The organism is Thermodesulforhabdaceae bacterium (genome assembly GCA_037482015.1).
Taxonomy (GTDB): domain Bacteria; phylum Desulfobacterota; class Syntrophobacteria; order Syntrophobacterales; family Thermodesulforhabdaceae; genus JAOACS01.
Genome location: JBBFKT010000005.1, coordinates 1 through 57,671 on the forward strand (window position 1 = coordinate 1; position 57,671 = coordinate 57,671).

Sequence of the window (57,671 nt, forward strand, 5' to 3'; positions counted from 1 at the left end):
AAAAAATCCGTAGTGTAGAATGAAAATGACTTATCAAGTAATTACGGTAGTTTACACAAATAAATGACAAACTTGGGTTAAGATTCTTATGCTGATCAATCAGTAATTTCAATAAGTTAGACTTCCTGAAAAGGTCGAAAATGCTATTTTAGCCCCAAAAAGTGGCAAACTCGGGTTAAGAACCTGCCCTTAAATAATGATTCCGTTATGGGGAAATTTAAAGGGGGTTTTTAGAACAGCATCCCGTCAGGATTGTCATTGCGATTTTTTGCTAACATCCTTATAGGTAAAACCCAGTCTATTACAAGTATTGGAGAAGACTCAGTCCCGCTATTCTAGCCGTGGATTGATAAACAGCCTGTAAGGCAGTTGCTGTAAGCTGGTAGTCCGTAGCAAGCTTTGCCATATCGGTTTCTTCTAGTTCACTAATACGTTCCTGCTGGGAAATCATTATAGCGTCCAGAGAATCACCCCTAGCTTCAAGACGATTTAGATTTGCTCCAACAGTTGTCAGAGCTTCAAGCACTCTGGACTGATCTCTTTCAACTATCCCCATTGCGTCGCTGATTGAATTCGTATCCCCTGATTTGATGGCGTTTTTAAGATCAAGCAGATTTTGTAAGATATTGCTTCCTTGATCATCAAAAAATAGGTTGTATCCATCAACGTTTACCCGAACAGCCGTATTTTCTCCTACGGCTATATCAAGAGCTTCTCCCATTTGTCCAGGATTTGTCGGATTAACGCTAACTATTTCTCCATTTGTTTCTGTGTAGCCAAATACGGGATTTGCAGGATCTGCATTAACCGAGAATATATACCGATTTTGGTATTTAGCATTAGCAATGGTAATGACTTCTCGCAGTATGTGATCAAGCTCCTGAGCGTGACTTGCTATGGTCTCACTTGAGTTTTCCTTTATGGATGCTATGGCGATTTGTCTTGCTTTGGTTAAAAGGTCGTTAAGATGGTTAAGGTAACCTTCGGTGGTGTTGTTCCAGTTCATCCCGAATTCTATGTTTTTCTTCCATTGTTCAGCTTTCGCCAGAGCTGATTTTAGATTCATTGCGTTTGTCCAGTTTAAGGGATTGTCTGATGGATCGAGAAGTCCCTTACCCCGGGATATAGCATCCTGCAGATGTCGTATAGCTTTCTGTTTTTCGAAAATATTTTTTACCGGATTTTCGTAGGTAAGAGCAAAGCTTACCCGCATAACAACGCTCCTTTTTTACACCATATTTACTACTGTATTAAGAAGTTGATCGGCGGTCTGTATGACCTTTGAAGCAGCCTGAAAAAGATGTTGGAGTTTTATAAGATCAACTAGTTCTTCATCAATAGACACCCCCGCCACACTCTGTTGCTTTTGTTCCATAGTGCTTCTTAAGGTTGAATAAAACTCCTGTTTATCATCAGCAGATTGTTTTACCGTTCCTATGGAGTTTTGTATCTGAGAAAGATATTCTGAAAAGGTCATATTGCCCAACGCTGGTATAGGGGTGTTTTGAAGTTGAGATATTTGGTATGCTTGTGATGGAGTCGTGCTTGCATTTGCGGTGAGAGAAAGGTCGGCCGTGGTAATACTAACATCAATTGATGCTGCCGATGGAGATGAGAAGACATCGAGTCCGTTAAATTTGACATTGTTGTATAGTTCAGATGAGAATGTATCAAGGTTGCTAAGAATTCCTTGAATTTGCTTTTTTGCCTGAGCAAGTCCTGCAAGTTTGCCACCTTGAGGGTCATTTGTGGAGATAGAGCCTATCCCGTTGTTTATCGTTAATGTTCCGGTGTTATCGATACTGGCTGTAATGGTTTGGGCTCCTGTTGAGGTTACAAGGTCCAGCGCTGTGCCCCAGAGTGAGTCGTCAGTTGTAATGGTTATGGTTTTCCAGTCATCGGGTGTGGAGATTTTTATAGGAACATACTGAGAGAGTTCCTGAATAAGAGCATAACGCTGGTCTCTAAGATCGTTTGCTTGAGCTCCCGTTCCCTCAGCAAGACGTATTTTAGTGTTTAAGTCAGAAATTTGCCCAAGAATATCGTTAATTCTATCGGTTGTTTTTGATAAGTCGTTATCTATATCATTAGAAAGGCTAGAAAGCTGACTATAATGTTCTCGAATCATCGAAGCCAATGTTTCGGCGCTTTTCACAACATTTTGCTTTTCCGCTGCACCTTCTGGGTTTGCATCAAAACTATCCCAACTGTTCCAGAAAACTTTAAGAGCGGCTGAAAGCCCTGTTTCGCCGTCATCCCTTGCGTAGGCCGATAGAAGTTCTAAGTAGGATGATCTCGTTTTGTAGTCTTCATCAAGAGAAATACTGTTTAAGAAGCGCTGTTCCAGAAGAGGGTCCCATCCCTGGAGTATGTTTTGAATTCTTGCTCCAATGCCCAAATAAAATTTTCCATATCTAAGGGGCGGATTTGTCACGAGCTTTACCGTCTGGCGGTGATAGGTTTTGTCGTCCGCTCTGGAAATATTGTGGTTAACCGTCTGAATTTGGGTCTGAGTATTGAGCAGGGTAAGTTTTCCTGTTTCGAGGGCCTGGATTAACCCTGCCATTTTTATGCCTCCATGCTTAGATTTATTCCTTTTGGTGGCAAGAGAGCAGTTTCAGTCTTACCATTCTGGCAGTAATTTTTGGGGAGAAGAACCGAAAGGAAGTCGTTACATAGGGAAAGAGCTTCTTCAACAAAGGTTTTGTTTGTTTCATTGAGGATTTTGATTTCTGAAAGGATTTCTCTAATGTTAGGGATCTCCAGCAAAGCTTTTGGATCAAGAGTTTCAAGCCTAGCTACCTTTTCGATTTGATCCACGAGAAAAAGTTTCCTGGGGAGAAGGTTCATTAATCCTGTTCGGTCCATCTTCTTAAGAAACTGCTTTTCTTCTATAAGCACCTGTCGAAATTCCTCTAACAGGGAAAAAATTTCCTCTGGTCTGGGTATCACGGTGCTTCCTCCTTTGTTATTTTCTGTCTAAATTCTGCCTCTAGAAGTGGCTCAAGTTGTTTGTAAATCATGCCGCCTAATCCCAGAGATCCTGAAAGACTGATTTCTCTAGCTACTGCCTCATCCATCATCGCCTCGTAGATTTCTCTCGCCCTATCCGGAGCTTCGGCTCGCATTATCGTCTCTCTCATGTTTTTCAAAATGTATGCCGTAAAGAGGCTTTCAAATTCCCTGCAGGCTTTTTTTAGTTCCTCTTTTTTTGCTTCGAACCTTTTTTCTGGAGGAATGGCTATCTTGACATCATTTTTCAAAGCTTCCATCGGCTTCTCTCCCCTGAACTTTACACTTCTTTTGCTGGTTTCAAAGTTATCTCAACTCGACGATTAAGGGCACGCCCGGCAGGTGTTGAATTGTCTCCAAGAGGCAGTCTATCGCCGTAAGCTCCAATGGCGAGCTTTTCTGGGGATATTCCATGCTGATTTATCAGATAATCCAAAACCGCTTTTGCTCGAGCAAAGGATAATTCATCGTTTGATGAAAAAGGTCCTTTTGAACCTGGAGGAGTGTTGTCGGTGTGACCATCGATAAAAGCTTCATACCTGGAGTTCTTAAGAAATAGGGAAATTGAATCCAGAATAGGTAGAGCAGATGGTTTTAGCTGAGCGCTCCCTCTCTCGAAAAGAAAGTCATTAGTAAATATCAGTGTAAGTCCTTTGCTTAACTCGTCTTTCTTATACCAGATGAACTTCCCTGAAGCTATAAGCTGGTCGATTTGTTCTTCCGAGAAGTTTTGAATATCTTCGATATTCTGGATTTCAAGAGACTGTGTTTTTCGAAAGATTTTTTTTAGAACAACCGATGGAGATTGGGAAACGATTTCTAATTTCTGGAAAAATAAAACTCCTCCAGCCTGGCCGAAGTTTTTCAAAGCTTTCCTTATAGCCTGTGAGTCGAGAGAAGACATAGAAACAAGCAGCACAAAAAAGGTAAGAAGAAGAGTGCAGAAATCAGCAAAAGTAATCATCCATGCAGTTTTGCTTGATCCACTAGATATTTTAGCGTCCTTTTTGCTCCATGACCTATTTCTTTCCATGACCGGACTCTCCCCCAAAAAGCGGGAAGAAAAAGTGTTTGTATTGAAAGAATGGTTTTCGCTCGGCTTTCATAGAGTAGATACTTGCTGGAATTGATGGATTCTTTCCCAGAAGGATTTCCACACGACGGTTTTTGTATTTGAGAGAAGGGAATTGATCGATATCCACGACGGGGTGAAAATAACTCATACCGTGAGCGCTCATGCGTTGAGGTGCAATACCTAGATTCAGGAAAAGTCTATATACGGCAAAAGCTCTTTCTGCGGAAATCTTCCATGATAGAGATTCCGAATTGGGTGTCGCCATTACTTCCGTTTTGTCAGTGTATGCTCGTATTTCTACATCTTGAGGATCGTTTTTTAAGTGCATTCCAAGGTTTGAAAGAAGCTTTTCGGCTAGCGGGGAAAGTTTTGATGATCCTTCGTCGAATAGAAAGGGAGCGTTTAAGCGGATCATGAGGCGATCTTCCTCCCGAAGGATGTCGGCTTCTGGTCCGAGCATTCCAGTAGCTGCTAACTGTTTTAGAAGCTTTTCGTCCATAGAAGAGGGCTTTGTCATGGGAATCGATTGAATTGGAATGTTTTCTGGCTTTTCTTCTCCGCTTAGGCTTTTGCCTGCCGGCAAAAATCCAAATGCACCTATGAGAGAATTTAGCGCCTTTTTTTCTCTTTCTTCGTCTATAGAGGACATAGAGAAGATGAGCACGAAGAAAGTCAAGAGAAGGGTGCATAGATCTGCATAGGTAATAATCCAGGCAGGTTTCTTGGTCCCGTAGTCTGGATTATGTTGGGAAGACTTTCTAAGGCTCATAAAGGTTGCCTTCCAAAGTAAATTCTCAGACTGTGATATTTCTAAGTCCTATTTTTATCTTTACCTTTAGATGATCTCCAGTTCTGCCTGCAGTGCTCCTGCTGCCTTCATAGCCTGTAAAATGTTTATTAAATCTCTGGGAGTGGCTCCTAAAGCGTTCAATCCTTCCACCACCTGACTGATGGTTATACCTCCGCCTACAATAGCAAGATGAGCCTTCTGTTCCTTCACTTCGACCTGTGTTTGAGGCACAACGGCAGTTTGTCCCGGGCTGAATGGGAGAGGTTGGGATACGTAAGGTTGTTCCGTAATAGTTACGGTGAGATTGCCGTGAGCTACGGCCACCGGCGCTATACGCACATTTTCTCCCATGACTATCGTTCCGGTTCGTTCGTTTATGACAATCTTGGCAACTGCGTCGGGAACAACTTCAAGCCCTTCAACCATGGCTACAAAATCAACCAGCTTTTTCTGATATCCTTCTGGAATTTGAACTTTGACTGTGCTTGCATCTTCAGGTGCAGCGATGGTGCTTCCAAAGTTTTTGTTAATCGTGTCTGCGATTTTCTTGGATGATGTAAAATCGGGTTGATTGAGGGTCAACGTTAGATGATCTAGGCCTTCGTAAGACACTGGAATGTCTTTTTCTATCAGGGCTCCGTTTGAGATGTAACCCACTGTAGGATGATTTTGTTGCACGCCACCTCCTGCCTGCCCTCCAAAGGCGAATCCTCCAACCGAGATGGGTCCCTGAGCGACTCCATACACCTGTCCGTCAGGCCCCTGTAAAGGTGTCATCAGGAGAGTGCCCCCTACAAGGCTTTTAGCGTCCCCGATTGATGATACCTGAACGTCAACCTTCATTCCCTGCTTTGCAAATGGAGGAAGCTTAGCAGTTACCATTACAGCGGCAACATTTTTAATCTTGATTTGAGCAGGATCTACGTGGATGCCCATGTTGTCCAACATATTTGCGAGTGTGCTCACTGTGAACTGGGTCTTTTCTTTATCACCGGTTCCGTTTAACCCCACCACAAGTCCATAGCCAACAAGCATGTTGGGTCTATCTCCTACGAAATGCGCAATGTCTTTAATGCGAGCAGCTGCGGCTATGCCAGAACCGCTGACGTAAAACGCCAGCAAGGTGATAAAGAGAATGAGCCATAAACCCTTTGTTTTCCTCATTTTAACAACCCCCAGGGAAGTCGTTTTTCAACTAAAAGGGAAATAGAAGATCCATAATTTGTCCAAGCCAGCCTGGGCGTTGCTGTCTGGACACAGGTCCCTTGCCTACAATGAAAATCTTAGCATCAGCTATATTTTGTGACATCACAGTGTTGTTTCGGGTTATATCTACAGGTCGCACAACGCCTTCCAATATTATCTGGTGCACTTCGTCGTTTACCTTTACCCATCGTGAACCTCGAATCACAAGATTACCGTTTGGTAGAACATCTACAACCGTTGCCGTCATGTAAGCTTTGACCGTGTTGGTTCTGGTGGTTTTCCCAGATCCTTTAAGTCCCCGACCAAATTCAGCGCCATAATCAAGTGCAGTTGAACCACCAAGAAGATTTTTGCCAGCCACAGCTGGATTTGATGCACTGAGTTTCCCGCCCCAACTATGAGTTCGATTAGTCTCTGTTGTTGCTTCTTCTGACGCATCAGCCGATTCGCTGACGGTTATGGTGATGGTGTCGCCAATGTTTCTAGCTTTGATGTCCCGATAGAGTGAACCAACCTGATTGTTCCATATAGAGCCTGATGGCTGAGGAAGTGGCTGAGAAGATGGATGTGATGATGGTATCTCATAAGCTGGAGACTGTGATGGAGCAGGGGGAGGAATAAATTGAGAATGAGTGGCTGAATCAGTTCTATCACCCATTGTCGCACAGCCGTAAGCCGTCGCGACAATCAATAAAGTCCCGATAATTTTAATTGCCCTGCATTCCCAAAATTTAGTCATAGAATTACTCCATTACGATAACTGTTTCCCGATCTTTTATCCATCCTTGAATGATCTTCTTTGATGACAGATTCATTACCTTAACTCGATCGCCAATCCTTCCGTCAGTTTTCGCTTCACCCTTGGCGGTTAGATTGAGACCGGGCCTGCTTACAACTAACCTGACTATATCGCCCTTGTTAACCACAATGGGATTATCAACGTAGGAGATTTTCACAGGTTCGTTGGCGGCGAAGTCTTTCAGGGCTCTCTTTCCCACAGCATCCAGTTCTTTTTTGGCGTAATCTTTAGGATTATCGGTGACTTTGGCTCTCTTGACCATCAAGTCTTCTGCTTGAATAACCGTGCCTTTTTGAATGTTCTTTACTACATGAAGCACATCGTCATAAAGATCAACCGTTCCCGTTACATTGAAGGTTTGGGCTGGGCGTCCGTCCACCATTACTTGAAAAGTCAAGGTGGTATTGCCACCTGTAAGTTCCTGTGATGCTGAAGACACGTTAATTGTTCTTTCTCCTGCTGGGACTACAGGGATTCCGGCTATTTTTATGTCGTGAATGTCAATATCCTCTGGCTTCCAAGAAATGTGTTTGATTATGTAATCCTTGAAGGCTTGTTCGATTTCTTCTCGGGGAATATTTACCGATTTTCTTGTCACCATTATTTCTGATGGAATTAGCAACTGAACCTTATCAAAATTCTGTCCATTTCCTTCGATAATTTTTTTTAGGTAGCTCTTTAGAAGATCCATCTGAACATATTTAACTTCTCCAACTTCCGGGGCTTCGCCAATGTATAGGGAAGCGAAGTGATCCAGCCAATCGGAAGGAACCGAACCGGGAACGACAAGATCCCCAAGATAGACGCCACCTTTTGCAATTTCTACGTGGTCCTTAATTTGTAGAGTAATGAGTTCTGAAAAGGCGAAAGAAGAAGTCGTATAAAGCATCAAGCACAAAGTAATGATGCCCACCAAAAGATTAGGTCTTTTAAGTATGATAGCGGCCAGGTTTTTCATAGCTGTATCACCCTCGCATGTATGTCTAAGCCTTTACGTTATTGGCGATGTGAAGCATTTCATCCACTGTTTTGATGATCTTCGAGTTGGCTTCGTAGGCTCGTTGTCCCGCAATCATGTTAACCATTTCTTCGACCACGTTTACATTTGAGTTTTCAAGAAATCCCTGAAGGATTGTTCCAAGCCCATCCGTTCCAGGGGTTCCTTCTGCGGCTTCCCCTGATGCATCAGATGGCTTGAAGTAGTTTTTTCCTACGCTTATAAGTCCGCCGGGATTAGGGAAATCATAGATTGCTATTGTTTGAGTAACCAGGGCTGTCCCGTTTTGATCAAGGGCTGTTAGTTTACCGCCTGCGTCTATTGTGATGGTTACAGCTTCTCTAGGGATGCTAACCTCCGGTTGGAGACGGTTTCCTTCGGCGTCACAAAGATAACCGTCCGCATCGAGCTTAAAGGACCCGCTTCTAGTATAAACTTCTTCGGTGCCTCTTAACACCTTGAAGAAACCTTTGCCTTCTATGGCAATATCAAGAGGATTTTCGGTCTGGACGAAGTTCCCTTGAGAAAATAGTTTTTGAACGGAGACGGTTTTGACTCCTGTGCCCACCTGTATGCCAGACGCTGTCTTAGTATCGGTTGATGTTTCCGCTCCTGGAGGCACTATGGTTTGGTAAATGAGATCTTCAAAATTTGCTCGGCTTTTTTTAAAGCCTGTAGTTTGGGCGTTAGCCAGATTGTGAGCAATAACGTCCATATTTAGTGACTGAGCAGACATGCCGGTTGCTGCCGTCCATAAACTTCTGATCATGGCTTTTTACCTCCTCACTTTATCTGGTAACCGTTCGCCTTATAAGCTGGCGGTCTTCTTCGTGTAGAGTCTGAAAGGTTTTCTGGTATGCTTCGAATGCTCGCATTGCATCAATCATTCTTGTCATTTCTTCCACAATGTTGAAGTTGGCTTCTTCGAGACTGCCCTGCTTAACTATGGTTTTATCGGCGTCCTGCTCCTTGGCATTTTGATCGGATGGCTTGAAAAGGTTAAATCCCACTTTTTCCATTTTTACCGCTGAGTCAAATCTTACAACAGCCAGTTGGTCGATTTCATTCCCGTTTTCAATTATTCGGCCTTTTTCGTCTATTATTACATCTTCGCTTTTGAGAGTTATGGGGCGACCGTTTTTGCTCAAAACGAGAGAGCCATCAGGGAGGGATAGTTGTCCAGATGCATTGAGCGTAAAATTTCCTGCTCGGGTGTAAAAAATGCCATCCTTGGTTTGAACCTTGAAGTAGCCATCTCCTACCAGAGCTACATCCAGTGAATGCGACGTGGTTTTGACATTTCCCTGAGTCATTTGACTGTAGGTTTCCTGGTAAATGAAATCCGTAAAGCGAACTTCTTCCTTTTTAAATCCGGGTGTGGATGAGTTCGCCAAATTGTTGCCTATTACTTCAAGTCTTTTACCCTGTTCAATAGAACCTAAGGCTACGGCATAAGATCCTATACGCATATTCATCACCTCCACGAATTTGTATAAGCAATAAAAATGCCATCTGGTGTATTGGGGAATTAAGATGATGTTCTAAAAAAGGAAAGGTATGGGGCTATATAAAACTAAGAACCTCGCCCTGTCTTAAGAGGATTACGACGGCGATGGCGATAGAGGTTTATAACAAGTTCTACTTCACCTACAGATTTTTGAACCTGTTGAGCGATAGACTGGACTGTGAAGCCCTTGTTGGCGAGCTGGATAATTCTCTCATGTTCTGGATTATTCAGTCCCGTAATAGCACTGCTTTCTACATCGTTTATTCTGTCGATCAGTTGTTCGAGTCTCTCCGCTATTTTTTTCGCTTCAGCAATTCTTTGGTCAAGTTGACTTATTAGTTCGTGGATTAGATTTCGTTTGGTATGAAGGTTTGCCTCGAATTGTTTTGCTATTACTTCATGTTCCTTAGCGATATCTGCAAGTGATTGTGCTAAAGCTTCAACTTTTTTGTATTCGTCTTCGTATTGAGAATCTTTATGGGGTTTATTCCGGAAAGCAAGCACTATTAAGAGTGCTATAAGCGTAGCGTTTAGAGCTAATTGCAAATAGTCTAGCCATGAACCTGCAACGATAGTCATATCTTAAAACCTTTGGACGGATTCAACAATAATACTTGAGACTCTACATCGTCCGGGATTAACAGCCAGATACCGGGAGAGTTGGTTCTTTAATATTTCATTCCATCCCTTGGCTGTATTTCGTTGAGGATGCTGTTCCTTAAGGAAACGATAGACCACGTCCCGAAATATGGGGTCATTTCTTTCAAAGCATTCCTGTTGATTTATCCCAACAAACTGAAAACTTATGTCGAGTTTTACGAATTCTTCCGTCTGTCCTGTGTTTACCAGTAAATAAAAGGAACGATTTGACACATAAGGAAGTTTAGGAATTGGCGCTCTGACAGAATATTCAGCAATGTCTCTACTGGATTTTGCTTTGGTGCTTGCGTGCGTTTTGGATATCTTCATGTCTTCCGCCACCACAATAAAAGATAGGATAATTATCACCGCCATGAATGATGCAAACTTCCATCTAAAACCTGTTTTCATGTTGTTACCTCTAAGTTTGTTTTAAAAAGTCTCAACCCATGAGCACCTCAATTATGTTCACATTTTTTCAGGGTTTATATTTGGACTGAGTTAGCCTTTTCTTAATTCTAGTTCGCAATTTAAGGATAATCTGGGTATGAAGCTGGGAGATTCGCGATTCGGTATAGCCAAGGATTTGCCCGATTTCTTTCATTGTCAATTCTTCCTGGTAGTAAAGTGACAATATGAGTTGTTCTCTTTCAGGAAGCTGAGAGATAAGGTCAGAGAGTATTGCCACTAGTTCTTCTCTCTGTATTGCGTTAATTGGCTCTTCTCCTGAAGCAATAAGTTCATCAGGATGAGCGCCTCCCTCCAGCATTTCTTCAAGGGATTGAGATAGTAGGGAGACACTTCTGGTTTCGTCAAGCATTTGACGAAATTCGTCATAGCTAACCCCAAGTTCCTTAACGATTTCGTCTTCTTCCGGTATCCTACCCAACTTTTTTTCAAGATTTCCTATGGCATCTTCCAGTCTGGCTATATGCGCTCTCACCGTTCTCGGAACCGGATCTCCTGCTCTTATTTCATCAAGCATTGCGCCCTTAACTCTTATCATGGCGTATTTTTCAAAGGGAATTCCAAGATCCGGATCAAATTTTTCCACCGCATCTATAAGCCCTATGACGCCAGCGCTGAAAAGATCGTTAAAGTCAATTCTATTTTGAGGCACTCGATTGATTAATCTAAGAGCACAGTATTTAACCAGATGGAGATGCTCCATTACGCGCTCATTTCTTTCTGTTAGGGACATATTTTTTTTGCTAATCACTCTATATCCTTGCTTTTAGAGTGTAGCATAGCCATTTTTCTCCTATCTGGCTCATACTATGAAACTCCCAGAAATTTTTTCCAGAACAGTTTTACACTTCCGTAATCGAGTTGAGGCTGTGTGTTAAGAAGCCTTTTCGCAATATTTATGAAAGCCTGAGAAGATGGTGACTTGGGGAAAAGTTCAACAACGGCTTTCTGATGCATAATCGACTTTGGAACATGTGGATCCTTAGGAACGGATCCAATGTAGTTTAGAGCTATTCCGTCAAGAAAATGATCTGCTACCTTGCTGATCTGTTTATAAATTGCTTTTGCCTGGTTTTCGTCTTCCGTATTGTTAACGAGAATATGGAAGTATCGCTCCCCGTGTCTTTGGAAAAGCACTTTGATTAAAGCATAGCCATCTGTAAGAGAAGTGGGTTCTGGAGTGAGCACAACGATTTTTTCCTGAGCCATCAAGTTAAAGTATAAGACCATGTCAGATATGCCTGCGCCGGTATCTATCATAAAAACGTCGAAACTGGTCGGTAAAGATTCAAGGAGATCGAGGAACATTACCTTTTGTTCTACAGTGAGCTGGGTAAGTTCCTGAACACCAGAGCTTGCAGGCATTATGGTTATTCCTGCCGGACCTTCAACCAAAATATCTGATAGCTTTTTTTGCCCATTTAGCACATGACTTATATTATATTGGGGATTCAGGCCCAATAGGACATCTATATTGGCAAGCCCCAGGTCAGCATCTAGAATGAGCACTCGCTTGCCAAGCTTGCTCATAGCAATGGCAAGGTTAATAACCACATTGCTTTTTCCCACTCCACCCTTACCACTACTTACTGAAAAGACTCTTATCATATTTTCCACTTTTGGATTGGTCACAGGTTTTACCATCTAGATCTCCTTGCTCAGATTTTCTGCGTCAATAAACCATTTTTATCAATTCCATTACATATTCTAATCTAAACTTTCCCTTTTGGGAAATAAGAGGTTTATGAGCTTTTTCTTCGACGCCTCTTCAAGATCTTCTGGCACTCGCTGTCCTGTTCCAAGGTAAACCAGGGGGTAGGGAAATCGCAAAAGTTGATTGATAATGTTTCCGTGTGAGAGAGTTTCATCCAATTTTGTAAAGATAAGGCCATAAATGCCAAGTTGGTCAAACTGTTGAATAGTCTTTGTAAGATCTTTGTCCTTGGCGGTTGCACTGAGAACCAGAAAATGATTAACTCTGTCCATTTCGGAGAAAATTTCAACAAGTTCCAGTATGTATTGTGACATAAGAAAATTTCTTCCTGTTGTGTCAACAAAGACAGCAAAGCAATGTTTCATCTGTTTTCTGGCAAATTCGAGTTCTTCTCGAGTCTGAACGTTAGCAAAGGGAAGATCCAGGACACGGGCATAAGTTGAAATTTGATCAGAAGCTCCTATACGATAGTTGTCAAAACTTACAATACCCACGTTTAACCCCATGGTAACCTTAAGGTGTGCAGCTATTTTAGCAAGAGTTGTAGTTTTACCAACCCCGGTTGGGCCCAAAAAAGTGTAAATTGGAGGAAGTCCAAACCGACCTATCAAGCCGCTCTGGCTTATCGAATTACTGCTAAAAGGATTGGAAACGGAGATAACATTCATAAGTTCTCGGCAAAATGCGGCAATAATTTTGGATGGAGATTTTTCATCTTTCAGGTGCTTGATGGCTCTTGTTAGCAATAGATAGACTTTTTTTTCATCCAGTTCCTGCATCAAAAGATAATGATAAATCCTGGATAGGGATTCATGGCTGTGAAGACTTGCAAATTGTTCTTTGGTGGATACCAGAAGGGATAAAAAGTGAGTGATTTCTTCTATTTTCCCTTCGATTTGCTTCAATTGATTTGCTGAATTTTTGAAAGACAGAGATGTTTCATCCGGTTTGTGATCAATAGCTGCCTGGACCTCAAAAACGGCTTCTCCTGAGGTATCCGCGACCTTGCCGCTTTTGAGGATCACGGCATCCGGTCCCAATTCCTTCTTGATCATGTCCATGGCTTCCGCCATTGTGCGAGCTCTGAAGGTTTTAATCTTCATCACTTAATCGCACCATTCCTATAGATTTTATTTCCACAGGCCCCGTAAGCTCATTATGACTTATTATTACGACATCGGGTATAAAACGTTCAAGGATTCTTCTTACATGTCTTCGGGTTGCGGCAGAACAAAGTATTACCGGATGAAAACCCTGTTGTATAACTTTACGCACTTCGCTGTTTACCTGCTGCACGAACTTATGGAGAAATCCTGGTTCAAGGCTTATAAATGTGCCCTGGTCGGTTTTTTGAATACCCTTTTTAAGCCTGTCTTCAAGAAGTGGATGTAGAGTTATCACGTATAACTTTCCGTCTTCGGTTTCGTATGGTTGAGTAATGGTTCTTCCAAGAGCCTGACGAACGTATTCTGCAAGAGTATCAGGGTCTTTGGTAAGTTGAGCGTAATCGGCAAGAGTTTCACAGATGGTTTGCAAGTCCCGTATAGAAACCTGTTCTCTTACCAGACTTTGCAGCACTCTTTGGATTGTTCCTACGTTAAGAAGGTTAGGAACAAGTTCTTCAACCAGCCGAGGTTGAGTTTCAGCCAGATGATCTAAAAGTTGCTGGACTATTTGGCGACTTAGGAGTTGGTCGGCGTATTTTTTGAAAAGTTCTGTCAGGTGAGTGGCCATAATTGTCGAATGATCTATCAAAGTGTAACCAGCTTTTATGGCTTCATCTCGCTTGCTTTCGGGAATCCACAGAGCCGGAATACCAAAAGCAGGATCTGTTGTTGGGATGCCTTTTACTTCAGTCTTTCCCTCTTCAGGGCTTAACGCAAGCAAGTGTCCAGTGATGAGTTCGTAACGTCCTACCACGGCTCCTTTAAGCAAGAGCTGATATTCCATGGGTTTTAGCTGGAGATTGTCTCGTATGTGAAGAGGTGGCACTACAATGCCTCTTTCAAGTGCAAGCTGTCTCCGAATTGCTTTAATTCTCTGTAGTATATCTCCCCCTTGAGATTCATCAATCAGCGGAATAAGCCCATAGCCTACTTCAAGTTGGAGTGGCTCAACGGGGGGAGGCAATTCTTGAATCTCACGCTGAGGTGTAGGTTGAGGTTCTGAAGGTGTTGGTTCTTCTGGTCTTTCTTCCGTCTTTCGAACTCGCTTCATAAGACGCCATCCAACTCCAATCAATGCCGACCCCACGAGAAATAGAGGTAGTGCAGGAAAGCCAGGCACTAGAGCCAGTCCATAAAGCATCAAGCCGGCTATGGCAATAGGTCTTGGCTGGAAACGAAACTGTTTTACGAAAGATCTTCCCAGACCCATCTCTGTTTCTGCTCGGCTTACAAGAATACCGGCTGAAGTTGAAATGATAAGAGCAGGTATTTGAGACACCAGCCCATCACCCACGGTCAGGATGGTATAGGTCTGAAGAGCTTCACGAATAGGCATCCCTTTCATTAGAACGCCTATAGCTATACCACCAAATATGTTTATAAAGGTGATCACAATGCCAGCTATAGCATCACCTCGCACGAATTTACTTGCTCCGTCCATTGTGCCGTAAAAATCGGCTTCTCGAGCGATCATTTCTCGGCGTTTGCGGGCTTCGGCTTCGCTTATAAGTCCTGCGTTCAGATCTGCATCAATACTCATCTGTTTTCCTGGCATAGCATCCAGAGTAAAACGGGCTGCCACTTCAGAAATTCTTTCTGTTCCTTTGGTGATAACCACGAAGTTCACAACTACCAGGATAATGAAAATAACAAGCCCAACAACGTAATTTCCTCCAACAACAAATTGTCCAAAAGCTTGAATGATGTATCCCGCTGCTGACGTGCCTTCGTGACCGTGAAGCAATACAAGCCTTGTGCTTGCCACATTTAGAGCCAGTCGGAAAAGGGTGGTTATTAGAAGTAGAGAAGGGTAAATAATGAAATCCAGTGGTTTAAGAGTATAGATAGCGGTTAGTAAGGTCACCATAGCGAAGGAAATATTGATGCTAAGAAAAACGTCAAGAACTGATCCAGGAAGTGGCAAAAGCATGACGGAGAGAATCGCCACCACGGCGATTCCCATCATAGCATCGCTATCTGAGATGTTTCTTATTCGCTGGGACAGCATGCTTGAAAGAGAGATTTGAGTAGCCTCTGCCATAATCTTTTACTCCCTCTTATCAATATTCAGCTGAATTGAAGAAGTAAAACGTTGCTATAATTGTTCACTTCTCCCTTTATTCATTCCACCAGTTTCTGAAAGAAGTTCAGAAAGATAAAAAACCAACAACTTCATAGAACCTGCCTTCTTTTTTGCTGGTAAATATAAGCCAGCACTTTTGCTACCGCTTTGTAAAGAGCCACCGGTATAAACCCTTCCAGGGGAACATATTTATACAAGGCTCGTGCCAGCGGAGGATTGTGAACAATTGGAACGCCGTAATGACGAGCAATCTTTATTATCTTCTGCGCCATGTAGTCTAATCCTTTAGCCACCACCTTAGGGGCTTCCATTTCTTTTGGTTTGTAAAGAAGAGCTACAGCAAAGTGAGTTGGGTTGGTGATAACAACTGTTGCTTTGGGGACTTGAGCCAGCATTCGACGGCGTGCAAGTTCCATCTGTTTTGACCTGATTCGCGCCTTTACTCTCGGATCTCCTTCAGCCTGGCGATGTTCTTCCTTTACTTCTTGCTTTGTCATCATCAGGTCTTTAATATATTGCCATTTTTGGTATCGCATGTCCAAATAGGAGAGTATCAGCATAATAAGGATGACCCGAATAAACATCAACGCACTTGCATGTCCAGCAGTTTTTGCGATTTCTATGGGTTCCTGCATGATGGTTGGAATGAAAAGATGAGATTCGCCGAGAAAAACTGAATAAAGCGCATATGCTACAGCTCCGAATTTTATGACCGATTTCAAAAATTCAACGGAAGATCTCAAACTGAAAAGGCGTTTCAAACCATTTATCAGGTCCAACTGACTTAAGTCGAATTTAAAAAGATTTTTCCAGACTAGCACTAATCCTTTGTTCTGATAAACGTTAGCACCTACGGCAAACAGCAGGCTCATAAACATGGGCAGAGCTATCATGATGCTGAAATGTTTAACCGCACCAATTACGAGAGCGTTGGTGAAGTCTTCTCTAATAGCGAGGGAGAAACCGTTAGCCCATAAAGTTTCCAGCATGGTTTTAGTTGAATGATATATGATGATTAGCCCTATCCATAGCCCGATTGCACCGCCAGCTAGAGAAGCAAGATTTATGATTTCCCGGCTTTTATCAAGGCGACCTTCAGAGCGAGCTTTCTGGATTTTTTTAGGGGTCGGTTTTTCTGTTCGTTCTTGAGCTCCAGCGGCCATAGGCTTATATCCTTATAAAACAGCAATGCGTTCTTGTTTTAATTATCTATACCAGCATTTTGGAATTGATGATTGATAGGCTGTTTGAGGTGGTCAGGTTATTGACGCTTAGTAAAGAGTTCCATAGTAACGGTAAAGGCTTCTTTGAAGGCTCTTGAGACCACCTCCACCCAGCCTCCAACAGAAAGGTAGGCAAAAAAGATTCCAACCAGGATGGTGACCGCAAAACCTACTACCAGTATATTGATTTGGGGAGCAAATTTGACAATAAGCCCCATCCCAACTTCTGTTAAGAAAAGCACCACAATTACTGGAGCAGCTATTTTGATGGCTAGACTTAGACAGGTTGCAGATAAGTTAATAAGTTTATAAGACAATGGTTCATTGTAAAAAGCTATCAGGGAGCCAATAGGGAAGGCTTCAAAGCTTTTATAAATAGCCGTTATTATGAAGTGATGGCCATCAATGGAAAAGAAAATGAGCGTTGCAAGGAATTGTAGAAAACGGCTTATGATGGTGATTTGAACACCAGTTAAGGGATCGGCAACCTGAGCAAAGCCGAAACCCATTTGAAAACTTACAATTTCACCCGCCAGCTCAAAGGCACCAAGAATCAGCAATAGCGAGAAAGAAAGCAAAATACCAAAAATAGTCTCCTCAATTATAATGCCACCTAAGAGTATTGGATCGGTGGGTATTGGAGTGACGCGGGATGCTAATGGAAGATAAAAAATAAGACTTACGAAAAAGGCCATCAAAGCCTTAAATGTTGCTGGTATTTCAACAGCTCGAAAAAACGGAAAAACCGAAACTGCAATACCTACTCGAAGAAACACTGCTAAAAAAACGAGAACATCTTGAAAAAGCAAGGTAAACTTCATGGTGACTAGCGGATCCAGAATGGGATATTTTGAAAAATTTCTCGCGTCAGGTATGAAATTCGATTTATCATCCAGCCTCCGAAAATGAGGAGGGCAATAAAGGTAGCAACAATCTTTGGTACGAAAGTAATCGTTGCTTCCTGAATCTGAGTTACTGCCTGGAAGATACTAACTATTATTCCCACGATGAGACTTACCATCAAAACCGGAAGGCTCACCATAAGCATTGTTTCTAAGGCTTGGCGTCCAAGCCCAATTATGAATTCAGTGGTCACGGCTTTTTCTCCTGTGCCTAACATTATGGTGAATAACCTGGGGATAGGGATTTTAGTCCCTTACATCTTTTTTTGATTGTTACTACTTCTTTTTCATGTGTTTGTAAAAAGATAACCACGGCTACTTCCTACAACGGCGAAAAGCTCTTTATTAGTGATTCCACCAGAAGACTCCACCCATCAACCAATATGAAAAGCATAATTTTAAACGGAAGGGAGATCATTACAGGAGGAAGCATCATCATACCCATAGATAAAAGAATACTTGCTACCACCATATCCAATATGAGAAAGGGAACATAAATTAAAAATCCAATCTCAAAAGCGGTTTTAATTTCGCTTACAGCGAAGGCTGGAATGATGGTGGTTAGGGAAAGATTTTCGGGTGTTTCGGGTTTTTCGCCGCCTGTTGAAAGAGAAGCAAAAAGAGCTAGATCTTTTTTCCTGGTATTTTTAAGCATGAAATCTTTGAATGGCTTTACAAAGTTGTCGAGAAATTCCTCATCGGTAATTTCTCCTTCTTTGTAAGGAAGATATGCTTTTTCGTAAGCTTGGTTCCATACCGGCTTCATTATGAAGAAGGTTAGAAATAGAGCCAGTGATACAAGGATCTGGTTTGGAGGGGCCTGCTGGGTTCCAAGGGCATGGCGAAGAAAAGAAAAAACCACAACGATGCGTGTAAACGATGTCATAAGAAGCAAAATTGCTGGGGCTACGGATACGACCGTTAAAACCAAGGCAATTTTAAGAACTGTGGAAAGTTGATCGGCTCCTTGAGGTGATTTAAGATCCAGTGTGAGCGGAGGTATTTTTAATTCCACCGCAAAAGCAGAAGAAAAAAACGTCAACAAAATGAACAAAGCTGTCAAAAAAACTGTAATCCAATGCTTTTGGTTCATAGATTGGCTTCGTTATTTAAGATAGGGGCTTCTCTATTACCCCCGCTGGTGGAAGAAGATTTCTCGTTTATAACTATGTTTTGAGGACCTATGCCCACTAGAAATTGAATTCCATCGATCTCAACCAGAACCAGTGAGTGTTTTGGGGAGAGAGAACATCTTTCTATAACCTTTATTTGTCTCTCACTGCTATATTTACGAAGTAGTGTGGGAGAATATCTTCGTAGCAAAAAAACGAGGAAAAACATCAATGCAATTATTAGAACTAAAACTCCAGCCGTTTTAAGCAAAAGATAACCAAAAGATGGCTGTTCCACTAGTCAGACCCCAGTTGTTTTACTCGTTCAATAGGACTTATTATGTCAGTTATTCTCACACCGAACTTTTCATTAACCACCACAGGTTCACCTCTGGCAATAAGCTTGCCATTAACGAGAATTTCCAGAGGCTCTCCGGCGAGCTTTGTTAATTCGATGACAGATCCCTGACCTAGCTGAAGAAGATCATTTATGAGAATAGTTGCTCGTCCCAATTCAACAGAGACTTCCAAAGGAATATCAAGCAAAAAGTCCAAATCACGACGTTTAGTCTCACCCGCAGACTCTTGAAGATCAGGAAAATGAACATCTTTGTTTTCTACAACCGTTGTTGTCATATTTTATACTCCTTTTTTCTTTGGATAGTTTGTTACTCAGTTTCTGGATAGACAAATTCTGCAATCTTTACTGCTTTACTCCCATGGTAAGTTCCTGGGAATCCGAGAAATTTTTTAACTCCCTGGACTCTTACTACTATTGGTTTTCCCACATCTTGATTTAAAACAAGCACATCACCCTTTTCAAGTTTAAGTAAGTCCTTGGGTTTTATCTGAGTTCGACCGAGTTCTGCTACGATGTTTACACTGATTTCGCTAATACGTTTCTTGAGCCTTCGTATCCACGTTTCATCAATTTCCAATTGGTCGCTCTGATAGCTTGCGTGAAGCCTCTGTCTGATGGGTTCTATGGTAGAATAGGGCAGGCATAAGATCATCTTCCCAATGGATTGATCTAGCTCAAATTCGAAATGAATTACAATCACCAAATCGCTAGGCGGAACAATAGCTGCAAATTGAGGATTTACTTCTGATCTGACATATTGAAACTGCACTGGAATTACCGGTTTCCAGGCATTGTCCAGCTCGGTTATAACAGACTGAACGAGCCGCATGATTACTCTGTTTTCTATAGACGTGAAATCACGCCCTTCAATCTTAAATCGGCTTTTTCCTGTGCCCCCGAAGAAACAATCGAGCAGGTTAAATATTAGCTTACTTTCAATCACCAGTAGGACGTGCCCTCTAAGAGGATCCATTTTGATTATGTGTAAACTTGTCGGCACAGGGAGAGTTTTTAGAAATTCGCCAAACTTAAGCATTTCTGTAGTAGTCGTTGATACATCAACGACTCGTCTTAGTGCACCGGAAATATTTACTCGGTAAAGGCGTGCGAAACGCTCGTTTATGATTTCCAGAGTCGGCATGCGACCGCGAATAATGCGATCCTGAGCAGTTAAATCGTAAGGTCTTATACCACTTTCATCATAATCAACCTTTGCTGTTTCTGCCGATTCGATTTCACCGTCACTTAACCCTCTTAAAAGGGCATCAACTTCTTCTTGTGAAAGAATTTTATCTACCATAACCCATTTTACTCATTATCGGTTTAAACCATTATTGCACCAAGAATTCGGTAAAATATATATTGATTACCGTGCCAGTTTTAAGTGAAGCGTTAATTTTTGTAATTAATTCTTTTTTAAGCGTCATTTTTCCAGGCAGTGTAGAAATTTCGTCGAACTCTTTGCTAGACAAAACTGTAAGAATTACATCTCTAATTCTAGGGGTTTCTTTAGAGATTTCTTCAACTACTTTCTGATTATCAAGCTCCAGTTCCATAGTTACCTTTAGATAACGCTTTCCCCCAGGATCTGCTAGGTTTACGAGAAAAGTATCGAGCTTATGTGTTATAACCTGAGCTGGTTTTTTCGCTTTTTCTGGTTTAGGAGCTGCTCCCTCTTCGCCTTCGCTCTTCTTAAAGAACTTTGTATAGGCAAAAAATCCGCCTCCCCCCAGGACGACAACAACAATAAGGAGAAGGATTATAAGTTTCATTTTTGATTTTTTCTTTGGCTGTTCCTGTTTTTCTTCAGCTTCCGCCATTGGGATTTCCTCCTGCCAGAGTTTTACTGAAATCGGCTTATTCTTTTACTCGATGGCACAAATGAATGCAGCTTTTGTTCCAAAATTCTAGGGTTTTCACCCATTGTAAGGGAAATTACCCCGACAATAATCATCTCCTTTATGATGGTTTCTTCTTTGCTTCTAGCTCTCAATTTACCCGCCATAGGAAGACATATCAAATTGGCTCCCACCGCTCCATAAAAAGTTGTGAGCAAAGCCACAGCCATAGCTGGACCTATTGTTGATGGGTCAGACATGGTTCTTAGCATCTGCACTAATCCTATAAGAGTTCCAATCATTCCCATGGCTGGGAAGAATGTGCCCATAGTGTCTAAAATTTCGGCTCCCGAATGATGCCGTTCCTGGAGATAGTCAATTTCCCGCTCAAGGATTTCTTTGATAGATTCCGGATCCATTCCATCGATAGCCATCTGCAGAGATTTAGTGAGAAATTCGTCTTTCAGGTATTGAAGGTCATCTTCTAAAGCGAGAATGCCTTCTTTTCTTGCTTTGTGAGCAAAGTCTAAAAAAAGATTAATAACATAATCGTAGCTCCACATCTTTACGAAAAATGCATTTTTTACCACTTTAGCCATACCAACAACTTCGTTGAGAGAATGTCGAATTAAAGTTATTCCCAGTGTTCCTCCAAATACTATCATAGCCGCTGGAAGATTAAAGAAAATATCTATGCCGCCACCGAACATGATTGCTATGAGAACAAGAGAAAACCCAACAATGATACCCATGAAGGTCGCTGCATCCATACGAACTTTGTCCTTTTAAGGGTAAATAAGAAGCGATTAATAGGATCACAGAAAATTTTTAAATCTTCGATTCTTTACATGCAAGAAATAAATGTGTGCAGGTTGTTTTTGTGTGGTTTGTGTATTCGGGAGCGCAGCATGCCGCATTTCGATTGAGAAGCGGCTTTTACGAGAGACGTATTCGGATGGGTAGGAGCGCATATAAAGCCTTACGCTCCTACCGCCATAAATTACCTGACGATGTTAACCGCCGTATTTAACATATCGGCTGAAGTAGTAATTACTTTGGAATTAGCATTGAAGTCAGCTTGATAGATAATCATGTTTACCAATTCTTCGGAGAGATCTACATTGGAACCTTCCAGAGCGTAACTCATTATGGTGCCCATCCCCTCGGTTCCAGGTTGTTTAGGTCCTACCTTGCCTGCGTTTGGTCCCTCACGCCATAAATTCCCTCCTACTCGAACAAGACCGTTTGGATCGTTAAAATAGTAGAGTCCGAGAGTAGCTAAGGCGTTTTGTGAGATTTCACCTGTTTGTTTGTTAATACCGTAAATCTCACCATTATCTCTCACTACAAAGTCACTATATGTGTTAATATCGAGTGTGATCTCATTTCCGTCTTTGTCTAACACCGACATGCCGAGGTAGTTGACGAGCTTTCCATCCTTGTTGAGATAGAATCCGCCATCTCGAGTATAGTAAATATTCCCTGATGCATCTTTCACTCCAAAGAAGCCCTTACCGTTTATTGCCAGGTCAGACCAGTTTGCAGTATTGATTATCGGACCTTGAGCAAAGTTTGTTAAAACTGCAAGAGGTCTTGATCCAGAACCTTCCCTATCATTAAATGAAGACACCGTTGAATAATAGCCCGCTACAAAATCACAAAATCTTATGGAATTTGCCTTAAACCCAATAGTATTAGCATTGGCTATATTGTCGCTTACTACCGACACCGCTGTGCTAAAACTTCTTAGTCCGTTTACTCCATTATATAAAGCTGTGCCGATGCCCGCCATTTTTATCCCTCCTTTCTATTTTTAACCATTTGTGTTTGATGAAGATTCCTGAGTATTACTACTAGCCGCTTTGTGATCTTCATTCCATATTTGCAGAACAAAGCCCGCAGGCATTTTTAGTCCTTCGTCATCATCCAGCACCAGATATGGAAGCCCGTTTATGAACTTAAGGCTTGTTACTTTACCTTCGGCATCAGGATATATTGTTTGCTTCTGACCTTTTTCGTTAACAACCTCAATTTCAATTCGGTAATCTCCATCCGGAACTTTGTTGCCCTGGTTGTCCAGTCCATCCCAATCGACAGAGTAGGATCCTTTATCAAGCTGACCCTTATCAATGGATCTGACGAGTTTACCTGATTGGTCATAAATCTTTATTGTGACTAGTCCTTTGCTTTCCATGGTGAAGTTTAGATTTTTGGGGACGCCGTCCTTAACCGTTATGAGATCAGTAAAACCCTTTACATATTTTCCAATAAGACCAACAACTTCCAAGTTGTTTATGGATGACAAATACTGCGTACCTTCCTCGAGATATTTGTTCGCTCTGATTAGTTGTTCTACGGTGCTGAATTGAGCTAGTTGCGCTGCCAATTCGTAGGACTGCATAGGATTTAATGGGTCCTGGTGCTCTAATTGAGTCGTGAACATTGTAAGAAAGGCATTTAGATCCAGAACCTTGTTTTTTTGCAAATCGATTAGAGTTTTATCCTGATTTGCAAAGGGTGGAATGCCAAGTATATAAGGTTCACCAACTATCATGGTGTCCTCCTATGCGTAGAAGTATATAAGGTGTCCACCTGGATAACTGGATGTGCTTATGGTTGTTGTCCTGTGGAAGATCAGGTTGTTAATATTGAGTGTTGATTCATCATTACTAGAAGAAAAAGCTGTTTTATAGCTGTCTTGCCTGTTGAATTCATTACCGCCGCTGTTTTCTGTTTCCACAGAGAATTCATCCAGCAAAAGCCCTTGTTCCTCCAGGTATTGCTTTAGAGCTTCGCTATTTTTCCGAAGAAGATCGCTTACTTCTTCTTGCTCTGTTTTTATGATAGTTGAAATTTTATTATCATTTGCGCTCAACTTCACTACTATTCTCCCTAATTCTTTAGGTTCAAGCTGGATGATAAGCTGATTAGTGCCTTCTTGTCTCATCTGCTGTATATAACTGGCGAGTTGCGGCGCTACCGCTGTCTGAGAGATGAGTTGAGTGATTTGGAACGGTTGACTCTGAACCTGGTTTAAGGTTTGGCTGAAGGTGCCAACTGTGCCAGGCATCGGAATTTGCGTGTCTGCCACTTGAATTACATTTGCATTGGGTTGTTGAGAAAATGAAAAGCTTTGAGATGATCTCCCACCATCTCCAAAACCAGAGGATGTGTCAGAGTTGATACTTTTTATCGCAGTATGGGTTTCCAATACCTGGTCAGATTCTGAAAACAATCGAGATGATGAACCTTCCGAGATTTCCCCATCGATTTTTTCCACTAAGTTACCCGGTTTCGCTTGCGATAGCGAATCGTAATTTCCGGCTAGTCTTTCTGCAGCATCAATTGTTTTTATAGTGGTAAAGTTTTTATCTTGTGAAATAATTGTATTAGCGAAGGAATCTTTAGCATCTCTTTGGTAAACTTCTGGTTGTCCTACTTTACCTGTGTCTTGAGTGGAAGAAATCTCAGATGACAGAATGGTTTCAGATGGTTTCTGTAGAGTATTTTTTATAAAATCTTCCTTCATTTCCTGGGGAAGCTGATCTACTCGGGCAAGAATATTTTTGATTTCATCGAGAGAAAACCGTTTCCCCTGATCCAGAGAAAAATGGAGAGCTTCGCCGTTAAAGAGAATGCCCGAAAGTATCTTGGAGAGTTCGTCTCCTTGTATTGTTACTCCTTCTTGAGTAGGTGCGTGGGAAGAAAGAAAATTTATAAGTGTTTCAAGATCAACATTTCCGTCATCACTTGCCTGTAGCTGGAGAGAGTTTATATCATCCGAAGAAAATCCAAGTTTTGCAAGCAGCTGTGATGCATCCTGCAAATTTATTGATAGTTCCCCCTTAGTTTCCAGTGTGACCCTGCTTAGTTCTTGATTTTCGACTTCTTCCTGAAGCACAAAGAAGTAGGAAAGTCCCATTTCATTTACAACGTTATCGACTTTTGCCTCCTGAGCGTTATCAATTTTCTTTTTAACCTTTTTGTCGTCAGAAGAGCTTTCCCGGCTTGAAGATGTTTGTTCCATTGTCTTGCTGTTCCTGTCGTTTTGCTCCATGAGGGATAGCAGGAAATTTTTTCCCTCTGGCTTTGTGCCATCCTTGTTGATTTTGTCTGACCTAGCCATGCTCCTTCCAGATTGACCTACTGAAACAATCCTTGAAACATCAGGCATCATCATAGATATGCCTCCCAGGAGCTTTACTAATTGTTAATCTGCCGCTTAGGGATAGAAACAAAATTAATGCCAGAGTAGGATTGCCCATGATTTCTTAGATTTTGGTTACTTTAATGGTATTAGTTCCAATATGTAGGGAGGAAATTTTTTCCTGAAGGGGCTTTAATTGTCCTAGTTTGGTTCGGTATTTTGCTGGCGAGTAGCCTTAAACTAACCGAACCTTCCCGTGATATAGTCTTCGGTGAGTTTTTTTGATGGCTTTGTAAAAATTTCCTCGGTGGGACCTATTTCAATCATACTTCCCAAATGGAAAAAAGCCGTTCTGTGGGATACTCTTGCCGCTTGCTGAAGGGAATGAGTCACTATCACAATTGCGTATTCTTTGCTTAGTTCGGCAATAAGTTCTTCTATACGAGCGGTTGCGATGGGATCCAGAGCGGAACAGGGTTCATCCATCAGAATAACTTCCGGATTTACGGCAATAGTTCTTGCTATGCACAATCTTTGCTGCTGGCCTCCGGATAGGCTTAAACCAGAATGAGATAATCTATCCTTAACTTCATCCCACAGCCAGGCTCTTCTCAATGCCATCTCAACGATTTCGTCAAGTTCACTTTTAGTTTGGGCTAGTCCATGAATCCTAGGACCGTAAGCCACGTTTTCATATATGGATTTAGGAAATGGATTTGGCTTTTGAAAAACCATCCCCACACGAGCTCGAAGAAGCACTACATCGGCATCTTTGCTGTATATATCAATTCCATCAAAAATAATCTGACCTGTAACTCGGCAGCCTTCAATGGTGTCGTTCATTCTATTGAGACACCTTATGAAAGTCGATTTCCCACAACCAGAAGCTCCAATGATTGCCAGAACTTCCTGTCTGTAAATGTCAAGGGAAACGTCCTTTATGGCGTGTTTGGATCCATAAAACACATTAACGTCCCGACATATTATGCACGGTTCTTTGGATTCTTCATGAGACATAGCCGTTTGAAACCCCGCACGATTCAGTTCGCCCGCCCCATTTCGCGGGGCGGACAGTCACCTTTCTATTTTTTATTTAATTAACTGCATTACTTCACTTCGAACTTTTTCACGCTCTGCTTTAGGAAGAGGAATTAATCCTTTTCCCGCGAGATATCCTTCGTCTCCAAGGGCTTTTTCGCTAAGAAATTCTTCAACGTATTCTTTAATGCCCGGGATGACTCCCAGGTGAGCTTTTTTTACATAAAAAAAGATCGGTCTTGCAAGAGGATAGGAACCCGAGGCTATGGCTTCAAAGGTTGGTGCTACTCCGTTTATCAAAGAGCCCTGAAGTTTGTCCAGATTATTGTCTAGAAAGCTGAAACCAAAGATACCCAAAGCTTTTGGATTTGCTTCCAGCTTTTGCACAATAAGATTGTCATTTTCTCCAGCGTCTATATAGGCTCCGTCTTCTCTAATTACGTGAGCAATTGCTTTGAATTGCTTTGCGTCTTTTTGTGCCAGTTCTTTAAGTTCCGGAATACTTTTTGCTCCAGGTTCCATGGCAAGCTCCAGAAATGCATCTCTTGTTCCAGATGTGGGTGGAGGACCGTAAACTTCTATCTTTACATCAGGAAGGGAAGGATTGACGTCTTTCCACGTTTTGTAAGGATTGGCTATAATGTTACCCGGGTTTTTTGGATCAGGAACCTGTTTTGCCAGAGCCAGGAAAATATCCTTTGTGGTAAGATTCAGGAGTTGCCCTTTTTTGCTTACGGCTAAAACAATACCATCAAAACCGATTTTGACTTCTATGATGTCTTTTACTCCGTTCTGAGCACAAAGATTTTTTTCCGATTCTGTGATTGGACGAGAAGCATTGCTGATGTCCGGGTGAGCTTCCCCTATACCTCCACAGAAGATCTTAAATCCTCCTCCTGTTCCGGTAGATTCAACCTTGGGGGTTTTAAATCCTTTCTTGCCCAGATGTTCCGAGACAGTAATGGCAAAAGGGTAAACCGTTGAAGATCCAACGATGTAAAGAGTATCCCTGGCTGCCATGGCTGAATTGATTCCAAAAGCCAGACAAACAACTGCCACCATTACGCTAATTGCCGCAATTTTTTTGCCAAGCTTAAAATTCATAACATTCCCCCCTCTTTTAATTGATTTACCTTTAACGCTTTGCTTTTTTATCCTGGGCTTTTACGTCAACTTTTTTAATTTTGATCACCTCCTTCCTGGGTATTTTCGCCCGCTATTTTGGAAAATCGGTATAGGTCGGTCGGTTAATTTCAAAAAAACCATCAGCTTCACATTTAAGTTACATAAACTTGGATTCATATTTTTTCCGGAGCCATATAGCGGCACCATTCATGAGAATCATGAATAAAAGAAGAACAATTATTGCCGCTGCAGCCTTTCCAGCAAAGGCTCGTTCTGGTTGATCAGACCATAGATAAATCTGGACTGGTAAAGCTGTTGAGGGATCTGTGAGCTTTTTAGGAATATCCACAATAAAAGCCACCATGCCCACCATGAGAAGAGGAGCCGTCTCACCTATAGCTCTAGCCATTCCTACAATAGCTCCTGTAAGCATTCCCGGTAGAGCCAGAGGAACCACATGATGAAATATGGTTTGAATCTTCGATGCTCCCACACTTAAAGCCGCTTCCCGTATCGAAGGAGGAACGCTACTTAGAGCACTTCTCGATGCTATAACGATTACCGGAATAGTCATTAAAGACAGCACCAGTCCGCCCACAAGAGGAGATGATCGGGGGAGATGAAAGAAGTTCAGGAAGATAGCCAGTCCAATAAGTCCAAATATTATCGACGGAACGGCTGTAAGGTTGTTTATATTTATATCGATGAAGTCTTTGAATTTTGATCTTCTGGCGCATTCTTCCAGATATATTGCGGCACCAGTCCCCAATGGAAATGATAGGGTAATTGTAACAAGCACAAGGTAAAAAGATCCCACAATGGCTCCACCTATACCTGCTGTGCTGGGATTATTGGAATCCCCCGATGTAAAAAATCGCCAGTTAAAACTGACTGATACTCTGTTTTCGTTTTCCAGTTGCTCAAATCTTTTCAGGTTTTTTTCAGTGACAAGTCCTGCTTGCAAAGCCTTTTCCGGGGAAATAACCCCCTTTTTGACCATATCTATTCCATCCCCAGCCGGAAGCCATAGTTCTGCTGAAGATCCCACAACTTCTGGATGTGCTTTCGCAAAACTTCTGATTACTTCCACTGCTCCGGGGCTTAAGAGCTTATTAAGTTCCTTCTTTTCCTGTCTTGTTCTGGTATCGGGGAAAACGGTTAATAAAGTTCTTGCAAGAACAGCTTCGTAATCGCTTTCTTCAATGTTATAAGGAGAAACAAACTGGGGATCGAAGTAAACCGTCAATCTAATGCGAGTTTCCAAAAAGGCATGCCACCCCATCCTGAAAATGCCCATCAGGAAAATACCCAGGAAGAGAAAGCAAAAAAGGATGCTTAAAAATCCATAGATGGCAAAACGCTTTTCCCTCTGGTATCTTTTTTTAAGGGTTCTGCGGACTTTTTCTGCTGTGGTTAGGTTATTCATACTGTTCCCTGTATCTTTTTACGATCATAAAGGCGATGAGATTTAAGGTTAGTGTCACCACAAACAGAACTAACCCAAGCGCAAAGGCTGCCAGGGTTTTGGGACTGTCAAATTCCTGGTCACCGGTAAGAAGGCTGACAATTTGAACCGTAACAGTGGTTACAGCATCAAAGGGGTTCAGCGTCAGTTTTGCTCTAAGACTGGCAGCCATAACCACAATCATTGTCTCGCCGATAGCTCTTGAGACAGCAAGGAGCACTCCAGCAGCAATGCCGGGCAGAGCCGCAGGAAGAAGCACCTTCTGAATCATTTCTGACTTGGTAGATCCTAAAGCATAGGCTCCGTCTCTAAGAGATTGTGGAACTGCGTTCATAGCATCGTCTGAGAGAGAAGAAATGTAGGGGATGATCATTATGCCCATTACAAGCCCTGCAGCAAGAGCACTTTCAGAGGGAATGCCAAACCCGAACCGCTCTGCCATATATCGAACGAATGGACCTACAATAAGCGCTGCAAAGAATCCATATACGACCGTGGGAATCCCAGCCAGAATCTCAAGCGTGGGTTTGATAACCGCTCGTAATTTGGGATGAGCATACTCGGAGGTGAAGATCGCCGCGAAAAGCCCAATGGGAACTGCTATACTTAGGGCTATGGCTGATATAAGAAACGTCCCCACAAAAACAGGCACGGCTCCAAAAGATCCGGTGGTTGCCATCTGATCTGAACGAATAGCAATGTGAGGGCTCCAGTGAGTTCCCGTGAGGAATTCCAGGATGGAAACACTTTTGAAAAATCTAACAGATTCTGAAAAGACCGAAACGACAATACTTAGAGTTGTGAAAATAGCGAGAAGAGCGCAGGTTCCCAAAAGAGCCGTGACAATTGCTTCTACTCTGTGCCGAGCTCGAAGACCAGGAGAGATGCGCTGACTGAAAAAAGCCGCTGTCCCCAGCCCTACTGTGACCACAACAGCAAAAAGAGCCCATCGACTTAAATGTTTCAAGTTGGAATAAACAGGGACTAGATGTTTTAGAGATTCGTCAATTTTGAAAAAGCCTGTTTCTCCTTCGGCAACTGCTTTAATTCTGTCAAGCCACAGGGAAATCTCAGCTCCAGAAAGAGATGGCATGGCCTTTCGAATGTGTTCAGCCATAATATGTGAAATTATGAATGGCTCCGCAGCAAGCCACAAGAAAGCTATAACCACACACGGGAGCGCAGCCTGCAAAGCCACATAAGCGCCGTGGTAAGCTGGCTGAGAGTGGAATTTTCTCAGGGGAATTTGTTCCTTTTTGGCTATTCTGAGAGCTTTTCTGGTTCCTGCCACGTAGCAAACTGAAATAAGGGTTAAGATGAAAATAAAGATAATAGACAGACTCACTTCTTCCCCTTTCGCTTATACGCAAGACACTGAGACTTTTAACTTTCCATTGCGATGGTTAAAATAGGATTGTTGAGGATGGATTTCAGAAAAGTTACATTATTGTGACAAACCGCTTTTGTAACGCATACTAATTGTTCTTTCTGCTGGAGCCTTGCCCAATTTATAAGTTCATTTAGCCAATGATCGTAATCACAAATTGACGTTTATTTGTAAAAAATTTGTAACATCAGGATGATGTTATCGGTAACGCAATTGTAATGCAATTTCGGGATGCGACTTTGCAGATTTTAAGGATGGGGCCATGAAAGAGAAAATCTTGGTGATAGAAGACGATGAAGATATCCTGAACCTGGTTTCTTACCATTTTGAATCTAACCAATTTGTTGTAATGAAAGCTCAAACTGGACAAGAAGGACTTGAGATAGCATGGCGAGAACATCCAGATCTTATCATTCTGGACATCATGCTTCCGGATATGGATGGCTTTGAGATTTGTAAAAGATTAAAACGATATGATGAAACCATGAATATTCCAGTAATTATGCTTACAGCAAAAGGAGAAGAAATAGACCGGGTTTTGGGATTCGAATTAGGTGCTGATGACTATGTGGTAAAACCTTTCAGCCCGAGAGAACTTGTTCTTCGTGCCAGAGCAATTCTTAAACGACGTGACTCCCTCTCTCCAGATCAAAAAATATGGCGGCGTGACGGAGTCATGTTCAACATCGAAGCCCACAGTCTTACAGTGGACGGTGAGGAAATCCCTCTTACAGCAACAGAATTCAACCTTTTCCTTGCTTTTATAAGGAACGAAGGAAGAGTGCTTACTCGCGAGATTCTTCTTGATCGTGTATGGGGATACAGCTTTGATGGGTATGCCCGCACAGTAGATACTCATATTCGGAGACTGAGAAAAAAACTTGGTCCTTACAGTGATTGGATTCAGACTGTAAGGGGATTTGGATATAAATTTGAAGTAAAATGACGGAGCTTTGAGTGATTCTACAAAAGCGATCTAACTTTCATGTAAAACTTTTTGCCTATTTCTGGGCTGTCCTGATTTTTGCTTTTATTTTTTCTGCTTATTTTTATGTCGTTACTGTAAGACAAACCTTGATCAACGAAAATTTTCGTAATGTGGAAGAAAAACTGGAGATTATTATTTCCCTGTTAGGGCAATATCTACCTTTTGACGAGGAACAAACTTTTCAGGAACGCCTTAAATCTTTGGGGCTAATTTTTCGAGTTCGAATCACATACATTGATAAAACTGGAAGAGTGATAGGGGATTCGGAAGTGCCCTTTGAAAAAATTCCTTATATGGAAAACCACAGTGATAGACCAGAATTCCATGAAGCCTGGAAGAATGGAACTGGAAGGTCCATTCGTCCTAGCACAACTATTAGAAGACATCTACTTTACGTTGCTAAGCGGTGCGATGTATTGATAGGTTCAAGGTATTATGAAGGTGTTATGAGACTTTCCGAGTCGCCAGAGCCATCTCCTATCGGATTTGGACATCTACTTACCAGATTCGGATTAATTCTTGCCTTTGGCTTCGTTTTTTCCAGCATTCTTGCTTATTGGTTGATAGGACGACTTTACGGTTCTATTGAAGAAGTTGTGGGTTTTGTTCATGAGATAATCAAAGGAAACATCAAACGAAGGCTTATTGCGTCTCCTCGCCATGAGTTTCCCGAACTCGTAGAAACTCTGAATTCAATGGCTGATGCCATGGAAGAACAGCTCAACAAAGCTACCAAAACCACAGAAGAACTTGAAACCATCCTGGAAGGCATGAGAGAAGGTGTCCTCTTACTTAGTGAGGAAGGAAAGATCGTTATGGCAAATCCCTTTCTGATAAAGACGTTAATAAAATCTTCTTCCTGGAAAGGCAGGTATCCCATAGAACTAATTCCCTCCGTCGATCTTCATAACGCCTGTGGCGATGTAGTGCGCGGAAGAGTAAGAAACACTAATTTACGAATTTCTTTCAAAGACGGAGATATTGTGTATGACGTTAGTATTTCCCGGCTTGAAAGACAGGGTAAGTTTTTAGGTGCATTGGCTGTATTTCATGACGTTTCCGAAGCGGCTCGAGTTGAGAAAATAAGAAGGGATTTTGTCGCTAATGTTTCTCACGCTCTTCGCACTCCTCTTACGTCAATAAAAGGCTATGCCGAAACGGTTATGGACATCCTGTCTGGACGGGAAGAATTTCATCAAGCACGAACATTTATTGATGTGGTTTTACGAAATGCAGAGTATATGATGAAGTTGGTGGACAAATTGCTTAAACTTGCAGAAATTGAATCTTCTTCAGGAAAAGAGACTTTTGAACCGGTTAATGTTGTAGATATTGCGATCAAAGCTTGGGATGTATGCAGTTATCTTGCTTCAGAAAAGCAGGTTCAGCTTGAAAGAAGTGTGGAAATTAACTTCCCGATTGTGAAGGGACAGAGAGAACAGCTTTTTACATTGTTTCAGAACCTTTACGAAAACGCTCTCCGCTATCAACCCCATGGAGTTCCTTTGAAGCTTACCGTAACTGCTCAGAGTGATGAAGAGATTAAAGTTTGCCTTGAAGACAGTGGACCGGGGATTGATGAGACCTACAGAGAAAGAATTTTTGAACGGTTCTTCAGAATAGAAAGAGTCGGAGAAAAAGAGAAAAATTCTGCTCATACGGGATTGGGACTTGCGATTTGTAAACATATCGTGAAAAACCATGGTGGAAAGATATGGGTAGAAGGAGAAAAGGGAGCACGTTTTTGTTTTACTCTCCCAAGGTATAAAGAGAAAGGATAGCTTTGTATGACCGACAGAGTAAGATCCAGGTATGTGAGAGAACTCGAAGATCTTAAAAATGAAACATTAAAAATGGGCACTTTTGCTCTTGATGCACTTAAAAGCGCTGTAATGGCTTTTCTTGGTTATTCTACCGATGAAGCCAAAAAAATTATTGAGCAGGACGTTGTGTTGGATCGATGGGAAGTGGATATAGATCGTCGAGCCTTAAATCTTCTTGCTCTGGAACAACCCGTAGCCAAGGATCTTAGACTTATTGTTTCTTGTCTGCGGATGAGTGTTGACATTGAACGAATAGGCGATCAAGCCGTCAATATCGCTCAACGAACCATACGTCTTGCTAAACTTCCCGCTATTTGCCAGCCTCCCCCTTTCGAAACGCTCTACAAAGTGGCTGTAAAAATGATCGAGCAAGCCTTAAAGGCTTTCGCTGACGAGGATGTGAGCCTGGCTCAGCAGGTCTGCAGTATGGATGACGAAGCCGACGAAGCAAACTTTGCCGTCATGAGAGATTCTTTGAAATATATGACCGAACATCCTGCCTGCGCAGAACAGGCTCTACAGACCATAATTGTAGCTAGATGCCTTGAAAGATCTGCTGATATTGCAACCAATATAGCAGAGAGTGTTATCTTTATAGTGGAAGGTAAGAACGTTAAACACGTCTTCCCGGATAAAGAGAAAGAAAAAACAAGAAAACATTGGGATGTTTGATTTTCTGTTCCATCTCGTTTTTTAGCTTTCTCATAAAAACTTCTGCTATCCCGAACGTTCTTAACTGAGAACTCGGGAAAGTGCCGCCCATTATCAGTTAATTCCGTGGCTTACTGTTTGCGATCTGACGCAAAAGGGATTATTTTCTTCCTTCGGTTAAATATAAATTAAGGGCACGGTGTGCCCTGTTCTGTACGGATTTTGTTTTTAAATCCGAATAGAAGGAGAATATTAGATGAAGCTTGGTATAGTAGGTCTTCCAAGATCGGGAAAGACAACCCTTTTTTCGGCTCTAACCGGTCGTCCCTATCATGAGCTTGCATCCTCTTCAAAACCTGGTAGTGTGCAGGGCGTGGTTTCGGTTCCTGACGATCGACTGGACTGGTTGGGTGAAGAATACCATCCTCGTAAGATAACCCCAGCCACAGTAGTATATTTTGATTTTCATGCTGGAACCCAGCTCGATCCCGACGATCGTAAAAGTTATATATCTTTACTTCTTACCAACATTCGCCCCCTTGATGCTCTTATAATGGTGTTAAGAAACTTTCAGGATCCAGTTCTTGGAATTCCTGATCCGGCTCGAGATTTTCAAACCCTGGAAGAAGAATTTCTCATTGCCGATCTTGCCACAGTAGAAAAGCGCCTTGAAAAAATTGAACAGGAGCGAAAAAAGGGACGAAAAGGATTAGATCATGAAGCAGAACTTCTATACGAGTGTAACCGTATCCTTAACAATGAAGAGCCGCTTAGAAACTATCCTGATATTGCAAAAGCTCCGGAGCTTAGAGGATTTACCTTCCTCACGGCAAAGCCGCTCTTGGTTGTTGTGAATAACGAAGATTCTGATGATGCTATGCCTTCCATCCATTTGCGAGGCGTTGAAGCTATAGCCGTTAGAGCTCGCCTTGAGATGGAAATTGTTCAACTTCCTCCCGACGAAGTTGAAACATTTAAGCAGAGCTTTGGAGTGAGCACTCTAGCTAGAGACCTCGTTATTAAAAAATCTTATGCGCTTCTCAGACTCATCACATTTTTTACTGTTGGAGATGATGAGGTCAAAGCCTGGACTATACCTGAGAATACAACGGCTGTGAAAGCCGCAGGAACAATACATTCCGATATGGAAAAGGGTTTCATACGAGCGGAAGTAGTTGCTTATGAAGATCTAAGGCGAGTTGGCAGTTATGCCGCAGCTCGAAAAGAAGGTCTTGTTAGGTTAGAAGGCAAAGATTACATTGTCCGTGATGGTGATATATTACATATCCGGTTTGGTTCTTCAGGAGCCAAAAAATAAAATATGCAGAACGAAAATTTTTCTATCCTGTCTGAAAAACTCAAATAGAGCGGTGGAGTATTGATGATTCACCTTCGAGGAGTCACTCAACATAATCTCGCCAGCATAGATCTAGACATCCCATTGGGAAAAATGATTGGGATTTGTGGGGTAAGCGGATCAGGCAAATCCACTCTTGCCTTCCATGTTATCCATGCAGAAGGGCAGCGCCGATACGTGGAGACCTTTTCGCCTTACGTGCGCCAGTTTTTGGAAAGACTTACTGCTCCCTCTGCTCAATCCATAGAAAACATTCCTCCCACAATAGCCCTTGAATCGGGAACAACGGTAAAAAATGCCAGATCAACCGTTGGCACATTGACCGACATTAATGACTATTTAAAGCTCCTTTATTCACTCGACATGTCCCTTGAAGATTCGTCCAGCTCGCCGGAAGCTATTAGGTCTCTTGTTGAAGCTGTCTGTCCTAATTGCAATATTCCCATTCGCTCAGCCACGGTGGAATCAATTCTTTCTTGGCTCAAGGTCGAAAAGATCGGTGAACGTTTTCTTATTCTTGCCCCCCTTAATCTTGATAAATATGGTTTTAACCCTCGAGAACTTATCTACAGAGGTTTTGTAAGGATTTACACCGGCGGTCGCCAAATTCACCTAGAAGAAGATCCTATAACCGAAAATATTTCACCCCCGGTGTTCGTTGTGGTTGATCGAGTGGCTTATAACGGTCAGGAAGATGAAACCCGTATTGCTGAATCTCTCAGAGTTGCCATGCAGGTAGGGGAAGGCATTGTGGAGCTGGCTTTCCCGAAGAATGATGAATCTGGATCTTACTTCCATTACAGCTTTAACGCTAAAAAAACCTGTCCCCAATGTGGCTTTGTTGTGCCAGTTCGACGACCTGAACTCTTTTCCTTCAACAGTCCTTTGGGAGCTTGTCCTGAGTGTAAAGGGTTCGGGAGAATTATTGGCGTAAATCCTGATCTTGTCGTGCCGGATAAGACTCTTAGCCTGTCCGATGGAGCCATTAAACCCTGGCCACCTGGAACCTATGAATATCGGGATCTCATGAAATTTTGCTGGCGAGAAAGGATTCCGACGGACGTGCCATTTGAAGAACTTTCTCAGGATGCACGAGATAAAATCTTTAATGGCACAGCAGATTTTTACGGCGTTAAAGGTTTTTTTGAGTGGCTGGAAGAAAAACGTTATAAGGTGCATGTAAGGGTCTTTCTATCTCGTTATAGAGCTTTTATTACATGTCCGGTGTGTGGTGGAACACGCTACCGTAAAGAGACCGGCATATTTAGATTGTTAGGAACACCCATTTATGAACTGCAGTCCTGGAGCATAACAAAGTGTCTCGATTTTTTTAAGGCTCACCGAGAAATTCTTTGTTCTTCTCAGTCTTCGTCGGTTTTATCAAACGAGATCATTCGACGACTCAAACTTCTCGATTCTCTTCGACTTGGCTACTTGTCACTAGATCGTTCATCTAGAACACTTTCTGGCGGAGAGGTTCAGAGAGTCCATCTTGTGCGGGTGCTGGGAAGTGGCTTGAGCAACGTGCTTTACATCATGGATGAACCAAGCACGGGCTTACATCCCCGGGATCAGGAACATCTTGTGAAAGCTCTAAGACGCTTTGTCGAACAGGGCAATACTGTGCTCGTTGTGGATCATGATCCTGATATTTTAAGCGCCTGTGATGAACTCATAGAACTGGGTCCCGGTGGAGGAAAAAAGGGAGGGCGAATTATTGCGCGAGGAACTCCTCCCGAACTTGCTTCAAACCCTGAAAGCATTACAGGAAGATACCTTTTAGGCTGTTCAGCAATAGGAGAATTGTTTTCGGTTCAGTCCGAGCGAGATAGAATGGGGGCATTACCGTGTGTTCCTGTGCCAGACGACCAGGCTCGAATGCTTATTGTAAAAGATACACGGGTTAATAACTTGAAAAACATCTCAGTTCGCTTTCCGTTGGGACGTCTTATTGGTGTTAGCGGTGTGTCTGGAGCCGGAAAGACAACCTTAGTTCGCACTGTGCTTTATTCGAGCTGGCTTAAACATAAGAGATTGCCCGTAGAAGATGAAATCCCGCCCGGAAGCTGGAAAATGGAGGGACTTAAGTGGATCGATAATATGATGTTTGTGGATCATCGCCCTGTTGCTCGCACCCCCAGAGCAAACCTCATGTCCTACGCCGGTATTATGTCCATAGTAAGAAACCTTCTTGCAAATACTGATGAAGCCCGAGAGAAAGGTTATGGACCCGGTTTCTTTTCTTTTAACCAACCTGGGGGGCGCTGTGAAGTCTGTCAGGGTGAAGGATACGAGCATCACGAGATGCAGTTCCTTGCCGATGTCTATTCTGAATGTCCTGCCTGCCACGGAAAGCGATTCAAAAAGGAAGCTCTGGAAATTCGCTACAAGGGCTGGAATATAGCCGATTTTCTTGATGCAACAGCTGAAGATGTGGCATCTCATTTCTCAGATCACCCAACGATTATGCAATTTCTAAAGCCCTTTTTCCTGCTTCAACTTCATCATCTAAAACTCGGACAGCCTCTTGCAACCCTTTCTGCTGGTGAATCGCAGAGACTTAAGCTTGTGCCGTTTGTTAGAGAAATGCTGGCACTGGAAAAAGCTGGAACTCGTAGTTCTGGAAAGAGCTGCCTTATTCTTGACGAACCCTCAAGAGGACTTCACCCGCTGGATCTCGAAAATCTGTCATCAGTTCTTCGGATGCTCGTTGATCGAGGACATACGGTTATAATGGTGGAACACAACCTACAGCTCCTTTCTCTCTGTGATTGGATCATTGATCTGGGTCCAGGCTCGGGTGATGAAGGTGGCAAACTGGTTTACGAAGGTTCGGTAGCTGGATTGATGGAATGTGCCGAGAGCGCTACCGGTTTAGCCATGAAAAACTTCATTGAACGTAGATTGCGGGGGCAAATAGACCAATCTTTCAGGTTTGCTAGCGTTGTTTCCAATGTTAAACCAAGTCTTGACGGTTTTACCAAGTCCTCTGGTAGTGAAAAAAACAAATTGTCAAGAGAAACAAAGGTTCGTGATGTAATCCTTAAAGGTGTCCGTCATCATAGCCTGAACATTGAAGAGTTGAAGCTACCGCTTGGTGCTATGATAGCTATCACAGGTGTAAGTGGCTCCGGGAAGTCCACTCTCGCCTTCGATGTGTTATTTAGCGAAGGGCAGAGGCGATATCTGGAATGTCTATCCAGTTATGTGAGAAACTATTTTCCTCTTCCTGAACGCCCCACCATTGATCTGTTAGAAGGACTCCCGCCAACGGTTGCGGTTGAACAAAGGTTAAGCCGTTTGGGTAACAAGTCCACAGTGGGAACAGTTACAGAAATTTACCATTTTCTGAGAGTCCTTTTTGCCAAAGCAGGAGAGCAGCATTGCCCCGGCTGTGGTCATCCAGTGGAAGCTCTAACCGAAGATGAACTGATTGCCAGGATAGAACACGAACTCAGTAGCCCCAATCCGCCTCTGGTGCTTTCACCGGTGGTTTACAGGCGCAAAGGAGTATATCGAGATCTGGCTAATAAGCTGGATCGCATGGGTTTTCAAGAACTTCGGGTTGACGGAGTGTGGATGAAGCCGTCTGAACTGGCTTCTTCTCTACTTTCTCGATTTACGGATCATACGATTGAAGGTAAAGTTCCGCTATCGATTCCCTTCGGGGATGAGGCTATTGAATGGCTCCGTAAGGCTCTTAAACTAAGCGATGGTCTTTTTATGTTGGTTTACGATGATGGCAAAGAAGAAATGCTGAGCCTGAGGTTTTTCTGTCACCGCTGTCAGCGTAGCTTTATGCCTCTTGAACCGAGACTTTTTTCCTTTAACAGCCCTTATGGGGCTTGTCTGCGGTGCGATGGGACTGGAGGGGACGAAAACGGCAGTGTGTGTCCAGCTTGTGGAGGGAGTCGCTTAAACGAGCAGGCACGGGCGGTTAAATGGGCTGGGAGAGCAATACATGAATGGACAGCTCTTAGCGTTGATGAGTCTCTCCAGCTCTGGGAAAATATCGAGCAAAAACTTAACTCTGTAGAATTTTCCAGATGGCGTGAGGTGTTGGAAGCTGTCAAAACCGAGATTATCAGCAGGTTGAGATTTCTTATGGATGTGGGACTTGGCTATCTAACTCTTGACCGATCTGGCGATACTTTGTCTGGAGGCGAAGTTCAGCGGATCAGGCTTGCGGCACACCTTGGCTCCAACCTCTGCGGAGTCTTTTACGTTCTGGATGAACCAACCATCGGACTTCATCCTTCCGACAACCATAAATTGCTCCAGTGTCTGAAGAAATTGCGTGATCGTGGCAATACGGTGTTGGTTGTAGAACATGATCAAGAAACTCTTAGAGCCGCAGACGTGGTGGTTGAACTGGGACCTGGCGCAGGACGGAATGGCGGACGGGTTGTTGCTAAGGGTAGATTTGAAGATCTTTTGGTGCAGGATGGAACTCTTACCGGAAGATCCTTTGGCAATGAGTTGTGTTTTGAAGAACTTGAAACTAGAAGACGACCGGTGAACTCTTCTCATAAGAACTGGCTTACCGTAAGATCTATTTCCATAAGGAATTTCAACGGCGTGGACGTATCAATACCTTTAGGAACGCTTACCTGCATTACCGGGGTTTCCGGCTCAGGAAAAAGCACTCTGCTTTTCGATGTTGTAAAAGTTGGACTTGAACGGGCGCTTTCTGATAAAGGTGACAGGGTCAGGAGTGGACACCTTCCTTTTTCTTATATTGAAGGTTACGAAGGTATTTCGCGAGTTCAGGAAGTGGATCATCAGCCGATAGGCCGAACATCCCGCTCCATCCCTGCAACATATATTGGTATATGGGATGAAATCCGTAAGATTTTTGCATCTCTTCCGGCAGCTAAAGCTCTCGGTTTTACTCCCGCTCACTTTTCCTTTAACATCGATGGTGGTAGATGTGAAATGTGCAAAGGGCAGGGAGTGGTTGTGGAAAAAATGGGCTTTTTACCGGATGTTACCAGAACATGCCCTGCCTGTGGCGGGACTAGATTCAAATCTGATGTGCTTTCAGTTCGCCATCGAGGTTGCTCCATTGCTGATGTTCTTGCTATGACTTTCGATGAAGCAGGAGAACATTTTAAAGCTTACGGGCTTATTGCTAAACCTGTAGAAATAGTCAGAAAGCTGGGACTTGGGTATCTAACTCTCGGACAGCCGAGTTCAACCCTTTCGGGTGGAGAAGCTCAGCGTATAAAACTTGTTAAGGAGTTGCAGAAGCAGAGCCGCCCGACTGTTTTTATGCTGGATGAACCAACCACGGGACTTCATAGGTCGGATATTGTGAAGTTAGTGGCTGTGCTGAGGGATTTGGTCGATCGAGGGCATACAGTGTTGGTTATTGAGCACAATATGGATTTCGTTAGACTAAGCGATTACATTATTGATATTGGTCCTGAGGGAGGCATACATGGAGGAAATATTGTAGCCTGTGGAACTCCAGAAGAAATGAAGGCTTTTGTAAATGTTTCCAGGACGGCAAGGGCTCTCTGGGGTTTGGGCGAAAGTGATGTAAGAAGAAGTGTGACGGCGATGCATTCCTGTGCATAAAGAATCAGACAGGTATGCTACACAGGGTTGTTTGGTTTCTTACGGATTGGTTTATAAATCAACCGCCAAGGAAGGGAAGGTTACACGGTAATTTATCGATGGAGGCGTAATTAAAGGGGGATAATACGATATATCAGCACTGTGACTTTACAAAAGATGATCAACATTGCGGGGGGATAAAGATATGCCGATAAGAGGAGTTCCTCAACTTATAGAAATAGTTAAGCGATGTGAAAATATAATGGCTAAGTTGGAGAAAGGCGAAATTGGACCGAAAGAAGGACTTGCAGAAGTAGCAAAGTTCATGGTGCATTTCCAAAAGATTGCGGAGCAGGCTGGTCTTGTAGCTTTAAGGCGACTCGGAAGGGAAATGGAAAAGTTTGTTAAGAATCCAGACCTCAACCCGGAGGAGTTGACCGCTCTCGCTTTTGTTTTTCCGACCATACGTGGCGGTTTGGAAGCAGAAACAATAGAGGACATTAGAGTGGCTGTGCTTGAGTCTTTCGAACTGCTTAATCTTCCTGTTCCTACTGACTGGCAAACAAGCACTTTTGTTGTGGTTGAGGAGAAAGAAAAAAAGCCGGAACAAAAAGTTGTTGAAAAGCCTGCTCCTGCACCAGAAGAGCAAAAGAAAGTGGAAAAACCAGCAGAAAAACCAGAGTCAGTTAAGGGAATAGAACGGGAAGTGGAATCAGTCGATCGGGCTGTGAAAAATATAGGTGGAGTTGTTAAAACGGATGAAAGAGGTAATGTAACTATTACACTTCCACCTGATCAACTTCCCAAACTGCAACGACTTGTCGCTCCTGCGGATCCAGAAATCGATTTTTCAGAAACTATTCCGGTAGAGACGGAAACCGAAAAAGAAGTTATTGCCAAGATAAAAGAGTTCATGGCAGCTTTTTCTCAGGGAGATTTTGAGAAAGCTCAAGAAATTCTGGAAGATCTTTCGCAAGTTAAGGAAGGAAGCGAACTTTTCAAGGAAATCGGTCAAGTTGCTAGACAACTTCATTCTGCATTCAAGGAATTTATGCAGGCTTTAGATCCTGCTCTTAAGGAACTTGCTCTGGATTACCTGCCGGATTCCGAAAGTCGTCTCCAGCACCTTATGAAGCTTACAGAAGAAGCTGCCAATACAACTCTGGACTGCACTGAGCGAATGACTGAACGGAACGCTCGAGACATGGAGCTTATTGACCGTCTAAAGCATCACATCGCTCGTCTAAAGCCCATCGGAAAAGGTGCAGAAAGCCGTATGGAGGAAATTGAAGCAATTATTGCAACCCTTGAAGAATCCAGATTATCAGATAAAGATGATATTAAGACTATCCTTTCGGCTCAGAATTTCCAGGATCTTAGTGGTCAAACAGTAATGAAGGTTATGGAGATTATGCGAAATCTACAGGATCGACTCATTGGGATCATCAAGAGCTTTGGTATGAAAACAGAAAAGAAGACAAAGAAGAAGGATGAGCTACTCCAAGGCCCTGCTCATGAAAAGATGGAAGGGGCGTTGAAGTCTCAGGATGAGGTGGATGCTTTGCTAGCTCAATTTGGATTTTGATGGCAGATTAAATGACCATGCTTCGAGTTTTCGTAGACACTATTCTTCCGCTTTTTTTGGTTATTATTTTAGGGTTTATTCTAAACAGAAAGGGTATTCTAGGGCAGGGATGGGCTGGCCCTGCGAATAAAATCACTTATTATATTGCAGTCCCAGCAATTCTTTTTAAGTCTCTGGTTGAACAGGACATTAGAAGTCTTTTATCTCTCCATCTGGTTATTGCAGTAATAGTGCCTATTTTGGTAACCACTTTTATAGCCTGGTTCACTGTGATTATTTTTTTTAATCGCCTTCCAAACAACATTAAGGGCACCTTTATTCATTCTAGCATCCACGGAAACATTGGTTATATGGCTTACGCGGTTTCTTACTACGCTCTGGGAGAGCGTCTTTTTTCCAACGTCGTTATCTTCAGCTCGATTTTGATTCTGGTTCAGAACATTTTTGGAGTTATTATTCTTACGCTTCACAGCCGATCGTGGTCCTGTCGGGAATCTTTCAGGATTCTCTGGTTATCGCTATTCACAAATCCCATTATTATTTCTGTGTTTGTGGGTATTGTTGTGTCCCTTGTGGGACTTAAGCTACCGGTCTCTTTTATGAGGCTTATAAAGATTCTTTCCGATATGGGTCTTCCAACCGCTCTTATACTTGTTGGGGCTGGGCTGGTTTTTGGTGACGTCCGCCATCTTTGGAAAGAAATGTTCGCCATTGGGGCTCTTAAGCTGGTTTTTATGCCCCTTTTAGGTGCTCTTGTTGCCCATTTTATGGGCTTTCCTCAGCAGTTAGCTCTTCCTCTCCTTATTCTTCTTGCTTCTCCCACTGCAACGGTTACCTATGTTATGGCTACCCAGCTTGGAGGTTCTCCCAGTCTGGCTTCAGCCGTTGTTTCAGTCCAGACCATAGCCTGTGCTCTGTCTTACAGCTTCGTGCTTGGATTATACTCATAACACTCACCAATTTATTAACCCGCCTCGCATTATACTAACCTATTTGCCAGGTCTGGTTTTGCCCGAGTATCTAAATACTTCCTGGAAATCATTCCGGTATCTTGGTGATTTCTAACATGGTCAGAGAAAGGAGAGCCTATGAAAAGCGTTTATGACGCCATGTGGGAACGTTTGAATCTTGACCTTGACGCTCACGCCGCCCTCTTGGAAGTGCTTGGAAAATTCTACGGCGATATTTATCTGAGTCAGCAGGGACGTCTTAAAGGAATGGAATATATCGATTTTGTGATTTCCGAAATTCACGGTCTTCGCATCAAGGAACTTCAGGAAGCAAAGGCTCAGGGGCGAAAAGTTGTCGGCACTTTTTGTGTCTTTGTTCCGGAGGAAATTATCTGGGCGGCAGATGCTATTGCTGTAGGACTTTGCGCTGGAGCCGAAGCTGGTAAAGAACGAGCAGAAGAAATTCTTCCGAGAAATCTCTGTTCGCTTATAAAATCTTTCGTGGGTTTTAAACTAGCCAGGCTTTGCCCCTTTTTCGAATCCTGTGATCTTGTAGTTGGTGAAACCACATGCGACGGCAAAAAGAAGACATATGAAATCTTCGGAGAGCATGTGCCGATGTATGTTATGGAAATTCCCCAGATGAAGCATGAGGCTGATAAAGAGTTGTGGCGGAAGGAAATACTCAGGTTCAAGGAAAAAATTGAATCACTTACGGGTAATACCGTTACTTTTGAAAAACTCAAAAAAGCCGTGAAAATGCTAAATGATAGAAGACGTGTTTTGCAACGGCTTAACGACCTTCGCCGTCATCATCCCGCTCCAATATCTGGTCGTGATGCTCTATTGGTAAACCAGATAAGCTTTTATGATGACCCCGAACGGTTTACTCAGCAAATAAACAAGCTTTGCGATGAACTTGAAAATCGCATTCAGAAAGGCAATGGAGCGGTTCCTGAGAATGCCGTTCGAGTAATGATTTCAGGTTGCCCCATGGCTATACCTAACTGGAAGCTTCCTTATGTGGTGGAATCTTCCGGGGCTGTGGTGGTTTTTGAAGAGTCCTGCGTGGGAAGCCGAAACACCCGAGACCTTGTTGACGAATCAGCAGAGACAATGGATGAACTGATCGACGCTCTTGTGGATCGATATTCTCGTATAGACTGCGCCTGTTTTACTCCCAATGAGGAACGGATTGCTCATATCATTGATGCTGCGAGAAAATGGAATGTCAAAGGAGTCATCCACTATCATCTTAATTTCTGCCAGCCTTACGAAATTGAGAGCTTCCGGGTTGAAAAAGCTCTGGCTCGGGAAGGCATACCCTTCATAAGCATCGGGACGGATTACAGTATGGAAGATCTTGAACAACTGAAAACCAGAGTTCAGGCATTCATTGAGATGATAAGTGCCTAGGGGTTTATAGAAGATGTTTTGGGGAATTGATATCGGGTCGCGCTCTATTGAGCTTGTGGGAATAGATGAAAATGGGAGAGTGAAAGTTACAAAACTTATGCCGACTGCTTATAACCCAATTGGGCAGATGGAACTGATACTTAAAGATGTGCCTGAAAGCGACCCGATAGTGTCCACAGGCTATGGAAGAAATCTTTTTATGGAACACTTTCCCTGGGAAGGAAAAAGAAAATCTGTCACGGAAATACAGGCTTACGCAAAGGGAGCGCTGGCTCTATACCCTGAAGTTAGAATGATTCTAGACATTGGCGGACAGGATACCAAAGCGATTGCTCTGGATGATCGAGGACAGATTGTTAAATTCGAAATGAACGATCGTTGTGCGGCTGGGACAGGAAAATTTCTGGAATTCATGGCAGCGGCTCTTCATGTTCCGCTGGAGGAATTTGGGGAGTTTGCCATGAAAGCCACGAAGAAACTGAAAGTAGCAAGTTTATGCACGGTTTTTGCCGAGTCTGAAGCCACTTCTCTTATGGCAAGAGGGGAGAAGCCAGAGGACATAGCCAGAGCACTTCATGAATCTATTGTTTCAAGAACGGTTGCTATGGTAAAACGGGTGGGCTTTAAGAAACCTCTTCTATTTGGAGGCGGAGTAGCTCGAAATATATGTGTGGTTAATCTTATCACTGAAGCCTTGAATTGTGAGCCAATTATTCCTGATAATCCCGAAGCTGTTGGCGCTCTAGGGGCTGCATTGATTGCAAGGGAAAATTATATTGCGCTCTGATTTAACAGCATAGGTTTTGTGATCAAATGCATAGAGCCTCGTGATCTTACCATATCGTAGGGGCATGGTATGCCATGCTCCTGCAGTATAGTAACCATGAGAGTTATCATCGCAATCTTTCCTGCACATCCTTTTGGAAGCTATGAGAGTGTTTGAAAATTTTTTCCATGCAGGGTTGTCCTGGCGATAGGCTCACATGTTTATGTGGGCCACGCATACGTCGCCCCTACATTCAGTGCGCCCAGCATGTGCGTGCTCCTGGAGGTGAAAGTCCTCCCGTGAGTTGATCACAGCGAGCGAAGGGAAGCACAACTGCACGAGGGTGACCGAGTGTGGGGAGGAAGCGTCGAACGAAACTGCGAGCCGATGGACAAGAACCGGACCCCTCCCCAGCCCTCCCCGTTGACGGGGAGGGGGTGCGGAGCGGGGCGAGCGGGCTAGAGTCCGAGAAGCTCTCGTGATCAAGGTGAAGTGGCGTAAATTCGGCGGTTGTGCATCATGTAGGGGCGACACATGCGTCGCCCCTACATGCACCTGAAAAGGGTGACGGTGGTGAGTCGGAGCGAGAAGTCAGCAGAGGCCGTAGTAGCTGCTTGCTCAACTTTTCGAACCGCCCGGTGCGGACCCGCATGCCGGGTGGTGTGGAATGGGATCGGTCAAACTGACCGCCCCTATCCCAATTCTGTCAAATCACATGTTGAGTGGTTTCTTAGCTACTCACGTCTGGAAAGGTCCCCAAAGTTGAGATCCATCCATGCGTTTTCTGCGGTTTATATTACTTGACCATCCTATAAGGGAAGTTTTCGAACACCCTTTCGGAATCTATTGACTTTTACTAAGTCTTAGAGTATGTTGTCAAAGAACTCGCCGAAGTTTAGAATCAATCTAACGGGCCGTTAACTCAGATAGGTAGAGTATCTGCCTTTTAAGCAGAGAGTCGCTGGTTCGAGTCCAGCACGGCCCACCAAGTATCCTAAAACAGCTACCTAAGGTCTTTTGATTGTGCTTTCCCTTCATAACCTGTATCTTCATAACCTAGCAAATATAGAAAGCTTTCCTAATATTAAGGTTCTTATAGTCTTTTAGTGTTACCAATGTATGACAAAGCAGTTAAATTTTGGCGATAGATTTCTTGTGCTCTTTGGAGTTGTTCTGGTGTATCCACCCCAAGAACTTCTTCTTCCCCGGCTTCTACAAATGAAATCATAAAGCCATTCTGGTTCAGAATTTCTACAACGTCCGTTAGGAAAAACTCTTCAAAAGTAACAGGTCTGCCATCTATGTTTTTCTGAACTAGATGAGGTTTTGCTGAAAGATGTGAAAGACATTCCAGTAGTAAATTTCTTCGAAAAGCATAGACTCCTGCATTGCATAGTTCTGAAACTGGTTCGCCTTTAGTTTCAAGTTCTTTCCAGTATTTCCATTCAATTATTGCTTTTACACTATCGCCTTCAGTGATTAAACAACCATATTGCCCTTTGTTTGCTGGGCGAAAGGCAAGCACTGTGCCTGCTGAACCGGTATCTATAGTTTTTTCTAAAAGAAGACAGTAAGTATTTCTGGAAATAAGTGGCACATCTCCCATTGTAATAAGGCACAACTCTGAAGATACCGACTGAAGAAACGGCTTTCCCGCAAGAACAGCTCCCCCTGTGCCGTTAAGTTCTGGTTGCCATATAAAAACCGGCTGCAGGTTCTCCGGTAGATTAGATTTGACAACTTTTTGAATGCGATCGGCATCGTGGTGAATCACTATGGCTTTTGGACCCAGAGGAAGCTGGTTGAGAATTTCAAGTATAAATGGATGGGTTCCTTCGTAAATTGTGGGAACAGGCCTTTGGCTTTGTTCCGATGGAATGAGGGGAAGTAAAGCTTTACATCCTCCATATCCTGTCATTCTTGTGCCTCGCCCTGCTGCAAGAATCAGGCTTGCCACTTCCATCAGTTTTTACTCCCCGGATTCTGGTTTATTTCAGCGGCGATTTCTCTAATAGCTTTAAGATGGTCTTCGTATGTGGTGGAAAATCTGTGACCTCCTTGACGATCGCTTACAAAGTAAAGATAAGTAACATCAGCAGGGTAGAGCACAGCCTTTATTGAAGCAATACCCGGATTACAAATAGGACCTGGGGGAAATCCCTTGATCAAATAAGTATTGTAAGGTGAAGGGCGTGCTAAGTGGCTTTTCAATACAGGTCCTTTGAAATTTTCCAGATCATAAACCGCTGTTGGATCGCTTTGAAGCGGCATACCTATTTTTAGTCTGTTAAAAAAAACAGCGGCAATAACAGCACGTTCTTCATCCTTCACGGCTTCCTTTTCAACCATGGAGGCAAGAGTTACGATCTGATGAAGAGAAAGATTCATGTCCTTTGCCCGCTGAAGCCATTCAGGTTTGAATCGCTTTTTGAATTCTCTCGCCATTCTCTTAAGAGCCGTATCGGCTGTGTCTTTTTTTGTAAAATCATAAGTTGCGGGAAACAGATAGCCTTCCAGGCTTGGGGCATCATGAAATCCAAGAGACTCAACAAAATTTCTATCTTTGGCTAGTTTGATTACGTCATCTTTTTTTGCGATACCGGATCGATCAAGCGCTTCAGCCACATCAAAAATTGTTGCTCCCTCAACCACCGTAACAAAGTGGCGAACGACGTCTCCTCGAACAATTTTTTTCCACACATCGATGTGATTCATAGGAAAGTGAAAAGCATATTCACCACTTTTCAGCAGGTTGTGCCATTTCATGAAAAATACTAGAGCAAGGGGTCGGTATGGATCCGATTCCACCCCTTTTTCTACAAGAAGGTTAACGACATCAAATACTCCTGTTCCCTGGGGAATATTAATGTATAAGCAATTTTCGGGCTGGCATTCTTTCTTATTTTTTTGAATAAAATTGCCACCTTTGATGGGTATAGGTTCATGAGCCCAGAAAAAGATGGGAATTGTTACGAGATTAACCACCACGGGAAGAGTTGTTAGTAAAACGACCACCAACCAGATGATTCCCCGAAGTATGACCTTCATACGTGGTTCCTTAGTCGAAGCTCAATAGGATGAGGGTTCAAGTAATACTGGCTTTCTAGATAAGAAGGTTTGTACTTTCTCACGTAATGATTTATCAGCGTAATTGGAACGATTAGAGGGACGTGGCCTGCTCGGTAGGCTTCTATAATTTCTATCATTTCCTGTTTTTCATCGGGTGTTAGGTTTTTCTTAAAGAAGCCCATACAATGGTAAAGAACATTTGAATGTTTTCTAGGAGTTGCCAGGAGTTTCATTCCTTTCCAGAGTAAATCTTCATATTCTTTGAGGACGGTTTTTCCGAAGGATCGGTCTGAGGATGAAGCTACTATGCGTCCCAGTTTACGGAGTATTTCCGGGCTATGAGCCATTAGAATGAGCTTATGACGTTCGTGAAATTCGATAAGGTTTTTTAAGCTGCGCCCCGAATTTGATACTTTTTGCCATCGGTGAAACACAAAGATTCGTTCTATAAAATTTTCTCGCAGCTTGGGATCGTTAAGCCTTCCTTCATCTTCCACGGGAATGTAGGGAAAGCAATCCATAAACATTCTGGCAAAAATACCGGATCCCTGCCCAACAACGGCTCCTGACTTATTGTAAATCTTCACTCTTTCAATACCACAACTTGGAGAGCGGCTTTTGAATATGAAACCGCAAAGGTTTTTTCCTTCGAGTTCAATAAGCTTACCTCGAGCCCATTCGACCATACGATTGGTAAAATCCTTTCGGGATTTATGAGGAACCAGTAGCGGCAGAGGTGAATTTTCTTCAAGCTTCATGGATTCTCGCGGCACTCCCATCCCGCATTCCACTTCGGGACATGCCGGCACATATTCCACAAATGCCCCAAGCATGTCCACAACGAAGGGATCACGTTGATGCGATCCATCATAACGAACCTTGTGCCCTAACAAGCAGGCACTAACGCCCAGTCTTATTTTTTCTTCTTCAACGGTTTTTGTTTCTGCCTTTAGATCAAGCTTCGCCATGGTTTCCTCAACTTCTTTCCGGCACCGTTGGTATAAGAAGTTTGTAATCACCTTCGTCTATTAAGTCATATTCTCTTCCGCCTACGCTGAAGTGATTTTCGTATCCGAAAGGCACATGTAGATCTTCTGTTACTGACATAGCTTCAAGAAGCCATCCGATCACGTGAGCATAATCTTCAAGTCTAGTAAGAAAATCGCCAGGGCGAATTTTTATCTCCTTTACATGAAAAAGATCCTTCAATCCTTTGGTAACAAAGGTTCCCATTTCTTCATCCCAGTTGACCTCCACTACCTGGGTGGGATCTTTGCTGTTCTGGATTCTTAAAATAATATTAGAGTTTTGCATGGTTTATTCTCCTTTATTTATGTTTTTGCCCAATTTTGATCCCACCCGCTACCCTTTTATTGCTCTTCGAAGGGGAGTAGTAAAGATGGATCGCAGAAAGATGGCGGATCAAAACCAAGCAATTGAAAACAGGTAGATGCTATATTAGTCAATCCAGGAGTTTTCACATCAGAGTTGAATTTAATAACCTGTTTTCCCTGTTTAATGCCCACCGGATCGTAAATAATGAACGGAACAGGATTCAAAGTATGGGCTGTTTTGGGTTTTGGCTTTCCTTCGTCGTTTAACTTTACTTTGCCAGTTTTTTTGTCAATCTCATACATTTCTTCAAGATTGCCATGATCGGCGGTTACTATGAGTATTCCGCTGGTTTCTTCTACGACAGGAATGATCCTTCCCAGGCATAAATCAACTGTCTCTCCAGCGATCAGTGCTGCTTGATAGACTCCAGTGTGTCCAACCATATCACCGTTAGCGTAGTTGACTCGGATGAAATCAAATGATCCTGATCGAATACCTTCAATGAGCTTATCGGTTACTTCCGCCGCCTTCATCCATGGTCTCTGTTCAAATGGCACTATGTCGGAAGGTATTTCGATATAAGTTTCAAGTTGCTCGTCGAACTTTCCCGAACGATTTCCATTCCAGAAGTAAGTAACGTGACCGAACTTTTGAGTCTCAGCAATTGCCATCTGACGAACACCTCTATGGCAAAGTAGTTCCCCCATTGTTTGTTCGATATGAGGTGGTTCCACCAGGTAGAGCTTAGGGATATGAAGATCTCCATCATATTCCATCATACCAGCATACATTACTTTTGGGTAAGGTTTGCGGTCGAATTTAGAAAAGTTTTCTTCTTCAAAGGCTCGAGATATTTCGATGGCTCGATCGCCCCTGAAGTTGAAAAACACCACTGAGTCGCCATCCTTAATAGGCCCTACCGGTTTCCCGCTTTCATCGACTATAACAAACGGCGGAAGATCCTGATCTATAACACCCGGTATTTCCTGACGATAGGTTTCAATTGCTTCTTGAGCAGATCGGAAGCCCCGACCTTCACCGGCAACATGAGTTTTCCACCCTAGATCTACCATGTTCCAGTTGGCTTCGTAACGGTCCATAGTAATAAACATTCGTCCCCCGCCGCTTGCTATCCTGTGGTCTCCCCCAGTTCTACTTCGAAGATCAGCTAAAAAGGCTTCAAAAGGGATAACGTATTCGAGGGCAGATGTTTCACCCACGTCTCGACCATCCAGCAAAGTATGAATACGAATCCGTTTTATACCGTCCTGCGTGGCAGCGTGTTCCAGCATTTTCTTTAAATGATCAATATGACTGTGAACATTTCCGTCGGAAAGCAGACCGATAAAGTGAAGGGTGCCGTTATGGCTTTTACAAAACTCAACAATGGTGCGCCATCCTTTGCCGCTAAAAAGCCTTCCAGACTCAAGCGCTTCATTCACAAGTCTGGCTCCCTGAGCGTAAATTCGACCTGCTCCGATGGCGTTATGCCCTACCTCGGAATTTCCCATATCACCATCTGAAGGAAGACCTACAGCCGTACCGTGAGCTTTCAAGAGAATGTGAGGGCAGTTGTTCCATAGAAAATCGAAATGCGGAGTGAACCCATTACGAAAAGCATTTCCTTCTTCGGCTTCCCGATAGCCGATTCCATCCATAATGACCATAACTAGAGGTCCAGGTCGGAGCCTTTTGCTCATGGTTTTTCTCCTTGATTTATTAATATCCACCGTCGGCGCGGCGTTCCCCAAGTTGAACGGTTATTCGAGAGGAACCACCGTTCCAATGGACAACATCAAAGGTTACTTTGTCTCCGGGTCGGAACTGCCTAATAAACCTTATAACTTCCTCGGCGTCTTTTACAGGCTTTCCGTTTACCTTTGTTATGATGTCGCCCCCAACGAGTACCACCGTGTTTCCAATTATAGCTTTTCTATTTCCGCCTTTTAGACCGGCTCGATCTGCAGGCCCTCCTGGAACCACTTCCAGCACTAAAGCGCCTTGATCTACAGCAAGCTTAAATGCTCCAGCAATGTCAGGAAGTAGAGTCATTAAAGTTGCTCCCATCCACGGATGACCATAATAGCCCTTAGCTATCAGGTTGTTGACCACCTGTTTGACGGTATTAACTGGAATGGCAAAGCCTATTCCTACACTGGCTCCCGTAGGACTAAAAATAGCTGTGGTTATACCAATTATGTTGCCGGAAGTATCGATAAGAGGACCGCCAGAATTTCCAGGATTTATTGCCGCATCGGTTTGAATAATATCTTCTACCAGTGCCCCTGTGGGTGATTTGAGAGTTCTACCAAGAGAACTGATTACGCCGGTTGTTAAAGTTTGTCCCAGCCCGAAAGGATTTCCTATAACCATAACTCTCTGTCCCACTTTAAGCCTGCTTGAATCACCCATAGTAAGCACAGTAAGACGCGCATTGCCGGGGTTGATTTTTATAACGGCTATGTCTGTGTCTGGGTCAGAACCTACAAGATGAGCAGTATATTTTTTGCCGTTGGCGAGGGTGACTTCTAGCTTCCGAGCATCCTCTATGACATGATGATTGGTAACAATATAGCCTCGAGCATCGATAATAGCGCCGGATCCTACTCCACGCTTAGGAATTACGTTTAGGAAAAAATCTCGTTCAAGAACAGTACTGGTGATATTTACCACTCCCGGCGCAAGCTTTTCGTATAGGGAAATAATGGTCTCTTCTTCCGAAGTGAGAGCCATTGCATTAGGGCTACAGAAAATTAACATTGCTACCACCAAAAGAAATCTGGTTATCTTTTTCATACGGCTATCCTTCTCCTTGGGTAATGTCAAAAATTGTATAAGACACCATCATCTATGTCTTGTCTTTTCCTTTATAAGGATTATTTGCCCTTCAGGGAAGATTATAAATCGCCGCTATGTAAAACACGCGATTTGGGAGATCTAATATCTTATGGGAAATCATTTATCCGTTGCGAGTTCTATATCGCCGTAAAAGCCTATTGATTGATCAACAACAGCGACAAGAGCTGTGACTTTAGGGTGAGCCTTCCAGCGGTTAAAAACTGGCTCGATGTCTGAAGAGCTTTTTAGTGCATTGGCTATAGCCGTTGCAGCAGCATCAGCAAAAGCCCCATCTTTTGAAAAAACTGTTGCAGCATGGGCTCTGCCGAAACTCAGCGAATGCCCAATAAAAGACGATGACGTGCAAACGGAGATAGGAAGCTGATCTTTACGGAGTTTAACCATGATCGGCTTTTTGAGCCTGGCCTGTTTCCCGCCGTAAATACCCACGATAACGTTTTCTGTAGAGTAAATAAAACAATCTCCCCCATTTTCGACCACAACTTCTGATGGACTTAGCTCGATAAGGTTCATGCCTACTCGTTCAGCAATTGCTCCCGCAACCGCTGCCATAGGTCCTACACCTGCTTCTATGGCTGCACGGAGCATTGTTTTTACTATGGAAGGAGCTGTGTCGTCGAATGGAAGAGGGGTTAGAGAACTCAAAAACCTGGGTTCGCGAGATGCATAGCTTAAAATCTCATTATGATTTTTAATTACAAGAGCGAGAACTTCTTGTTGAAAGATTCCCTGAGTGCGCACCCACAGGTTAGTCTGTCTATATTGCACTTCATAGGAATCTATCGCAAATTTTTCCGATGTTTTTGGTTTGGACTTACGATGCCAGTAACGGTAAAATCGTTCTTCGTATATGGCTTACTCCCAAAACATGATAAAAAGTCCGACAGTGAAAATTATGTCTCTGTCACGTTGCTCTTTAGCAAGTATAAACTCGTGGGTCAAGATTCTTGGTAATCGCACAAAAAGGTTTTAAGGGATTAGAACAACAACATTTTGCCAGTGGTGTGCTTTTAATGTATTAAAGAAAAGACCTTTGTTGTGTTCTTTTGGGATGTTCGAAATCAGAGCGTAGTAACAGTTGTGTCTCTACGTCAAAATGCGAGGAATCACCGAAGTGATTAAAAGGCTTAGTAATTTTAAATCCAGTGCGTTTTTTCTAATTATTTGCTTTGCTGGGATAGTGATTCCTTCCGCTCTGATCGCTGCTTCTGAACAATATCACGAAAACACTAACCATAGCCTTTGGGATAAAATAACAAGTAGTATTTCTTCTCTTTGCCCAAACTGCACTAAGAAATCTTCTAAAACCGATACTACCAAACCTGATCGGCAAAAACCTTCTATCGATGTTCAGGAAATTCACTTTAAAGGTAATTCCTCCTTTTCAGACTCTCGTCTTAAAGAACTTATGGATACAAAGGAAAAGAGCCTTCTTCATCCATTTCGTGAAACCCCCTTTGATGAAAACGTGCTTAAGGAGGATGTTGAACGCTTACAGCAGTTTTATAATAGCGAAGGATTTTATGAGGCAGTTGTGACCTACAAAGTGGAAAAACCGGCTCCCAATCTCGCTTGGGTAAAGATCAGCGTTTCTGAGGGTGAGCCGACAAGAGTTGTTAATGTGTTACTAAATATGAAAGGAAAAGGGATTGAACTGGAAAAGTGGAAAAGCGAGATAGAGAGACTTCTTCCGTTGAAGGAAGGCAATATCTTCAGAACTGAGGACTACAGGGAATGTGAGAAGCTGATTCTTCGTTATCTTGCCGAAGAAGGATATCCAAAAGCGAAAGTTGAAACACTTGCTAGAGTTTTCAAGGAAGAGCACAAAGCTTTTGTATGGCTTGATGTGGATATAGGTCAGAAGTGCACATTTGGCGACCTGAAAATCGAGGGCATCCAATCAGTAAATTCCAGAGAAGTAAAGCGGCTTTTGACTTTTCACAGGGGTGAACCCTTTAAGGCATCTAAAATCAAGGAAAGCCAGAGACGTCTGTGGGATTCACAGCTTTTTTCTTTCGTCGATGTAACCGTTCAGGAACTTGATTCAGATAAGACTGAACTTCCCATTGTGATTAATCTCAAAGAAGCCAAGCCTTATACAGTTAAAGCCGGTGCTGGTTATGGAACAGAAGATGGTCTTAGAGGTAAAGTAAGCTTTGAAGCTCGCAGGTTTTTGGGGGACGCTAGACGGTTAAGCCTTCAAGCAAAAGCCAGCAGCCTTACGCAACAACTGGAAACCCAGTTCCTTCAGCCTCATTTTCTATTTGATCCATGGTGGTTCGATCTGCGAGGTGGAATCGGGCACAACGATGAAAAAAGCTATGAAACAGAGACTCTGTTTGTAACTCCTCAAATCAACATTCCCATTACTTCTACTCTAAAAGGGTTTGTGGGTCCCAATGTGGAAACAAATAAGATTACCAAACTTAATATTTATCCCTACAATTCCGATATTCCTGACAGACAGAAAGACAATTACTTTATTTCTTCGCTTATATTTGGTCTTGCCAATGAGAAAGTGGATGATATCCTGGATCCAAAAAAAGGGTTCAGAGCATTTGCTACCACAGAGTGGGCCTCAGATCTTGTGGGGTCAGATATAAACTACGTAAAAGCTGACCTGGAACTGAGGACTTATGTGCCTATCTTCAAAAAAGATTGGGTTCTTGCTAACAGATTTCACTGGGGAGTTATATCAAATCCCGAGCAGGATTCCAGCATTCCCATATTTAAGAGGTTTTTTGCAGGAGGGAGCAATAGCAACCGTGGCTATGCCTACCATAAGCTGGGACCGCTTGATGAATGGGGAAATGCCCTTGGAGGAAGAAGCATTATAGAATTTAACACAGATCTAAGATTTCCCCTACAGTTCATCACCAAAGACCTTGAAGGTGTGATTTTCTTTGACGTTGGACAAGTTTTTCCGAAAGAAGAGATATTTATGGACGAACTAAGGTATGCTGTAGGAGCTGGTTTGCGTTATAAAACCATAATAGGGCCAGTTAGAGTGGATTTGGGCTATGCTATTAATCCTCCCGAAAACAATCCATCTGGCTCTATCCAGTTTTTCTTGAGCATAGGTCAGGCGTTTTGAAAGGTTAAGTATGTTGGATTAAGAATGGATCTTGAAGGTTTTTTTGACCAGGTTTGTTCGACTCCACAGCACAAATGGTGGATTCCGGTGCCTCGATCGATTCAAGAGATTCTAATCGCGCTTTCTTTATCCGTGCCTTCATCCCGTGCTGTTCCTAAACCTTCTGCGCCTTATATCCAGCGGTTGGGACGAAGGCTAATGTTATGTGAAGATAACGATTCCTGCATTTTCGAACTTCCAAAAAGAAGTTTAGATGAACTCCAAAATAGCGCCCTGAGACTAATAAGTCTTGGTTTAGAAGTAATCTATTTGGAGCAAGCGAAATGTCCTTTGGCTGCCGACCCCCCTTCCGGATTTGATGGCATCTTTCTTTTTACAAAAAATGCAAAACTTCTACCTTCTTTACCTGCACCTAGAGTAGCTTTTTTTCAGTCTCGGACACCTCGCCGAATAAGACCTTATTGTGACTGGCTTCAAGCTTTCATTTATGCCCTGAATGTTTCTCTTAAAGTTAGCCCAACTTACGTTTCAAGTAGCGGGACTTTGGGGTATGATATTATTACAACATGGTTTATGGATTATCTCAGAAAAAATCCAAAATCTGGATCGATCCCACCGTTTATCATGGTTCACTCTAAACCTTTGCCTTTGAATTTCGATAAGCCAGACGGCGAGGTCCCTCCTTTTGTTGAAGTATCCTGTTCTTTAGGTCCTGCTTCCTGCCACAGGTGGCAGTTCCCAGCTTGTCGAGATTTTATAGTTGCTGCTATTAGTTCCCATATTGTAGCGATAAAGCTAAGATCTGGGGGTATTCTTTCACGCCTTTTGACTTTTCAACCAGAGATTGCTTCAAAACCTAAAGCCTTCTGGATCGGTTCGATAAAATCTGTTGTAAACTCGATACGTAAAGATATGGTGCATCAAGTTTCTACGCCAGAAAGTTCCAATGTTTTCTGGGATGTGCCTTCTGATTGGAAGTCACGAACTACCTTTGAGGCAAATCGTCCAGTTGTTCCCCCTAAGCAAGTGAAATTGGTAGAACGTCAGGTTGATTGGTTCAGGTATTTGTATCATTACACAAGGGGATCTATGGGACCCATGAATGGGCAAACCAGTATTGAATACGTGAAAAAGCTTATTTCCATGGATCCTCTTGCAGGCAACGAAGCCATTGATGTTTTGATAAACATCGCAAGGGAAGGGAGATTGAGAGCCTCTCAAGGCATGCAGGAAAAGCCTATTGTTAGGGGCGGGATTCAAGTAGTGTGCTGGACATCCGTTCCGCCTGTTAACATCCACCTGTTAAAACGCTGGAACAAGGCTCTAATTAGATGGACTGTTGAACCGTACGGGATAGCTGTTTTGAAAACTGTTTTGAAGAAGCTTGGAACCAAACCAGTTTGCTATCTTCCTCCTGAAGCTTTCAACCGTTTGTCAGAGTTCGATAAGTATCGTTTCCAGAAGCATAAACATCCAGGGTCAACCTGGAAACATGAGCGTGAATGGCGTATTCCTTCTGACGTTCAAATTTCTAGCTTAAAACAAGACGAGGCTTTTTGGTTTGTGGATAAGTTAGATGATGCGCTTAAGTTTACCACTTTTGTTTCAACTCGCTTCCCAATCTATGTGCTGGAGCACAATAAATTTCTATTTGTTTAAGCAAGGACGCACAAAAGTGCGCCCCTATAAAGCTATGGAAGCATGCTAAAAAGATTTTTCCAGAGACTCCAGTTCTTCCTGGGTGAGAACTTGGTCAATATCAAGTAAGATTTTTACCGAATTGTCTGTTTTTGCCATGCCCAGTATGTAGTTTGTGTCTAGCGATGTGCCAAAGGATGGGGTCGCTTCAATATCTTCTTCTTTAATTTGAGAAACTTCCGAGACCGCATCGACCACAATGCCTATCGATATGGGTTCATTGGCTACTTTGACTTCCACCACAATGATACAGGTTCGCTCAGTGTATGGAACTTCTGGCATTCGGAATCTTAGCCTCAGATCAATTACCGGAATGACTTTGCCTCTAAGGTTAATAACGCCTTTGATGTATTCGGGGGTTTGAGGGATAGGGGTGATTGGCATCATGCCGATAATTTCTTTAACTTTGAGAATTTCGATACCATATTCTTCTTCACCAAGCCGGAAGGTTAAGTATTTTCCCGGCT

52 protein-coding genes and 1 tRNA gene (1 of these 53 running past the window's edge) are annotated in these 57,671 nt (G+C 42.9%); 12 read left to right on the plus strand and 41 right to left on the minus strand.

The genetic code is table 11. The features are described from left to right. Positions 1-301 precede the first annotated feature (301 nt). The 33 genes from WHS38_07265 to pstC all read right to left on the minus strand — a co-directional run bounded on the left by WHS38_07265 (position 302) and on the right by pstC (position 30,012). Positions 302-1,213 carry a flagellin gene (locus WHS38_07265; protein MEJ5300771.1) on the minus strand — a complete coding sequence of 304 codons (912 nt, stop codon included), beginning with the start codon at positions 1,211-1,213 and terminating at the stop codon, positions 302-304. A gap of 15 nt (positions 1,214-1,228) precedes the next feature. Then, positions 1,229-2,566 (minus strand): flagellar hook-associated protein FlgK, encoded by a 1,338-nt coding sequence (gene flgK, locus WHS38_07270; GenBank protein ID MEJ5300772.1) that lies wholly within the window; start codon positions 2,564-2,566, stop codon positions 1,229-1,231. Positions 2,567-2,568: 2 nt separating this feature from the next. After that, positions 2,569-2,952, minus strand: a complete 384-nt coding sequence (locus tag WHS38_07275; protein MEJ5300773.1) for a hypothetical protein — start codon at positions 2,950-2,952, stop codon at positions 2,569-2,571. After that, positions 2,949-3,272 carry a rod-binding protein gene (locus tag WHS38_07280; protein ID MEJ5300774.1) on the minus strand — a complete coding sequence of 108 codons (324 nt, stop codon included), beginning with the start codon at positions 3,270-3,272 and terminating at the stop codon, positions 2,949-2,951. The genes WHS38_07275 and WHS38_07280 overlap by 4 nt, the downstream gene beginning before the upstream one ends. A 20-nt stretch (positions 3,273-3,292) precedes the next feature. Then, a complete protein-coding gene (locus WHS38_07285; protein ID MEJ5300775.1) occupies positions 3,293-4,045 on the minus strand; it encodes an OmpA family protein in 753 nt (250 codons plus the stop codon). Beyond that, positions 4,032-4,856 carry a flagellar motor protein MotB gene (locus tag WHS38_07290; protein MEJ5300776.1) on the minus strand — a complete coding sequence of 275 codons (825 nt, stop codon included), beginning with the start codon at positions 4,854-4,856 and terminating at the stop codon, positions 4,032-4,034. Before WHS38_07290 ends, WHS38_07285 begins: the two co-directional genes overlap by 14 nt. 66 nt (positions 4,857-4,922) lie before the next feature. Continuing rightward, positions 4,923-6,041: a flagellar basal body P-ring protein FlgI gene (locus WHS38_07295; GenBank protein ID MEJ5300777.1), complete on the minus strand. Its 1,119-nt coding sequence runs from the start codon at positions 6,039-6,041 to the stop codon at positions 4,923-4,925. Positions 6,042-6,072: 31 nt separating this feature from the next. Next, the gene (locus WHS38_07300) at positions 6,073-6,822 is read right to left on the minus strand and encodes a flagellar basal body L-ring protein FlgH (GenBank protein ID MEJ5300778.1); all 750 of its coding nucleotides are present in this window, start codon (positions 6,820-6,822) and stop codon (positions 6,073-6,075) included. Between the two features lie 4 nt (positions 6,823-6,826). Continuing rightward, positions 6,827-7,840 carry a flagellar basal body P-ring formation chaperone FlgA gene (gene flgA / locus WHS38_07305; GenBank protein ID MEJ5300779.1) on the minus strand — a complete coding sequence of 338 codons (1,014 nt, stop codon included), beginning with the start codon at positions 7,838-7,840 and terminating at the stop codon, positions 6,827-6,829. A 25-nt stretch (positions 7,841-7,865) separates the two neighbouring features. Beyond that, a complete protein-coding gene (gene flgG, locus WHS38_07310) occupies positions 7,866-8,648 on the minus strand; it encodes a flagellar basal-body rod protein FlgG (GenBank protein MEJ5300780.1) in 783 nt (260 codons plus the stop codon). 19 nt (positions 8,649-8,667) lie between these two features. Then, positions 8,668-9,348, minus strand: a complete 681-nt coding sequence (locus WHS38_07315; GenBank protein MEJ5300781.1) for a flagellar hook-basal body protein — start codon at positions 9,346-9,348, stop codon at positions 8,668-8,670. A 104-nt stretch (positions 9,349-9,452) separates the two neighbouring features. Next, positions 9,453-9,965: a hypothetical protein gene (locus tag WHS38_07320; GenBank protein ID MEJ5300782.1), complete on the minus strand. Its 513-nt coding sequence runs from the start codon at positions 9,963-9,965 to the stop codon at positions 9,453-9,455. A gap of 3 nt (positions 9,966-9,968) precedes the next feature. Continuing rightward, positions 9,969-10,436 carry a hypothetical protein gene (locus tag WHS38_07325; GenBank protein MEJ5300783.1) on the minus strand — a complete coding sequence of 156 codons (468 nt, stop codon included), beginning with the start codon at positions 10,434-10,436 and terminating at the stop codon, positions 9,969-9,971. Between the two features lie 67 nt (positions 10,437-10,503). Beyond that, complete coding sequence (locus WHS38_07330; GenBank protein ID MEJ5300784.1) at positions 10,504-11,226, minus strand: FliA/WhiG family RNA polymerase sigma factor; 723 nt, start codon at positions 11,224-11,226, stop codon at positions 10,504-10,506. Positions 11,227-11,300: 74 nt separating this feature from the next. Further along, on the minus strand, positions 11,301-12,137 hold the full coding sequence (locus tag WHS38_07335; protein MEJ5300785.1) for a MinD/ParA family protein: 837 nt from the start codon (positions 12,135-12,137) through the stop codon (positions 11,301-11,303). A gap of 63 nt (positions 12,138-12,200) precedes the next feature. Further along, a complete protein-coding gene (locus WHS38_07340; GenBank protein MEJ5300786.1) occupies positions 12,201-13,310 on the minus strand; it encodes a hypothetical protein in 1,110 nt (369 codons plus the stop codon). Continuing rightward, on the minus strand, positions 13,300-15,414 hold the full coding sequence (gene flhA, locus WHS38_07345) for a flagellar biosynthesis protein FlhA (GenBank protein ID MEJ5300787.1): 2,115 nt from the start codon (positions 15,412-15,414) through the stop codon (positions 13,300-13,302). The genes WHS38_07340 and flhA overlap by 11 nt, the downstream gene beginning before the upstream one ends. Before the next feature lie 131 nt (positions 15,415-15,545). Then, the gene (flhB, locus tag WHS38_07350) at positions 15,546-16,619 is read right to left on the minus strand and encodes a flagellar biosynthesis protein FlhB (protein ID MEJ5300788.1); all 1,074 of its coding nucleotides are present in this window, start codon (positions 16,617-16,619) and stop codon (positions 15,546-15,548) included. Positions 16,620-16,717: 98 nt separating this feature from the next. Next, on the minus strand, positions 16,718-17,500 hold the full coding sequence (gene fliR, locus WHS38_07355; protein MEJ5300789.1) for a flagellar biosynthetic protein FliR: 783 nt from the start codon (positions 17,498-17,500) through the stop codon (positions 16,718-16,720). A gap of 5 nt (positions 17,501-17,505) precedes the next feature. Then, a complete protein-coding gene (fliQ, locus tag WHS38_07360) occupies positions 17,506-17,775 on the minus strand; it encodes a flagellar biosynthesis protein FliQ (GenBank protein MEJ5300790.1) in 270 nt (89 codons plus the stop codon). Positions 17,776-17,903: 128 nt separating this feature from the next. Then, positions 17,904-18,674, minus strand: coding sequence for a flagellar type III secretion system pore protein FliP (gene fliP / locus WHS38_07365; protein MEJ5300791.1), 771 nt, complete (start codon positions 18,672-18,674; stop codon positions 17,904-17,906). Next, on the minus strand, positions 18,671-18,991 hold the full coding sequence (fliO, locus tag WHS38_07370) for a flagellar biosynthetic protein FliO (protein MEJ5300792.1): 321 nt from the start codon (positions 18,989-18,991) through the stop codon (positions 18,671-18,673). Before fliO ends, fliP begins: the two co-directional genes overlap by 4 nt. Continuing rightward, a complete protein-coding gene (gene fliN, locus WHS38_07375; GenBank protein MEJ5300793.1) occupies positions 18,991-19,329 on the minus strand; it encodes a flagellar motor switch protein FliN in 339 nt (112 codons plus the stop codon). The genes fliO and fliN overlap by 1 nt, the downstream gene beginning before the upstream one ends. A 32-nt stretch (positions 19,330-19,361) precedes the next feature. After that, positions 19,362-20,354 (minus strand): flagellar motor switch protein FliM, encoded by a 993-nt coding sequence (gene fliM, locus WHS38_07380; GenBank protein ID MEJ5300794.1) that lies wholly within the window; start codon positions 20,352-20,354, stop codon positions 19,362-19,364. A 31-nt stretch (positions 20,355-20,385) separates the two neighbouring features. Further along, positions 20,386-20,874, minus strand: coding sequence for a flagellar basal body-associated FliL family protein (locus WHS38_07385; protein MEJ5300795.1), 489 nt, complete (start codon positions 20,872-20,874; stop codon positions 20,386-20,388). A 23-nt stretch (positions 20,875-20,897) separates the two neighbouring features. Further along, the gene (locus WHS38_07390; GenBank protein ID MEJ5300796.1) at positions 20,898-21,662 is read right to left on the minus strand and encodes a motility protein A; all 765 of its coding nucleotides are present in this window, start codon (positions 21,660-21,662) and stop codon (positions 20,898-20,900) included. 230 nt (positions 21,663-21,892) lie between these two features. Beyond that, entirely contained in the window at positions 21,893-22,684 is a 792-nt protein-coding gene (locus WHS38_07395; GenBank protein ID MEJ5300797.1) for a flagellar hook basal-body protein, read from the minus strand. 21 nt (positions 22,685-22,705) lie between these two features. Beyond that, positions 22,706-23,446, minus strand: coding sequence for a flagellar hook assembly protein FlgD (locus WHS38_07400; GenBank protein MEJ5300798.1), 741 nt, complete (start codon positions 23,444-23,446; stop codon positions 22,706-22,708). Between the two features lie 9 nt (positions 23,447-23,455). Further along, positions 23,456-25,072: a flagellar hook-length control protein FliK gene (locus WHS38_07405; GenBank protein MEJ5300799.1), complete on the minus strand. Its 1,617-nt coding sequence runs from the start codon at positions 25,070-25,072 to the stop codon at positions 23,456-23,458. Positions 25,073-25,279: 207 nt separating this feature from the next. Further along, on the minus strand, positions 25,280-26,056 hold the full coding sequence (pstB, locus tag WHS38_07410) for a phosphate ABC transporter ATP-binding protein PstB (protein ID MEJ5300800.1): 777 nt from the start codon (positions 26,054-26,056) through the stop codon (positions 25,280-25,282). Between the two features lie 72 nt (positions 26,057-26,128). After that, the gene (locus WHS38_07415) at positions 26,129-27,181 is read right to left on the minus strand and encodes a PstS family phosphate ABC transporter substrate-binding protein (protein ID MEJ5300801.1); all 1,053 of its coding nucleotides are present in this window, start codon (positions 27,179-27,181) and stop codon (positions 26,129-26,131) included. A 178-nt stretch (positions 27,182-27,359) separates the two neighbouring features. Beyond that, positions 27,360-28,628 (minus strand): phosphate ABC transporter permease PstA, encoded by a 1,269-nt coding sequence (gene pstA, locus WHS38_07420; protein MEJ5300802.1) that lies wholly within the window; start codon positions 28,626-28,628, stop codon positions 27,360-27,362. Beyond that, a complete protein-coding gene (gene pstC / locus WHS38_07425; GenBank protein ID MEJ5300803.1) occupies positions 28,621-30,012 on the minus strand; it encodes a phosphate ABC transporter permease subunit PstC in 1,392 nt (463 codons plus the stop codon). Before pstC ends, pstA begins: the two co-directional genes overlap by 8 nt. 304 nt (positions 30,013-30,316) lie before the next feature. Here pstC and WHS38_07430 point away from each other — a divergent pair, with 304 nt between their 5' ends. From WHS38_07430 to WHS38_07475, 10 genes are all read left to right on the plus strand, one after another. Beyond that, on the plus strand, positions 30,317-31,000 hold the full coding sequence (locus tag WHS38_07430) for a response regulator transcription factor (GenBank protein ID MEJ5300804.1): 684 nt from the start codon (positions 30,317-30,319) through the stop codon (positions 30,998-31,000). A gap of 11 nt (positions 31,001-31,011) precedes the next feature. Continuing rightward, a complete protein-coding gene (locus WHS38_07435) occupies positions 31,012-32,823 on the plus strand; it encodes an ATP-binding protein (GenBank protein ID MEJ5300805.1) in 1,812 nt (603 codons plus the stop codon). Positions 32,824-32,829: 6 nt separating this feature from the next. After that, entirely contained in the window at positions 32,830-33,537 is a 708-nt protein-coding gene (gene phoU / locus WHS38_07440; protein MEJ5300806.1) for a phosphate signaling complex protein PhoU, read from the plus strand. Between the two features lie 235 nt (positions 33,538-33,772). Next, complete coding sequence (locus WHS38_07445; protein ID MEJ5300807.1) at positions 33,773-34,834, plus strand: DUF933 domain-containing protein; 1,062 nt, start codon at positions 33,773-33,775, stop codon at positions 34,832-34,834. 63 nt (positions 34,835-34,897) lie between these two features. After that, on the plus strand, positions 34,898-40,453 hold the full coding sequence (uvrA, locus tag WHS38_07450; protein MEJ5300808.1) for an excinuclease ABC subunit UvrA: 5,556 nt from the start codon (positions 34,898-34,900) through the stop codon (positions 40,451-40,453). A gap of 184 nt (positions 40,454-40,637) precedes the next feature. After that, complete coding sequence (locus WHS38_07455; protein ID MEJ5300809.1) at positions 40,638-42,017, plus strand: protein phosphatase CheZ; 1,380 nt, start codon at positions 40,638-40,640, stop codon at positions 42,015-42,017. An 11-nt stretch (positions 42,018-42,028) separates the two neighbouring features. Beyond that, positions 42,029-42,967 (plus strand): AEC family transporter, encoded by a 939-nt coding sequence (locus WHS38_07460; protein MEJ5300810.1) that lies wholly within the window; start codon positions 42,029-42,031, stop codon positions 42,965-42,967. A 138-nt stretch (positions 42,968-43,105) separates the two neighbouring features. Further along, positions 43,106-44,383 carry a double-cubane-cluster-containing anaerobic reductase gene (locus WHS38_07465; GenBank protein ID MEJ5300811.1) on the plus strand — a complete coding sequence of 426 codons (1,278 nt, stop codon included), beginning with the start codon at positions 43,106-43,108 and terminating at the stop codon, positions 44,381-44,383. 13 nt (positions 44,384-44,396) lie between these two features. After that, the gene (locus tag WHS38_07470) at positions 44,397-45,170 is read left to right on the plus strand and encodes an acyl-CoA dehydratase activase (protein ID MEJ5300812.1); all 774 of its coding nucleotides are present in this window, start codon (positions 44,397-44,399) and stop codon (positions 45,168-45,170) included. Positions 45,171-46,060: 890 nt separating this feature from the next. Next, positions 46,061-46,137: transfer RNA gene (locus WHS38_07475), tRNA-Lys, on the plus strand. A 105-nt stretch (positions 46,138-46,242) separates the two neighbouring features. On the opposite strand, the gene WHS38_07480 is transcribed toward WHS38_07475, so the two are convergent. The 7 genes from WHS38_07480 to WHS38_07510 all read right to left on the minus strand — a co-directional run bounded on the left by WHS38_07480 (position 46,243) and on the right by WHS38_07510 (position 53,180). Beyond that, positions 46,243-47,112, minus strand: coding sequence for an NTP transferase domain-containing protein (locus tag WHS38_07480; protein ID MEJ5300813.1), 870 nt, complete (start codon positions 47,110-47,112; stop codon positions 46,243-46,245). Continuing rightward, entirely contained in the window at positions 47,112-48,197 is a 1,086-nt protein-coding gene (gene mltG / locus WHS38_07485) for an endolytic transglycosylase MltG (protein MEJ5300814.1), read from the minus strand. Before mltG ends, WHS38_07480 begins: the two co-directional genes overlap by 1 nt. Continuing rightward, positions 48,194-49,186 (minus strand): DUF523 and DUF1722 domain-containing protein, encoded by a 993-nt coding sequence (locus WHS38_07490; protein ID MEJ5300815.1) that lies wholly within the window; start codon positions 49,184-49,186, stop codon positions 48,194-48,196. The genes mltG and WHS38_07490 overlap by 4 nt, the downstream gene beginning before the upstream one ends. A gap of 7 nt (positions 49,187-49,193) precedes the next feature. After that, positions 49,194-49,532, minus strand: a complete 339-nt coding sequence (locus tag WHS38_07495; protein MEJ5300816.1) for a hypothetical protein — start codon at positions 49,530-49,532, stop codon at positions 49,194-49,196. A gap of 56 nt (positions 49,533-49,588) precedes the next feature. Beyond that, positions 49,589-51,253 (minus strand): 2,3-bisphosphoglycerate-independent phosphoglycerate mutase, encoded by a 1,665-nt coding sequence (gpmI, locus tag WHS38_07500; GenBank protein MEJ5300817.1) that lies wholly within the window; start codon positions 51,251-51,253, stop codon positions 49,589-49,591. A 19-nt stretch (positions 51,254-51,272) separates the two neighbouring features. Then, entirely contained in the window at positions 51,273-52,349 is a 1,077-nt protein-coding gene (locus tag WHS38_07505; GenBank protein ID MEJ5300818.1) for a trypsin-like peptidase domain-containing protein, read from the minus strand. Positions 52,350-52,508: 159 nt separating this feature from the next. Continuing rightward, a complete protein-coding gene (locus tag WHS38_07510; GenBank protein MEJ5300819.1) occupies positions 52,509-53,180 on the minus strand; it encodes a UPF0280 family protein in 672 nt (223 codons plus the stop codon). A 346-nt stretch (positions 53,181-53,526) separates the two neighbouring features. On the opposite strand from WHS38_07510, the gene bamA reads away from it, so the two are divergent. Both bamA and WHS38_07520 read left to right on the plus strand, forming a co-directional pair. Next, positions 53,527-55,506 (plus strand): outer membrane protein assembly factor BamA, encoded by a 1,980-nt coding sequence (bamA, locus tag WHS38_07515; protein MEJ5300820.1) that lies wholly within the window; start codon positions 53,527-53,529, stop codon positions 55,504-55,506. Positions 55,507-55,530: 24 nt separating this feature from the next. Next, positions 55,531-57,165, plus strand: a complete 1,635-nt coding sequence (locus WHS38_07520; GenBank protein ID MEJ5300821.1) for a hypothetical protein — start codon at positions 55,531-55,533, stop codon at positions 57,163-57,165. A 45-nt stretch (positions 57,166-57,210) separates the two neighbouring features. On the opposite strand, the gene WHS38_07525 is transcribed toward WHS38_07520, so the two are convergent. Further along, positions 57,211-57,671, minus strand: partial view of a chemotaxis protein CheW gene (locus tag WHS38_07525; protein ID MEJ5300822.1) — the 3' portion only. It continues 58 nt past the right edge of the window; only the last 461 of its 519 coding nucleotides appear in the window; its start codon lies beyond the right edge, outside the window; the stop codon is at positions 57,211-57,213.

Coding starts and splice junctions, on each gene's coding strand:
- WHS38_07340 (MEJ5300786.1), bottom strand. CDS start 13,310: ATGAAGATTAAAACCTTCAGAGCTCGCACAATGGCGGAAGCCATGGAC.
- WHS38_07390 (MEJ5300796.1), bottom strand. CDS start 21,662: ATGGATGCAGCGACCTTCATGGGTATCATTGTTGGGTTTTCTCTTGTT.
- WHS38_07325 (MEJ5300783.1), bottom strand. CDS start 10,436: ATGAAAACAGGTTTTAGATGGAAGTTTGCATCATTCATGGCGGTGATA.
- flhA (MEJ5300787.1), bottom strand. CDS start 15,414: ATGGCAGAGGCTACTCAAATCTCTCTTTCAAGCATGCTGTCCCAGCGA.
- fliN (MEJ5300793.1), bottom strand. CDS start 19,329: ATGACAACAACGGTTGTAGAAAACAAAGATGTTCATTTTCCTGATCTT.
- pstA (MEJ5300802.1), bottom strand. CDS start 28,628: ATGAATAACCTAACCACAGCAGAAAAAGTCCGCAGAACCCTTAAAAAA.
- pstB (MEJ5300800.1), bottom strand. CDS start 26,056: ATGTCTCATGAAGAATCCAAAGAACCGTGCATAATATGTCGGGACGTT.
- WHS38_07490 (MEJ5300815.1), bottom strand. CDS start 49,186: ATGGCGAAGCTTGATCTAAAGGCAGAAACAAAAACCGTTGAAGAAGAA.
- flgK (MEJ5300772.1), bottom strand. CDS start 2,566: ATGGCAGGGTTAATCCAGGCCCTCGAAACAGGAAAACTTACCCTGCTC.
- WHS38_07300 (MEJ5300778.1), bottom strand. CDS start 6,822: ATGACTAAATTTTGGGAATGCAGGGCAATTAAAATTATCGGGACTTTA.
- fliM (MEJ5300794.1), bottom strand. CDS start 20,354: ATGGTAGATAAAATTCTTTCACAAGAAGAAGTTGATGCCCTTTTAAGA.
- WHS38_07465 (MEJ5300811.1), top strand. CDS start 43,106: ATGAAAAGCGTTTATGACGCCATGTGGGAACGTTTGAATCTTGACCTT.
- flgA (MEJ5300779.1), bottom strand. CDS start 7,840: ATGAAAAACCTGGCCGCTATCATACTTAAAAGACCTAATCTTTTGGTG.
- gpmI (MEJ5300817.1), bottom strand. CDS start 51,253: ATGAGCAAAAGGCTCCGACCTGGACCTCTAGTTATGGTCATTATGGAT.
- WHS38_07505 (MEJ5300818.1), bottom strand. CDS start 52,349: ATGAAAAAGATAACCAGATTTCTTTTGGTGGTAGCAATGTTAATTTTC.
- WHS38_07520 (MEJ5300821.1), top strand. CDS start 55,531: ATGGATCTTGAAGGTTTTTTTGACCAGGTTTGTTCGACTCCACAGCAC.
- WHS38_07445 (MEJ5300807.1), top strand. CDS start 33,773: ATGAAGCTTGGTATAGTAGGTCTTCCAAGATCGGGAAAGACAACCCTT.
- WHS38_07415 (MEJ5300801.1), bottom strand. CDS start 27,181: ATGAATTTTAAGCTTGGCAAAAAAATTGCGGCAATTAGCGTAATGGTG.
- fliP (MEJ5300791.1), bottom strand. CDS start 18,674: ATGAACCAAAAGCATTGGATTACAGTTTTTTTGACAGCTTTGTTCATT.
- WHS38_07495 (MEJ5300816.1), bottom strand. CDS start 49,532: ATGCAAAACTCTAATATTATTTTAAGAATCCAGAACAGCAAAGATCCC.
- mltG (MEJ5300814.1), bottom strand. CDS start 48,197: ATGAAGGTCATACTTCGGGGAATCATCTGGTTGGTGGTCGTTTTACTA.
- WHS38_07400 (MEJ5300798.1), bottom strand. CDS start 23,446: ATGATAGTTGGTGAACCTTATATACTTGGCATTCCACCCTTTGCAAAT.
- WHS38_07295 (MEJ5300777.1), bottom strand. CDS start 6,041: ATGAGGAAAACAAAGGGTTTATGGCTCATTCTCTTTATCACCTTGCTG.
- WHS38_07460 (MEJ5300810.1), top strand. CDS start 42,029: ATGACCATGCTTCGAGTTTTCGTAGACACTATTCTTCCGCTTTTTTTG.
- flgG (MEJ5300780.1), bottom strand. CDS start 8,648: ATGATCAGAAGTTTATGGACGGCAGCAACCGGCATGTCTGCTCAGTCA.
- WHS38_07335 (MEJ5300785.1), bottom strand. CDS start 12,137: ATGGTAAAACCTGTGACCAATCCAAAAGTGGAAAATATGATAAGAGTC.
- WHS38_07280 (MEJ5300774.1), bottom strand. CDS start 3,272: ATGGAAGCTTTGAAAAATGATGTCAAGATAGCCATTCCTCCAGAAAAA.
- WHS38_07455 (MEJ5300809.1), top strand. CDS start 40,638: ATGCCGATAAGAGGAGTTCCTCAACTTATAGAAATAGTTAAGCGATGT.
- phoU (MEJ5300806.1), top strand. CDS start 32,830: ATGACCGACAGAGTAAGATCCAGGTATGTGAGAGAACTCGAAGATCTT.
- WHS38_07330 (MEJ5300784.1), bottom strand. CDS start 11,226: ATGTCCCTAACAGAAAGAAATGAGCGCGTAATGGAGCATCTCCATCTG.
- WHS38_07290 (MEJ5300776.1), bottom strand. CDS start 4,856: ATGAGCCTTAGAAAGTCTTCCCAACATAATCCAGACTACGGGACCAAG.
- WHS38_07385 (MEJ5300795.1), bottom strand. CDS start 20,874: ATGGCGGAAGCTGAAGAAAAACAGGAACAGCCAAAGAAAAAATCAAAA.
- WHS38_07405 (MEJ5300799.1), bottom strand. CDS start 25,072: ATGATGATGCCTGATGTTTCAAGGATTGTTTCAGTAGGTCAATCTGGA.
- WHS38_07315 (MEJ5300781.1), bottom strand. CDS start 9,348: ATGCGTATAGGATCTTATGCCGTAGCCTTAGGTTCTATTGAACAGGGT.
- fliR (MEJ5300789.1), bottom strand. CDS start 17,500: ATGAAGTTTACCTTGCTTTTTCAAGATGTTCTCGTTTTTTTAGCAGTG.
- WHS38_07430 (MEJ5300804.1), top strand. CDS start 30,317: ATGAAAGAGAAAATCTTGGTGATAGAAGACGATGAAGATATCCTGAAC.
- WHS38_07320 (MEJ5300782.1), bottom strand. CDS start 9,965: ATGACTATCGTTGCAGGTTCATGGCTAGACTATTTGCAATTAGCTCTA.
- flhB (MEJ5300788.1), bottom strand. CDS start 16,619: ATGGCCGCTGGAGCTCAAGAACGAACAGAAAAACCGACCCCTAAAAAA.
- WHS38_07265 (MEJ5300771.1), bottom strand. CDS start 1,213: ATGCGGGTAAGCTTTGCTCTTACCTACGAAAATCCGGTAAAAAATATT.
- WHS38_07395 (MEJ5300797.1), bottom strand. CDS start 22,684: ATGGCGGGCATCGGCACAGCTTTATATAATGGAGTAAACGGACTAAGA.
- WHS38_07480 (MEJ5300813.1), bottom strand. CDS start 47,112: ATGGAAGTGGCAAGCCTGATTCTTGCAGCAGGGCGAGGCACAAGAATG.
- WHS38_07285 (MEJ5300775.1), bottom strand. CDS start 4,045: ATGGAAAGAAATAGGTCATGGAGCAAAAAGGACGCTAAAATATCTAGT.
- WHS38_07470 (MEJ5300812.1), top strand. CDS start 44,397: ATGTTTTGGGGAATTGATATCGGGTCGCGCTCTATTGAGCTTGTGGGA.
- uvrA (MEJ5300808.1), top strand. CDS start 34,898: ATGATTCACCTTCGAGGAGTCACTCAACATAATCTCGCCAGCATAGAT.